Raw genomic sequence first — 42,962 nt, 5'->3', positions numbered from 1 at the left:
CTCGGGTGCTACCCGGGGCGGGGCCCGGAATCCTCGCGGAGCCCCCGCGTCCGAACACGGGCGCGGGACGTCCACGGCCCGCGAGCGCCGGGGCCGACGGGAGCACGGGGCCGACGGCGGCCCACCGGATTCCGGCGGGCCGCCGGGGGAGTGGCCTCGACGATCGCTCCACCGGCCGGGGCACCGCGGCACCCGTACGGCGTGCCGGGCCGCTTTGTACGGGCCCTCAGGGCCAACTCACCGTGGTGGGAGGGGTGCCGTCGTCCTCGACCCGCAGGCGGGCGCCGTCCGCCCCGGCCGACACCTCGACCGTGATCCTGCCGATCCCGGGCCGTCGGTGCGCCGCCGCGAGCGCTCCGCGCAGCGCGGCGAGCAGCCGTCCCGCGGTCTCCTCGTCCACGAGCGCGTCGACCGCACCGGAGAAGTGCACGGACGGGGGGAAGCCGAGCAGGGCCGCGGCGCCGCCGGTTTCGCGCAGCACCCGTCCCCGGAAGGAGGTCGGTGCCTCCGCCGGCGGCTGCTGGAGCGCGAAGATCGTCGTCCGGACCTCCTGGATCGTGGAGTCCAGTTCGTCCACGGCGCGGCCGAGCAGCGCGTTCTCGTCGGAGGAGTCCGCGGTCCGGCGCCGGGTGGACTCCAGCATCATCTCCGTGGCGAAGAGCCGCTGGACGACGAGGTCGTGGAGGTCGCGGGCGATCCGGTCCCGGTCCTCGAAGACCGCGAGCCGCTCCCGGTCGAGCCGTGCGTCCGCGAGGACCAGGGCCAGCGCCGCCTGCGAGGCGAACTGCGAGGCGAGCAGCCGGTCCACCGCCGAGTAGGGCGGACCGCCGCGTCGCCGGGGCAGGGCGAGGGTGCCGATGAGCTTCCCGCCGCTCTGCAGCGGCAGCATCATCGACGGCCCGAAGCGGGACCGGACGTGGGTGGTCATCCGCGGGTCGGTCGCGGAGTCCTCGATGAACACCGGTTCCCCGCCGAGGAGCTGGACCAGGACGGGCGAGCCGGGGGCGATCGTCGTGCCGACCAGGTCCCCCGGGTCGCCCGGGGTCGACGCGGCGACGATCTCCATGCCGCCCTCCTCGGTGGGTTGGAGGACCACCCCGGCCGCGGCCCCGGCGAGGATCCGGGCCCGTTCGGCGACGGTCGTCAGGGCGTTCTCGGTGGTGGCGCCGGTGAGCAGGGCCGTCGTCACGGCGGCGGCGCCCTCGATCCACCGCTCCCGCTGCCGGGCCGTCTCGTACAGGCGGGCGTTGCCGATGGCGATCCCGGCCTGGGAGGCGAGGACCCGCAGCAGGGCCAGGTCCTCCTCGGTGAAGTCGCCCCCGCGCTTCTGCGCGAGGTGGAGGTTGCCGAAGACCTCGGTGTGCACCCGGATCGGCACGTGGAGGGAAGCGTGCGCCCCCGAGGGGGCCCCGAGCGGCCCGGGGGAGTGCGGTGCGTCCGCAGGCCCGCCGGTCCGCGGCGGCTGCCGACCCCGCACCGGGGTGCCGGGCAGCCCGGTGCTCCCGCCCGGGTGGAGGACGATCCGGCCTCGCTCCTCCTCCGTCATGCCGGAGGTGAAGAGGTCCGTGAGGCGGTGGCGCTCGGGGTCGATGACCCCGAGCGCCCCGTGGCGGGCCCCGGTCAGCTCGGTGGCGGAGTCCACGATGTGCTGGAGGGTGCCGCGGAGTTCGAGGTCCGTACCGACGCCGAGGACGGCTTCGAGCAGGAGGGGCAGGCGTGCGGCGCTCCCGTCCGCATCCGCGTCCGCGGCTCCGGCGCCCTCATCCATGATCGTCATGGTCTCATTGTCGTACGAATCATCCGGTTTGGTGCGGTTCAGACCTCGTCGTCGAACGGGTTCCGTTCCGCCAGGGGATTGAGGACCATCGCCTGGACCTTGCCCTCCAGCATCGCGCCGAGGCCCAGCACGGCGCACACGTCGGGACGCTCGGCGATGTGCACCGGCATCCCGGTCGCCTCGCGCAGCATCTGGTCGAGCCCCGGGAGCAGGGCGCTGCCGCCCACCATCATGATTCCGCGGTCCGCGAGGTCGGCCACCAGGTCCGGCGGGCAGTCGCGCAGTACTTTCCCGATGCCGTCGAGGACCGCGGTCAGCGGGGTGTGGATCGCCTCCCGCACCGCGGCGGTGTCGACCGTCACGGAGCGGGCCAGGCCCGTCGCGACGTCCCGACCGTGGATCTCCGTCCATGCCGGCCCGTGTGCCGTCAGGCCGTTCCCGCTCAGGGCGAGTTGCAGCGGACGCACCGACTGGCTCGGCAGCATCAGCTCGTGGTGGTGGCGCAGGTGCTGGATGACGGCGTGGTCGATGGCGTCGCCACCGATCGGCATCCGCTCCGCCGTGACGATGGCGCCGAGCGAGAGCACCGCGACCTGGGTGGTCGCCGCCCCGCACACCATGATCATGGTCGCGGTCGGCTGCTCGACGGGCAACCCGCAGCCCACGGCCGCCGCGATCAGGGTGTCGACCAGTTCGACCCGGCGCGCGCCGAGCCCTACGAGGGTCTCCACGGCGGCCCGCTGGGCCAGTGGGTCGCTGTCGTGCGGGGTGCAGGCGGCGGCCCGGAGCCGGGGCTTGCGGCGCAGCTGCCGGCGCAGCTTCTCGCCGAGGAGGTGGCGGAGCATGCGTTGGGCCATCTCGATGTCGACGACCGTACCGCCCGAGACCGGGCGGACGACCCGGATGTAGTCGGGGGTGCGGCCGGTCATCTTCTCGGCGAGCGCGCCGACGGCGATCAGCGCTCCGGTACGGGTGTTGACGGCGGCGACGCTCGGCTCGTCGACGACGAGTCCGGCGCCCTTGACGAAGACCCGGGTGCGGGCGGCACCCAGGTCGACGGCGACATGGCAACGGCGCAGCTGTTCGAGGCTGACGGTCACGGCGGATCCTCCGGAGTGCGGTGCTGGCACGGGCGAGGCGGGTCGCGATGCGCGGTCCTGTTCGCATCGTCCGGCGGTCCGGGGCGCGGCGCGCGTTGGGATGAGCCGCCCGGGGCTCGGGCGCGGGCGTCGGGCGGGCCGCGGTCCGGCCGTCCGTGGGGCGCGGCGGGGGCGTCAGGCCCCGTCCGTGCCCAGCATCCGCTTCAGCAGGTCCCGCAGCAGGGTCCGCTCGGCCTCGCTCAGCTCGCCGAGCGGCTCGCGTGCGAAGTCCAGCGACTCGCGCAGGCGGCGGGCGGTGTCCCGGCCCTCGTCCGTGGGGACGGCGAGCTTGACCCGCCGGTCGTCGGGGGCGGGGTGGCGCTCGACCAGGCCGCGCGCCTCCAGGCGGTCGACGATCCCGGTGATGTTGGACGGCTCGCACTTCAGCTTCTGGGCGATGTGGCGCATCGGCAGCGGATCGAGCGAGAGCAGCCCGAGGACGCGGGCCTGGGCGCCGGTCAGCGCGTGTTCCGAGGCCGCCTGCTCGTACTCCTCGTAGTAGCGCGCCACGACCGTGCCGATGAGCTCGACGACTTCGAGGGTCAGGGGGTCCGTGCGTGGGGTGGCCATGGGTCACATCCTACTCGGATACTTGACAACATGAAATATCTAGGAGCATGGTTGTTTTAGTAAGTGAACCTTTACTGATCTCAAGCTTTTCGAGCTTTCCTGGAGGCCGTGCTCATGTCCGTTCTTCCCGCTTCCAGCCGTGAGTGGCACCTCGTCGCCCGTCCGCACGGCTGGCCCGTGCCCTCGGACTTCGCCCTGCGCGAGACGCCGGTCGCCGCACCCGCGGAGGGGCGCATCCTCGTGCGCAACCTGCACTTCTCCGTCGACCCGTACATGCGGGGCCGGATGAACGACGTGAAGTCCTACATCCCGCCCTTCAAGCTCGACCACCCCATGGACGGCGGTGCGGTCGGCGAGGTCGTCGCCTCCAACGCCGAGGGGTTCGCCGTCGGCGACCACGTCCTGCACGGCCTCGGGTGGCGCGAGTACGCCGACGTCCCGGCCCAGCACGCCACCAAGGTCGACCCGGAGCTCGCCCCCCTCTCCGCCTACCTCGGGGTGCTCGGCATGACCGGCCTGACGGCCTACGCCGGTCTCTTCGAGACGGCCTCCTTCAAGGAGGGCGACGCCGTGTTCGTCTCCGGCGCCGCCGGTGCCGTCGGCAGCCAGGTCGGTCAGATGGCGAAGCTCAAGGGCGCCTCGCGGGTCATCGGCTCCGCCGGCTCCGACGAGAAGGTCAAGTGGCTCGTCGAGGAGCTCGGCTTCGACGCGGCCTTCAACTACAAGAACGGCCCGGTCAAGGACCAGCTGCGCGAGGCAGCTCCGGACGGCATCGACGTCTACTTCGACAACGTCGGCGGGGACCACCTCGAAGCTGCGATCTCCTCGCTCAACGTGCACGGCCGCGCCACCATCTGCGGCATGATCGCCCAGTACAACGACACCGAGCCGGTGCCCGGCCCGCGCAACATGGCGATGATCATCGGCAAGCGGCTGCGGCTCCAAGGCGTCCTCGTCGGCGACCACTACGGCCTGCAGGACCAGTTCGTCCGGGAGGTCGGCGGCTGGCTCGCCTCGGGCCGGCTGAAGCACCGCGAGACCTTCGTCGAGGGCATCGAGAACGGCGTGGACGCCTTCCTCGGCCTGCTGCGCGGCGACAACACCGGAAAGATGATCGTCTCGGCGACCCGCTAGTCTTCCCTCAGCCGTCGCGATCGTGGGCGCGAGTCGCGGCGAACCGCAGAAGGAAGTACCCAGCATGTCCATCCAGCAGTCCGACGTCCTCTACACCGCCGTGGCCACCGCCGAGAACGGTCGGGACGGACGCGTCGCCACCGACGACGGCCAGCTCGACGTCATGGTGAACCCGCCCAAGGCCATGGGCGGGTCCGGCGCGGGCACCAACCCCGAGCAGCTCTTCGCCGCCGGCTACAGCGCCTGCTTCCAGGGCGCGCTCGGCGTCGTCGCCCGCAACGAGAACGCGGACGTCTCCGGTGCGACGGTCACCGCCGAGGTCGGCATCGGCAAGAACGACGAAGGCTTCGGCATCATCGTCAAGATCTCGGCGACCATCCCCAACGTGGACGCCGAGACCGCCAAGAGCCTGGTCGAGAAGGCCCACCAGGTCTGCCCGTACTCCAAGGCGACCCGCGGCAACATCAAGGTCGAGCTCGCCGTCTGATCCGGACCCGCAGGACCGGACGAGGACCGTGCCCCTTCCCGGGGCACGGTCCTCCTCCGTTTCCGGGACCGTCCCTCCGGGGCCGACGGAGAGGCGGCCGCCGCCGGTGGCGGTCCGGGGCGGAGCCCGAAGGCCGCTCCCCGGACCACCGATAGGGTGACCCCCATGCGTGATCTCGGGGTGGGCCTCGGTTACTTGGTACGGGGGCAGAAGTGGGTGGGCCGCCACGGGCGGTGGTTCGGGTTCGGACTGCTGCCCGGACTCGTGACCCTCGTGCTGTACGCGGGTGCACTCGTCGGCCTCGGTTACGGGGCGGACGACCTGGCCGCCTGGGTGACCCCCTTCGCGGACGACTGGTCCTCGCCCTGGCTCGACGTCTTCCGCGGCACGCTGACGGCCCTGCTCTTCGCCTTCGGGCTCTTCCTCGCCGTCATCACCTTCACCGCCGTGACCCTGCTCGTCGGCCAGCCCTTCTACGATTCGCTCTCCGAACAGGTCGACCGCAGCGAGGGCGGAGAAGTGCCGGAGTCCGGGCTTCCGCTCTGGCGCGAGCTGTGGATCTCGGCCCGCGACAGCCTGCGGATCCTGCTGCGGGTCGCGTTCTACGGCCTGCTGCTCTTCGCCTGCGGCTTCATCCCGGTGGTCGGCCAGACGGTGGTTCCCGCCCTCGGCTTCTGCGTCTCCGGCTTCTTCCTCGCGGAGGAGCTGACGGCCGTCGCGCTCCAGCGCCGCGGCATCGAACTGAAGGAGCGGCTGGGGCTGCTCCGCGGGCGTCGGATGGCCGCCCTCGGCTTCGGCGTTCCACTGACCCTCGCCTTCCTGGTGCCCTTCGTCGCCGTCTTTCTGATGCCGGGCGCCGTCGCCGGTGCCACCCTGATGGCTCGCGACCTGCTGGGAGAGACGGCCGGGGACGACCGGGCCGGAGACGCCGGACGGAACGACCGGGAGGGCGAAGCCCCCGTCCCCTCCGAGGAGGAGCGGACGGGCCACGACCTCCCCCGCTGAAGAAGGGCGCCGGAGGACGACACGACGACGGGCCGGCGGCTCCCCCCGGCAGCCCCGCATTCCTGCGGGGAGCACCCGGGGAGCCACCGGCCCGTCGTGTCCGGTCCGCGGGGCTACGCCCGGCGCACGCGGCGGGCGGCCCGGTTCGGGGTCCCGTTCGGCCACAGCCGGGGGCGCCGCCGCGCCGCGATGTCCTCGATCCAGCCGAACGCGAGGACCGCCAGGGCGATCAGCGGCCAGGCCACGACGAAGCTCCACAGCATGTACGAGGCGTCGAGCGCCGCGTTCCCCCGGTCGCTGTCCAGGAACGGCAGCTTGTACCCCTGGTTCACGATCAGCTCCGCCACGCCGATCAGGAGGTTGTGCCACAGGTAGATCGTGACCGCGCGGTTGTTGGAGAGGGTGACGAGCGGGTCCCACTTCGCCAGTCGGCCCGGCAGTTGCTGCCAGGACGGAGCGTACTGGAGCAGGATCACCACGAAGCCGAACGACCAGGTGGCCTGTGCCAGCGGGATCTCGTTGAGGTCCCAGCCGCCGGTGCCCAGGTGGTTCGAGGCCCACCACAGGCCGAAGGCCATCACCAGGAAGGACCAGGACACCGCGGCGTACCGCGGGATCCGCTTCAACAGGCCGTCGTGGTGCGCGAACCCCAGCATCCAGCAGGAGGCGTAGACCGCGAAGTCGGTGACGCCCTCGCCGGTCTCGCCGGGGATGGTGACCAGACCGGTTCCGATGGCCGCCGTCAGTGCCAGCGGGGCCAGCAGCATCGCCCACGGGACGCGGCGGAAGGCCCACAGCAGCAGGGGCGAGGCCACCACGAACCACAGGTAGGTGCGCAGGTACCAGAGCGGTCCCGCCGCCTGCATCGCCCAGTCGTCGGTGGACGGGTACGGCGGGGCGCCGATCGGCACCAGGTACGTGAACAGCCGGACCAAGCCCCAGGTGCCGCCCTCGTCCGGGTCCTTCAGCGGGTTCCAGCCGTTCATGAAGATCAGCGTCAACGTCACCGCGCTGAACGCCCACAACGGGGGCAGGAGGCGGCGCACCCGACTCATGATCACCTGGCGTGCCGGGCGGTCCAGCGAGCGCGCCATCAACATGCCCGCCAGGGCGAACATCACGCCCATGGAGGGGAAGACGATCGACAGCCAGCCCCAGCCGAAGACGTGGTACGTCACCACGCGGACCAGCGCGATCGAACGCAGCAGGTCCAGATAGCGGTCACGACCCGGCTTCGGGGCGGTCGGGGTGGGCGCGGGTTCGGAAACCGGGCCCGCCCCCTCCGGGAAGTACGCCGGTGCGCCCGCCGTCGTCACCGTCTCCGAGGTCCTCTCGTGCGTCGTCATCCGACGGGCCTCCGCTCGCTCTCCGCGGTGCCCGCGGCCTGCTGTTGCGGCACCGCGCCCGGCGCCGCCTCCACCACTCCGGTGCGCCGCAGCTTCTGCCAACGCAGCCGGCCGCCGGTGAGCGCGGTGATCCAGGACTGGAGCAGCACCACGTACATCAACTGTCGGTAGAGGATCTGTTGGAGGGGCAGCGAGATGAGGTGGGTCATCTTCTCCCGGTCCAACTTGAAGGCGTAGGCGGCGCAGACCGCCTGGACCGCCAGGACCCCCAGCCACGCGGTGACGGTCTTCCCGGTGGGGCCGAAGACGAGGCCGTACAGGAGGAACACGTCGATCAGCGGGGCCAGCAGCGGGGCCACCACCATGAACAGCGAGACCAGCGGCAGGCCCAGGCGGCCGAAGCGGCCCGAGGCGCCCCGGTCGATCACGGCGCGGCGGTGCTTCCAGATCGCCTGCATCGTGCCGTAGGACCAGCGGTAGCGCTGCGACCACAACTGCTGGACGGTCTCCGGCGCCTCGGTCCAGGCGCGGGCGTTCTCCGCGTACACGACCCGCCAGCCGTCGCGGTGCAGTGCCATGGTGATGTCGGTGTCCTCGGCGAGCGTGTCGTCGCTCATGCCGCCGACCCGCTCCAGCGCCGAACGCCGGAAGGCACCGACCGCGCCCGGGATGGTCGGCATGCAGCGCAGCATGTCGTACATCCGGCGATCCAGGTTGAAGCCCATCACGTACTCGATGTGCTGCCAGGCACCGATCATCGAGTCCTTGTTGCCGACCTTGGCGTTGCCGGCGACCGCGCCGACCCGGGGGTCCGCGAAGGGCTGCACCAGCTCGCGTACGGTGGACGGCTCGAAGACCGTGTCGCCGTCCATCATCACGATCAGGTCGTACCGGGCGTTCGCGACGCCCCGGTTGAGCGCGGCCGGCTTGCCCGCGTTCATCTGGCGCACGACGCGCACGTTCGGCAGGTTCATGTCCTCGACGATGCGGGCCGTTCCGTCGTTGGAACCGTCGTCGATGACGATGATCTCGATCGGGTGCTCGCTGTCCATGAGGGAACGCACGGTGTTCTCGATGCACTTGGCCTCGTTGTAGGCCGGCACCAGCACCGACACCGGTTCGGTGACCGGGTTCGGCCCCCACCGGAAGCCCTTGCGGCGGACCCGGTGCGCATGGACCGCGGACAGCAGGAGCATCAGGCCGAAGCGGGTGAAGACCAGCACGCCGATGATGGCCAGCGCGACGACCAGGCCGTCGGTGAGGTCGTCGGAGGCCTGCACCATGAAGACCCAGGCCTTGCCCTTCCACAGCTCCAGGCCGGTGACCGGGGTGTTCGCGCTGGGTGCGTCGAGCGCCTCGGTGAGGGTCTGGAAGCGGTAGCCCTCTTCCTGCATCCGGGGCAGGAACTTGTCCAGCGCGCGCACGGTCTGGCTGCGGTCGCCGCCGGAGTCGTGCATGAGGACGATGGCGCCCTTGCCGTCCTCGGGGGTGGCGTTGCGGATGATCTGGCCGACGCCCGGGCGGCGCCAGTCCTCGCTGTCGGTGTTGTTGACGACGGTGAGGTAGCCGAGGGTGCCGACGTACTCGGTCACCGGCCAGGACGCGTCGTCCATGGCGTCGGCGAAGGAGGAGTACGGCGGTCGGAACAGGGAGGAGCGGATGCCGGCCGAGCCGACGAGCGCCAGCTGGTTCTGGGACAGCTCCCAGTCGATGCGGCGCTTGGACTGGTAGGAGAGGTCCGGGTGGTTGAAGGTGTGCAGACCGACCTCGTGCCCCTCGGCCACCATGCGGCGGACGAGGTCGGGGTGGCGCGACGACATGGTGCCGGTCACGAAGAACACCCCGTGCGCCTTGTGCTTCTTCAGCACGTCGAGCACCTTGGGCGTCCAGGTGGGGTCGGGGCCGTCGTCGAAGGTGAGGACCAGGCTGTGGTCGGGCACGCTCCGGCTGGTCACCTGATCGCCGCGGGTGTCGATGATCGGGCCGCCTTCGAGCACCTCTTCCGGCACGGCGTCGTCCGAGGCCTCGGCGCGGACGCGGTGGTCGGCGAGGATCTCGCTGTGCACGTAGCCGCGGAGCATCAGCATGGTGATCGCGGCGACGAGGAGCAGCGAGGGCAGGACGAAACGAAGGGGCAGCGAGCGGCGGAGGCCGGCCGGGACGCTGCGGGGGGACGGGCGGCGTCTGCGGGTGCGCGAGGAGGTCACAGGACGTTCTCTGAGGAGGGGGCGACGGCATCGGTCCCGGCGGGCGCCGGCTGGCCGAGGGCCATGGAGTCGCCCGCGGCGGGGGACGTGGTCGTTTCGGGGGTGCTGGTGGGAGCGGCGGTCGTCGGCACGGTCGTCGGAGTGCCGGTGGGCGTGCCGCTGGGAGCGGGGGAGGTCGGCGCGGGGGTGGCCGTGTCGGGGGAGCCCGGCTGCGGGCTGGTGGCGGTCGCCTGCGGCGTGGGCGTCCCGGTGCTCGGCGAGGGGGCCGGGCTGCTCGGGGCGCTGGCGCTCGCCGTCGGGCTGGAGGTCCTGGACGGTGCCGAGGTGCTCTTGCCGGCGCCGCCCGTGGTCGGCGACGGGGTGCTGCTCGCCGTGGGGGACGGGTCGGTCGACCCGGTGGGGGACGCGGACGCCTCGCCCTGCCCGGCCGGCACGGCCTCCTGCTGCTCGGGCAGTGGCACCCAGGGGGCGGAGGAGTTGCCCGTCAACAGGGTGGCCACGATGACCACGGCGTAGACCGCGCAGGCGACTCCGAGGAGGGTGCCCAGGCGCCGGAAGCGCCGGCTGCGTCGGCCGGACTCGTCCACGAAGACGGGACCGTTGGGCTCGCGGCGGGGGTCGGGGACGACCTCGGCCGGCTGGAGCGACCAGCTGTCGTCCCCGCCGCCTATCCGTACGGCGTCGAGCTGGACGGTGACCTCGTTCGGGTCGTGCGCCTGGTCGGCCGCGTCGGGGGCCGGGGCGGGGGTCACGGAGAGCGGTCGGGTCCGGTCCGTGTCGGCAGCCGGGCGGAACGCGTCCCGTCGCAGGGTTTCGGGTCCCTGCTTCCGGACGTCCACCCCTTCGGACGGGACGGGCCCGGACGTGCCGCGGGCCCCGGAACCGTCCGTGGCTCCTGGCAGTCGCGCCGTGTCGGTGTCCTGCGGCATTCCGCCTCCGTTCGACGCGATGCCGTGATCCCGGAGATCGGTGTCGCGGGCACCCTTGTGACCGGCATCCTGTTGATCAGGTTGGCCGTGATTGAGCCAGTTCTCCACTGCGGCGCACTTCCCCATGGACAAGTTTCGGGCGCGCGTACGCTCCCGGGTTGACGTACCTGTTCACAGGATCGAACCCGCGTTGGCTCGAACGCCCCCTCTGTCACACTGTGCCCGGGGGCCATGAGGGTAGCGCATGCGTCCGTCGAGAAGATGTTCTCGCAGGCTATGGATTTCCTGTGAAGCTTGAGGTCTGGCTGAAAGTAGCCCAACCGAAAATGGTTACCGATGCGTAGCTCCCAGGGTCATCCATACGGACGGCACATCGGCTTCCAGCCGCCCTCCCGGTTCGACCGGAGGGTTGCCGTCCGCCCCGTGACACGCTCCGGCGGGCGGTCCGGTTCCCTCCGTCGCATGCCCGTACGAGACCCGCGATTACTCTGTCCGCCATGAAACGCGCCGGATGCCTGTTCCTCGCCACCCTGCCCGTCGTCGTGACGGCGGTCGTCTACTTCCTGGGGCCGGTCCATCCGGACGGTCGTGAGCCCCTCGGATCGACGGTGTCCGCGGCGCCGAAGTCGCGCCAGGAGGCGAAGGCGGTGGCCGAGGGGGCGGCGGACGACGCCGCGATCGCCGATGCGCCGCCCGGTCTGGCCGCACCGGCGAAGAAGGAGTTGGCGGGGAAGATCGTGGCGAGCGCCGTGAACTCCACCGTGGACTGGCGCAGTACGTACGGCTCCATCAAGGACATCAGGGACGGACAGGGATATACCGCAGGAATCGTTGGTTTCTGTACGGGTACCCATGACCTGCTCAGCCTCGTCGAGCGCTACACCGAGGGTCACCCCGACAACGGACTGGCCCGCTACCTCCCCGCCCTGCGCGACGTGGACGGCACCGACTCGCACGAGGGTCTGGACCCCGGCTTCACCGCGGCCTGGCAAGCGGAAGCGGAGGTCGAAGCGTTCCGCGAGGCCCAGGAGGAGGAGCGGGACCGGGTCTACTTCAACCCTTCGGTGCGCCTGGCCAAGCTCGACGGCCTCGGCACCCTGGGGCAGTTCATCTACTACGACGCGATGGTCTTCCACGGCCCCGACACCACCGCGAACGGCTTCTACGACCTGAGGGAGCGCGCCCTGGCGGAGGCGGACACCCCGGCAGAGGGCGGAACCGAAGAGCACTACCTCGACGTCTTCCTGGACATGCACCGCAAGGCCATCGAGGCGAAGCGGTTGGACAACGACACCAGCCGGGTCGACAAGGCCCTGCGCAAGTTCCTTGAGGACGGCAACTTCGACCTCGACACCCCACTGCAGTGGCAGATGTACGGACAGGCGTACCGGCTCTAGGTCCAGGAGGCCGGCGCGCCCTTCCGCACCGCGGGCAACCAGAACCGGAACCGGAACCGGAGTCAGAAGCGGAACCGGAAGCGGCCGGTCTGTGCCGACCGGCCCGGTCCGCCCGGTCCCCGGGTCCGCTCAGGCGTCGAGGACCGGGTGCAGCTCCGGCCGGGCGTCCCACCACGCCCGGTAGAAGGCGTTGTTGTCGACGTTCGCCACATAGGCGCGGGCTGCCGCCCGGTACAGCAGTTCGGCGTGCCGGACGGACACCGCCGCCTTGTTCCAGGCGAGCCGGATCCGGCCCGTCACCGGGTCGCCCTCCAGGGGGCGCAGCACCGTGCCCTCCGCCGCCGGGGCCGTCGGCTGGCTGATCGAGATCACCCGGCCGGCCGCGATCAGGTCGTAGTGCATCTTGCGGTCGGCCACCCGGTGCCGCAGCAACGGGGTGAACCCGGCCTTCTCGCAGGCGGCGACCAGGGCTTCGGGGCCGCCGTCGTCGTCCTCCACCAGGGTCATCCAGGACTCGCCGGAGAGCTCGGCGAGTGAGATCCGGTCCTTGCCGGCCAGTGGATGCGCTGCCGAGAGGCGCACGCAGAACGGCTCCTTCGGCACGAGGGTGCGCGCGGAAGTGCCCTGGGGCAGCGGTACTTCGTGGTCGTTGACCTCTCCGAACAGAACGGCGTCGTACCGCCCCACGCCGAGCTGTCGGGTCAGCGTCGTCGCGGAGTGCTCCACGGTGACCGCGATCTCCTGTCCCGCCATCACCTGCTCCAGCTCCCCGAGCAGCCGGTCCACCAGGACCAGCAGGATGCAGCCGAGCCGCAGCGGGGTGTGCGGGGAGACGGCCCGCGCCCCGGCGGCCAACGCGTCCATCTCGCCGAGCACCAGCCGCGCCTTGGAGAGCACGAACTCGCCCAGCGGGGTGGGCTCCACGCCGTGCGGACCGCGCAGGAAGAGCTCCCCGCCGGCGACCTTCTCGATGCGCCGCAACTGCGCCGAGAGCGCGGGCTGCGAGACCCCGAGCCGCCCGGCAGCCCGGCCCAGACTGCCCGCTTCCGCTATCCGGCAGACGGCCTCAAGATGCCTCAACTCCAGCTGCATTTCAGCAGCGTACGCAGCACGGTCCGGCCGCACCATAACCCGCGTCTTATGCCCGGTGAGATGTCCCGAACTGGCCATGTCCACGCCCATACTCGGCGCGACGATCCGTCTCCCCCACCACGATCCATACCCCGATCGGAGCAGACGTTGCACCCCACCAGACTCACGGCGACCGTGGCCGCCCTGGCGCTCTCGGCGAGCCTCGCAACCGCCCTCGCCGGCCCCGCCGCAGCGGCCCCGCAGGCGCAGCCCGCACCGCCCGGCCACGGCAAGTCCCTCGCCCTGGCCGCCGCCGACAAGGCCGCCGCGAGCGGTCTCGACGAACTGCGGCACGGAGCCGACGAAGAGCTCGTCCGGACGTCCGTCACGCCTTGGTCGAACGGCCTCTACTACGCCTCGTACGAGCGCACCTACCGCGGCCTCCCGGTCGTCGGCGGCGACGCGGTCGTCGTCTCCGACAGCTCCGGCAAGGTCCGTGAGGTCACCGGTGCCCCGGCTCCCGCCCTCAAGCTCTCCACCAAGGCGAAGGTGACCGCCGAGAAGGCCCTCGCCACCGCGCGGAAGCAGCTGGCCACGGTCGAGAGCGCCAGCGCCCCGGAGCTGACCGTGCTCCTCAAGGGAAGCAAGGCCGTCCTGACGTGGCACACCCGGGTCATCGGCCGCACCGCCAAGGACGCGCCGAGCGCCCTCGACACCTATGTCGACGCGCGCACCGGGGCGATCGCCCGCGCCACCGACAAGATCCTGCACGCCGAAGGCCGTGGCTACCACAACGGCAACGTCACCATCGACACCGCCGCCACCTCCATGACCGACACCAGCCGCGGCGGCTTCAAGTGCGGCGGGCAGAACGGCAGCGCGTACACCGGCTCCTCCCCGTGGGGCAACGGCGGCGCCAACGACCTGGTGACCGCCTGCGTCGACATCATGTACGCGGCGCAGAAGGAACACTCCATGCTCAAGGAGTGGTTCGGCTACAACGGCCAGAACGGACAGGGCGGCATGGTCCCGGCCCGTGCCGGACTGAGCGAGGTCAACGCGTACTACGACGGTACGAAGACCACGTACGGCCGCAACCAGAACGGCACCAACCAACTCACCGGCATCGACGTCGTGGCCCACGAGTACGGCCACGAGATCTTCGACCGGACGCCGGGCAGCGCGGGCTCGTCCAACGAGAACGGCGGCCTGAACGAGTCGACGGGCGACATCTTCGGCGCGCTCACCGAGCACTACGCCAACAACCCGAACGACACCCCGGACTACACGGTCGGCGAGAAGCTGAACTTCCTCGGTGACAACAAGCCGATCCGGTACATGTACAACCCCTCGCTGCACAACAACGACCCCAACTGCTACACCCAGTTGAACTCGGGGACCGAGGTGCACGCGGCGGCCGGGCCGCAGAACCACTGGTTCTACCTGCTCGCGGAGGGCTCCAACCCGGGCGGCGGCAAGCCCAACAGCCCCATATGCTCCGGCGGTCCCTCCTCCGTGACCGGCATCGGCATCCAGAAGGCCGGCAAGATCTTCATGGGCGCCCTGCTCATGAAGACCTCTTCCTGGAACCACCTCGCGGCCCGCAAGGCGACCCTCTCCAGCGCCAAGAACACCTACGGCAGCGCCGAGTGCAACGCGGTGAAGGCGGCCTGGAACGCGGTCGGCGTGCCGGCCCAGTCCGGCGAGACCGACTGCGGCGGCACCACGACCCCGGACTTCTCGCTCGCCCTGAACCCGTCCTCGGGCTCGGTCCAGCCGGGGGCTTCCGTCACCTCCACGGTGAACACCTCCACCACCGGTGGCAGCGCCCAGACCGTGCAGCTCTCGGCCAGCGGCGCCCCGAGCGGGGTCACCGTCTCCTTCAGCCCCTCCTCGGTCACCTCGGGCGGCTCGTCCACGATGACCGTCCAGGTCGCGGCGGGCACCGCCAACGGCACGTACCCGATCACCGTGACCGGTACGGGCTCCGTCACGCACACCGTGACCTACCAGCTGTCGGTCGGCACCACGACCCCGCCGCCCACCGGCTGTGACGACACCGAGTACACCTACCAGGGCACCCTGGCGTCCGGGCAGGCCGCCGCCCAGCCCGACGGCTCGTACTACTACTCGGCGACCTCCGGCACCCACGTGGGGTGCCTGCGCGGTCCGGCCGGCAGCGACTTCGACCTCTACCTGCAGAAGTGGAACGGGTACGGCTGGTCGGACGTGGCGGTCGGCGGCACGGCGAGCGCCAACGAGGACACCAGCTACTACGGCACCCCCGGCTACTACCGCTACGTGGTCCACGCCTACAGCGGCTCCGGTGCCTACACGCTGGGGCTGAGCGCCCCGTAAGGGGTTGAGCACCCCGTCAGGGGGCGGGGCGCCGTTGCGGACCGGGGGTTCCGCGACGGTCTCCCCGCAGCCGGGTCGCCGTATGTCCCACGGCGACCCGGCTTCCCGCGCGTCAGCGCAGCTCGGCCAGGGCGAAACCCGGGAGCTCCGGCCCGGCGTCCGAGAGCAGCCCGCCGTCCGGGCCCCAGGTCCCGGCCCGCCCGCCGGCGGTCCCGTCCTCGTTGGGCCCCAGGAGGTTCCCGAGCACCACGTACAGCCCGAAGTCCCGGGCCCGCACCGGATACACCTCCTCGAACGAGTCGTTGTCGGCGCCGAGCACCGAACTCGCCAGGTAGGCCGTGCAGCCGTCCGCGGCGGCCCGCTCGGCCAACTCGGGAAACCGGTTGTCATAGCAGGTGGCGGTCGCGAACCGGACCCCGTCGAGGACGAAACGCCCGTCCGTCGAACCCGGCGCGAAGACCTCGGCCTCGATCCCGTACAGGTGCTGCTTGTCGTAGCGGGTGAGGAGCGTGCCCTCCGGGCCGATCACGAGGGTGGTGATCCCGGGCCGCCCTCCGGCCGTCCGCACCGGTCCGTTGACCACGGCCGCCGCACCGACGGCCCGACAGGCCTCCCGCACGGGGTCCAGCCGGGGGTCGTCCTCGGCCAGGAGCAGGTCGGGGGAGTCCCGGATCAGGCTCGGCTCGTACCCGGTGAGGGAGAGCTCCGCGAAGACCACGACCCGGGCACCCGCGTTCCCGGCTTCCCGGACGAGACCGGCGACGGTGCGGGCGTTGGCGTCGACGTCCCCGGCGACCGGGGCGAACTGGGTGGCTGCGACGATCATGAAGATCATCCTCCCGCCCGTCCGCGTAAGGGTCAATGGGGGGCGGGGACCCTGAGCTCTCGGGTGGTTTCGTGCAGCACGGACAAGAACGCGCCCGCCGCGACCGTGGGGGCGGCCGGGGTGGCCGCGCAGACCCGGCGGTACGGCACGTCATCCGGATGGACCGTGATCAGGATCACGTCGGGGCGCACCGAGGCCGCCGCGAGCGCCGGCACCAAGGTGACGCCGAGCCCCGCCGCGACGGCACCGAGCTTGGCGATCCAGTCGTGCGCGCGCAGCCCGGTCCGCGGCGTGAACCCGGCTCCGGCGACCGGCCGGAACAGGGTGTCCTCCAGGCGCTCGGGGCCGACGATCCACTCCTCCCCGGCGAGTTCGGCGAGTCGGACCGCACGCCGCCCCGCGCACCGGTGCCCCCGCTCCAGGGCCACCAACATCGGCTCGTCGAGCAGGTGGTGCAGCACCACCCCCGGCGTCGGGGGTACGTCCCGGGGCGGGCTGACCACCGCGAGGTCCTCCTCCCCGGCGGCCACCAGGCCCAGGTGCTTCGCGGAGGGCCCCTCCACCCGACCGACCCGCACCCCCGGGTGCCGCTCCCGGAAGACGGCCTGGGCGCGCGGCACGAGGGTCGCCGTGGCGCTGGAGAAGCTGCCGAGCCGCAACAGCCCGCCGCCGAGGGAGCGCAGCGCCTCCAGTTCGGCGCGGGCGGTGGCGAGCTGGTCCCGGACGGCCTCCGCATGGGGGACCAGCACCCGTCCCGCCTCGCTCAGGCGCACCCCGCGCGGCAGGCGTTCGAAGAGCTCCGCCCCGACCTCGTCCTCCAGGGACCGGATCTGGCGCGAGACCGCGGACTGGGTGTAGCCGAGGAGCTGCGCGGCGGCGGTGAAGGACCCCGCACGGGCGACGGCGAGGAACGCCTCGTACGGGCCGGGGAGGGTGGGCATGGTCGTCATGCTAGGCGCGGGCCCGCCGCCCGCCGCCCGCCGCCCGCCGGGCCCGGCCGGGCGCCGGGCCCTCCCGTCCGTGTCCCTCGTTCCTCAGGTCCCGTCGGGGCGGTCGTCGCGCAGCAGGCGCAGGAAGTCCCGGAAGGCGCCGGGCATGTCCACCGCCGACGGATCGAGGAGCCACTGGTACTGGAGGCCGTCCATCACGGCCGTCAGCAGCGGGGCCGCGCGTTCCGGGGTGAGGCCGCCCGGCAGGCGCTCGCCGAACTCCAGGCGCAGCACGTCCGCCATGTTCGCCCGCACCTGTGCGTACCGCTCGGTGAAGAACTCCCGTGCCGGGTGGCCCTCCGTGACGCTCTCGCCGAGCAGTGCGGAGAAGGTCTGCACGATCCCGGGTCGCATCGCGTTGTACTCGACGAGGGACTCCAGGAGGTCGAGCCGCCACCCCTCGCGGTCCCGGCCCCCGCTCGTGTCCCAGTGGTCCCGTTCCTCCAGGACCGCGACGAGCAGGGCCTCCTTCGTCGGGAAGTAGTGCAGCAGTCCCTGTTGGGTCAGTCCGACGCGCTCGGCCACGGAGCCGAGGGTGGCGCCCCGGTAGCCCCGCTCGGCCATCACTTCGAGGGCGGCGCGCAGGATGTCCGCGCGTCGCTCTTCGCTCCTGGCCCGCACCATCGCCGTGGTCCCTTCCGCAGGTTCGTCCCGACAGGACCGTACTCCCTCATCCCCTCCTTCGAGTAACAAAAAGATAACGTAACCTACCGATCTACAGGTAGGTGAGGGCACGATGAGCGCATCGGGGTCATTCCAGTACGTCAACGAGGAGGTACGGCCATGGCGGAGAACAGCGCGGAGACCGCGAGGGAAGCGGCCGTCGAGAAGGCGCTCGGCGCGCTCGACCTGGACGCCAAGACCCGATTGCTCGCCGGCCAGGACATGTGGTCCCTGCCCGCCCTGCCGCAGATCGGACTGGAGTCCCTGGTCATGTCCGACGGCCCGGTCGGCGTCCGCGGCGTCCGCTGGACCGCCGACGACCCGTCCGTCGCGCTCCCCTCGCCGACCGCCCTCGCCGCCGCCTGGGACCCCGCGCTGGCCCGTCGGGCCGGCCGGCTGCTCGCCCAGGAGGCCCGGCGCAAGGGTGTCCACGTCCTCCTCGCCCCCACGGTCAACCTGCACCGCAGTCCGCTCGGCGGCCGTCACTTCGAGGCCTACAGCGAGGACCCCCACCTCACCGGCGCGGTGGGCACCGGCTACGTCCGGGGCGTCCAGGACGGCGGCGTCGGCACCACCGTCAAGCACTTCGTCGCCAACGACGCCGAGACCGACCGCTTCACCGTCGACAACAGGGTCGCCCCGCGTCCGCTCCGCGAGCTCTACCTCGCCCCCTTCGAAGCCATCGTCAAGAACGCCCGTCCCTGGGGCATCATGACCGCCTACAACCAGGTCAACGGCGTGACGATGACCGAGCACCACCACCTGGTGAACGAGGTCCTGCGCGGCGAGTGGGGCTTCGACGGCTTCAACGTCTCCGACTGGATGGCGGCCCGCTCCACCACCGCCGACATCGAGGGCGGCCTCGACGTCGCCATGCCCGGACCCCACACCGTCTACGGCGAAGCACTCGCCGCCGCGGTCCGTGCCGGCGAGGTCGCCGAGTCCACCGTCGACACGGCCGTGCGCAACGTCCTGCGGCTCGCCGCCCGCGTCGGCGCCCTCGAAGGCGCCCCGCCGGTCGTCACCGATCCGCCCGCCCCCGTCGACGGTGACGCCCTCGCCCGCGAGATCGCCCGCCGCGGCTTCGTCCTCGTACGGAACGAGGGCGGCGCACTGCCCCTCGCGGCAGGTCGGACCGTGGCCCTCTCCGGCGCCGCCGCCCGCGACGCCCGGGTCCTCGGCGGCGGCTCCGCCCAGGTCTTCCCCGAACACGTCGTCTCCCCGCTCGACGGCCTGGCGGCCGTCCTCCCCGAGGGCGCCCTGAGCTATGCGGTCGGCGCCGACCCCAGTGACGAGCTCGCCCCCGCCGACCGGGGCTTCAGCCTCCGGGCCCGCTGTCGCGACGCCTCCGGAAACGTCATCGGAGAGGGCAGCCTCCCCAACGGCCAGGTCCAGTGGATCGGCGACGACCTGCCCGAGGGCGTCACCCACGACGCCCTCGCCTCCATCGAGGTCATCGGCACCTTCACCCCGCGCGAGTCCGGCGGGCACGCCTTCGGCACCCGGGGCCTGGGAGCCTTCTCCCTCGCCGTCGACGGCGAAACCCTCTTCGAGGGAACACAGGCCATGGGGGCCGAGACCGACCCCTTCGAAGCCTTCTTCGGCTCCCCGGTCGAGCGCGCCACGGTGGAGCTCACCGCGGGGGAGACCGTCGAGGTGTCCCTGCTCCACACCCTGGACAAGGAGTTCGCGGCCCCGCTGCCGGCCGTCATGTTCTCCTTCGTCCACCTCGGTCCCCGCCGTGACCCCGACGAACTGATCGCCGAAGCCGTGGAGGCCGCCCGCACCGCGGACACCGCCGTCGTGGTCGTCGCCACCACCGAGCGCGTCGAGTCCGAGGGCTTCGACCGCAAGGACCTCGCCCTTCCCGGTCGTCAGGACGACCTGGTCCGGGCCGTCGCCGCGGTCAACCCGAACACCGTCGTCGTCGTCAACTCCGGCTCCCCGGTGGAACTGCCCTGGCGCGGGGACGTGGCCGCGATCCTGCTCGGCTGGTTCCCCGGCCAGGAGGGCGGAGCCGCCCTCGCCGACGTCCTCACCGGCGTGGAGGAGCCCGGCGGTCGCCTCCCCACCACCTGGCCCGGAACCCTCGCCGAGGTCCCCGTCACCGAGGTCGCCCCGACCGACGGTGCGCTGCACTACGCCGAGGGCATCGCCATCGGCTACCGCGCCTGGGACAAGGCCGGCGCCGTACCCGCGTACCCCTTCGGGCACGGCCTGGGTTACACCGACTGGTCGTACGACTCCCTGCTTGCGGCCCCCGACGCGGTCACCGTGCGGATCACCAACACCGGCACCCGGGCGGGCCGCGAGACGGTCCAGATCTATCTGGTCCCCGTGGACGACGCGGTGGAGCGCCCGGCCCGCTGGCTCGCCGGCTTCGCAAGCGTCCCGGCCGCTCCCGGCGAGACCGTCGAGACCGAGATCCCGCTGCCCCGCCGCGCCTTCGAGATCTGGGACGGGGAGGAGGGCGACTGGACCTTCGTCGCCGGTTCCTACGAGGTCATCGCGGCCCGCTCCCTCGTCGACGCCCGTCTGACGGCGACCCTCGACGTCTGACCCGGACGTCCTCGCGAACCGGCCCCGGGGCGGAACCTGACGACCGCCCCGGGGCCCTCACTCCTCGGTGATCCGCCGGTACGCCAGCTCGGCGAGGCGTGCCTGCCCGTCCTTGCTCGGATGGAACCAGTCCCAGGGGCTCAACTGGCTGCCGTCGAAGCGGAAGGCGAACACCGCCCCGTCGTCGTACCGGCAGCGCGCGTCCCCGGCGCAGACCTGCGCCAGGGCTTCGTTGTACGCCACCACCCGGTCCCGCACCGCCGCCCGCCGCCGCTCCGCGGCCGGCCCCAGGTCCTCCGCGTCCGCCAGCATCGCACCGCAGATTCCCAGTTTCCACACCTTGAGTCCCATGGGGCTCAGCCGCCCCGTCGACCACAGGTGCTTGAGGTCCGGCACGCTCGCCACGTACACCTGTGCCTTCGGCGCGCCGGCCCACAGCCGTGCGAGCGCCGCCTCGAAGGAGGCGCGGAAGTCCTCGACCGGGGTCATGAGGTCCGGGGTGGCCCGACAGGCGTCGTTCGCCCCCATCATCACGGTCACCAGGGCGGGCTCCTCGGCCGCGGCCCCGGCCATCTGTTCCGGGAGCTCCGCCATCCGTGCCCCCGTCCTGGCCAGGTTCCAGCTGTGGGTGGCCGCCTTCTCCGGGCCGAGCAGCCGCACCGCCAGACTGTTGACGGCGGTGTCCGTCCCGGTGGCCCACGAGGCCTCGGGGCAGTCCGACAGGACCGAGCAGGCGTCGAAGGCGCGGGTCATCGAGTCCCCGACGGCCGCGACGGAGGCGGGGGAGACGTCCCACCGCGAGGTCGGGCTCGGGGGCGAGGCCGGGGCCGGGGGTGGTGTGGATCCGGCGCCGGGAGCCGCCGCCTCCGGGGTTTCGGAGGCGCAACCGGAGAGCGTTCCGCCGCACAGCAGTGCCGCCGTGGCGACGGCGACGGCGGTGCGGAAGCGGTGTCGACCGCGCATCCCCGGCCCCTCCTTCGGCGTCCTGGCGGGTGAAAGCTTCGTGTCCACCCGACCCCGGAGCGACCGTACGTCATCCCGATGACGGTGCGGCACGGTAGCTTTTCCCCGTCGAACCAGAGGCGCCTTCGCCAACCGGTTCCGGTAAATTACATCACGTCACATGCTGTCCCCTTTTTGAGGGTTTGCGATGTTCTGCTCCTGATGCTGTTTACTGAGGCCGCTGGGAAAAGGCGAACCTCGTCCCACACTGGAGGTCCCGGTGACGACACGTGGAGTCCTGTACGTTCACTCCGCACCGCGCGCGCTGTGCCCGCACGTCGAATGGGCGGTCGCGGGTGTCCTCGGTGCGCGGGTCCAGCTCGACTGGATCCGCCAACCCGCGTCCCCCGGCACCTGGAGAGCCGAGCTCTCCTGGAAGGGGCAGACCGGCACCGCCTCCACACTCGCCTCCGCGCTCCGCGGCTGGCAGATGCTCCGCTTCGAGGTCACCGCGGAGCCCTGTCCCACCGCCGAGGGCGAGCGCTACAGCGCCACTCCCGACCTGGGCATCTTCCATGCCGTCACCGGTATGCACGGGGACATCCTGATCCCGGAGGACCGCCTCCGGGCCGCCCTCGCACGCTCGGCACAGGGTGAGACCCAACTGGAGTCGGAGATCGCCAAGCTGCTCGGGAAGCCCTGGGACGACGAACTGGAGCCCTTCAGGTACGCCGGCGAGGGCGCCCCCGTGCGCTGGCTGCACCAGGTCGTCTGACGCTTCCCGGCGAAGCGCGGCGGGTCCCGCACGGGGCGCGCCGGGCGGGAGGGCGATCACGCATGCCGGCGCGATGGCCGCCTTCGGCGCCGCAGCGGTCTTCCCGTGCCCGCCCTCGCGGGCGGCCACGTCGTCTTGAGCCGGCGCGTGGCGGACGGTGCGCCGTTGCCCCCTCCGAGTGCCGAACCCACGGGAAAGGCCCACCCCCGAACCGGGGGTGGGCCTTCGCGATCAGCCGGGCGTCAGACCGTGCGGAACGCCAGGACCACGTTGTGGCCGCCGAAGCCGAAGCTGTTGTTGATCGCGGCGATCGTGCCCTGCGGCAGCTCGCGGGGCGCGTCGCGGACGACGTCGGCCTCGACCTCGGGGTCCAGGTCGTCGACGTTGATCGTCGGCGGGGCCAGACGGTGGTGGAGCGCCAGGACCGTCGCGACGGTCTCGATGCCGCCCGCGCCACCGAGGAGGTGACCGGTCATCGACTTCGTCGCGGAGATCGCGACGTGGTCCAGGTCGTCGCCCAGGACCTTCCGCAGCGCCTTGATCTCGGCGACGTCGCCCTGCGGCGTCGACGTGGCGTGCGCATTGAGGTGGACCACCTCGGACGGCTTGAGGTCCGTGGAGTCCAGCAGGTTCTGCATCGCGGCGGCGATGCCCCGGCCGGTCGGCTCGGGCTGCGCGATGTGGTGGCTGTCGGCCGACAGGCCCTGGCCGAGCACCTCGCAGTAGATGCGGGCGCCACGGGCCTTCGCGTGCTCCTCGGACTCCAGCACCACGACGCCGGCGCCCTCGCCGAGCACGAAGCCGTCGCGCCCGGTGTCGTAGGGACGCGAGGCCTTCGTCGGCTCGTCGTTGTTCTTGGACATCGCCATCATGTTGGCGAAGGCGGCGATGGGCAGCGGGTGGATCGCGGCCTCGGTGCCGCCGGCGACGACCACGTCGGCACGGCCGGTGCGGATCATCTCGACGGCGTAGCCGATCGCCTCGGCCCCCGATGCGCAGGCGGAGACGGGGGTGTGGACGCCCGCCCGGGCGTTCACCTCCAGACCCACGTTCGCGGAGGGGCTGTTGGGCATCAGCATGGGAACGGTGTGCGGGGAGACGCGGCGTACGCCCTTCTCCTTCAGCACGTCGTACTGGTCGAGCAGCGTGGTGACACCGCCGATGCCGGAGGCGATGACGGAGCCGAGCCGCTCGGGCACGAGCTTCTCGTCCTCGCCGGCCGGGCCGGTGTAGCCCGCGTCGGCCCAGGCCTCGCGGGCCGCGATCAGCGCGAACTGCGCCGAACGGTCGAGCCTGCGGGCGAGCGGGCGGGGCAGGAGGTCGCCCGGGTCGACCGCGGCGGTCGCCGCGATCTGGACGGGCAGTTCGGCGAAGCGCTCGCCCTCCAGGGGCTTGACGCCGGAACGTCCCGCGATCAGACCTTCCCAGGTCGATGCGGAATCGCCACCCAGCGGTGTGGTTGCGCCGAGACCGGTGACGACCACGGTGCGATTGGTCGAGCTCACAGGAATTCTTTCTCCACGTGTGTGATGGTCGAAGTGCGGCGCCACCGCCGGGTGGCGTACCGAGTCAGCGAGGACCGAATCAGCCCTGGTGCTTCAGGATGTAGTCGGCAGCGTCGCCCACGGTCTTGAGGTTCTTGACGTCCTCGTCCGGGATCTTGACGTCGAAGCGCTCTTCGGCGGCGACGACGACCTCGACCATGGACAGGGAGTCGACGTCCAGGTCGTCGGTGAAGGACTTGTCCAGCTGGACGTCCTCGACCGGGATGCCGGCGATCTCGTTGACGATCTCGGCGAGGCCCTTGACGATCTCGTCCTGGGTGTGAGCCATAGTGGCGCTCCTTCTTGCGGTTACTTCGGTACGGGGGCTTCCGGGGGATCCGGTGTGCCTAGGGGAGGGTAACGACCGTCGCGGCGTAGACGAGACCCGCCCCGAAGCCGATGACGAGCGCGGTGTCGCCGCTCTTCGCCTTCCCGGTCGCCAAGAGCCGCTCCATGGCGAGCGGGATCGAGGCGGCCGAGGTGTTGCCGGTGGTTTCCACGTCGCGGGCGACCGTGACGTGCTCCGGCAGCTTCAGGGTCTTCACCATCGAGTCGATGATCCGCATGTTCGCCTGGTGCGGGATGAAGACGTCCAGGTCGTCCGCCGTGATGCCGGCGGCGTCCAGCGCCTGCTGGGCGACCTTCGCCATCTCGAAGACGGCCCAGCGGAACACCGCCTGGCCCTCCTGCGTGATGGCCGGGAACTTGAGCTCGCCGTGCTCGTTGACCGGGAGCTGAGAGACGTCGCCGACGCGGAAGTCGTTCCACGGCACGGTCTGCTTGATCGTCTCGGACTTGTCGCCCTCGGAACCCCAGACGGTGGGGCCGATGTGCGGTTCCGCGGAGGGACCGACGACCACGGCGCCGGCGCCGTCGCCGAACAGGAAGGCCGTCGCGCGGTCTTCCAGGTCCGTCAGGTCGCTGAGCCGCTCGACACCGATGACGAGCACGTACTCCGCAGAGCCCTCGACGATCATGCCCTTGGCGAGCGTCAGGCCGTAGCCGAAGCCCGCGCAGCCGGCGGAGATGTCGAACGCGGCCGGCTTCCCGGCGCCGATCTTGTCGGCGATCTCGGTGGCGACGGCAGGGGTCTGCTTGAAGTGCGAGACCGTCGAGACGATCACGGCACCGATCTGCTCGGGGGTGATCCCGGCGTCGGCGATGGCCTTGCCCGACGCCTCCACCGACATGGCGGCGACGGTCTCCTCCGGGGAGGCCCAGTGGCGGGTGGCGATGCCCGAGCGCGAGCGGATCCACTCGTCGGAGGAGTCGATCTTCTCGAGGATCACCTCGTTCGGCACGACCCGGGTGGGGCGGTAGCCGCCGACCCCCAGGATCCGCGCGTACGGGGCGCCCTTGCTGGGCTTGATCTTCGACATGCTTCTCGACACTCCTTCTCAGGCAGCCGCGTGCTCGGCGACGAGCGCACGGGCCGCGTCGAGGTCGTCGGGAGTCTTCAGGGCGACCGTGGCCACACCGGGCAGGGCGCGCTTGGCGAGGCCCGTCAGGGTGCCGCCGGGGCAGACCTCGACGAGCGCGGTCGCGCCGAGCTCCTTGAAGGTCTCCATGCACAGGTCCCAGCGGACCGGGTTGGCGACCTGGCCGACCAGGCGGGCCAGGACCTCGGCGCCGTCGGCGACGACCTGCCCGTCCTTGTTGGAGACGTAGCGGGTGGTCGGGGCGGCCGGGGACAGCTGCTTCGCCGCCTCCTCCAGCTTCGCCACGGCCGGGGCCATGTGGTGCGTGTGGAAGGCGCCGGCGACCTTGAGCGCGACGACCCGACGGACGCCCTCGGGCTTGTCCGCCTCCAGGGCGGCCAGCTGCTCCAGGGTGCCGGCGGCCACGATCTGGCCGGCGCCGTTCACGTTCGCCGGGGTCAGGCCGAGCTTCTCCAGGTGCGGGACGGTCACCTCGGGGTCGCCGCCGAGCAGCGCCGACATGCCCGTCGCGGTGATCGCGGCGGCCTCGGCCATCGCGAGTCCGCGGGTACGGACGAGTCGCAGCGCCGCGGTGTCGTCGAGGACGCCCGCGAATGCGGCGGCGGTGAACTCGCCGACGCTGTGACCGGCGACGACGCCGGGCGCACCGGCGTCGAGCGCGGCGGCGGACAGCAGTCCGGCGGCGACGAGGAGCGGCTGGGCCACGGCGGTGTCACGGATCTCGTCCGCGTCCGCCTTCGTGCCGTAGTGGGCGAGGTCGAGCCCGATCGCGTCGGACCAGGCCGCGATGCGGTCGGCGGCGCCGGGGAGTTCGAGCCAGGGGGTCAGGAAGCCGGGCGTCTGGGCGCCTTGGCCGGGAGCGACGAGTACGAGCACCCTCACACTCTCTCTTGGGGACGGCTTCGAGCGCCCGTGGGGACAAGGACGAAGAACCGTCGGGGGAATTGTTGGTGTTCGACAAAAGTCTAGGACTGGGAATCTCCGTCGGCCAAGCGCCCCAGGATGAGGGCGATCCGCAGAGTGAAGGCGGAGCGCACGTCGGAGGGTGACCAGCCGGTGACGTCGGTCACACGTCGAAGCCGGTAGCGCACGGTGTTCGGGTGGACGAAGAGCATCCTGGCCGCGCCTTCCAGGCTGCTCGCCTGCTCCAGGTAGACACTGAGAGTTTCGAGCAGCGCCGACCCGGCTTCCTCCAGCGGTCTGTAGATCTCCTCCACCAACTGCTCGCGTGCCGAAGGGTCGGATGCGATGGCGCGCTCCGGGAGGAGATCGTCCGCCAGGACCGGGCGGGGCGCGTCCTGCCAGGCCGAGCACGCCTTGAGGCCGGCCGCGGCGGCCTGCGCGGAACGCGTTGCGGCGAGCAGGTCCGGGACGACCGGGCCGGCCACGACCGGCCCCTGCGCGTACGGCCCGATCAGGGCCTTCGCCACGGCGAGGGGGTTGTCGTTGCCGCCCGCGATGACGACGAGCCGGTTGCCGAGGACACCGGTGAGGACCTGCAGCTTGGCGTGCCGGGCGGCGCGGCGGATCGCTTCCACGGTCAACTCGCTGTCCCCGTCGGGAGCCGTGCCGAGGACCACGCACACGTGGTCCGGGGAGTTCCAGCCGAGGGCCGCAGCCCGGGAGACGGCGCCCTCGTCGGCCTCGCCGGAGAGCACCGCGTTCACCACCAGTGACTCCAGGCGCGCGTCCCAGGCGCCCCGGGCCTCGGCGGCCTGCGCGTACACCTGGGCGGTGGCGAACGCGATCTCCCGCGCGTACACGAGGAGCGCCTCGCGCAGCACGGACTCGTCGCCGGGGGCCGCGACCTCCTCGATCGCCGACTCCATGACCTCGATCGTGGTGCGGACCATCTCCACGGTCTGGCGCAAGGTGATCGCGCGGGTCAGTTCGCGGGGAGCGGTGCCGAAGACGTCCGTGGAGATCGCCTGCGGGGTCTCGGGGTGCCGGAACCACTCGGTGAACGCGGCGATGCCGGCCTGCGCGACCAGGCCGATCCACGACCGGTTCTCGGGCGGCATCGCGCGGTACCACGGCAGCGTCTCGTCCATGCGGGCGATGGCGCCGGCGGCGAGCCGTCCGGAGGACTGTTCGAGGCGCTTCAGGGTCGCGGCGTGCGGATGAGCGGCGTTCACGGGTTCAGGCACGGGGACAAGACTGCCTTATCCGGACGCCGGTGTGCGGGGCCGGGGCGGTTTCGTCCCGACGGGGCCGAGGCGGGGGACTACGGTGGCCCCCGTGATCCGCATCCAGCGCGCCGGCGAGCGCTACCCCGGGGGCGACCCGGCGGCCGGGATCGAGACCCGGCACGCCCTGTCCTTCGGCCCGCACTACGACCCCGACAACCTCCGCTTCGGCGCGCTCCTCGCCTGCAACGAGGAGCGGCTCGCGCCCGGGGCCGGCTTCGACGAGCACCCGCACAGCCACACCGAGATCGTGACCTGGGTCGTCGAGGGCGAACTCACCCACCGGGACAGCGCCGGCCACGAGACCGTCGTCCGGCCCGGCGACCTCCAGCGGCTCGGCTCGGCGGGCGGCGTCCGCCACGTGGAGCGCAACGACGCCGACGCGCCGCTCGTCTTCGTCCAGATGTGGCTCGCACCGCTCCGGCCGGGCGGAGAGCCCTCCTACGAGGTGGTGCGGGAGCTCGGGACGACGTACCGCTTGCCCGGGGCGGGCGCGGTCCTGCACGTGCACCGGCCCGGTGCGGGGGAGCGCACCGCGGTTCCGGCAGCCGACTTCGCGTATGTGCACGTGGTGCGGGGGACCGTGCGGCTGGACGGCGAGGAGCTGGGCCCGGGCGACGCGGCCCGCGTCACCGGTGCGGAGGTGCCGGAGCTGCGCGCGACCACCGACGCGGAGGTGCTGGTGTGGGAGATGCGCGCCCCGTGACCAGTGTCCCGCGGACGCCGGGCCGGGAGGCCGCGCCGCGGGGTGTTGCCCCGCCGGGGCGCCGCGGGAGGGCGGCGCCGGGGCGGGCGGGGGCGCGTCAGCGCAGGGCGCTCTTCGCCTTCCAGTCCTCCCAGCCGATGTTCCAGGCCCCGTAGCCGTTCCCCTCCGCCACCTCGCCCTTCGTCTCGCGCCCCTTGATCTCGAAGGGGTCACCCACGTGCACCGCGGCGTAGAAGTCCGCCGCGTCCTCGTTGCTCATGCCGATGCAGCCGGAACTCCGGTTGGCCTTGCCGAAGTACGCGGCGTTCCACGGCGCCGCGTGCGCGTACATCCCGGACCAGGTGAGCCGCATCGAGTAGTCGACCATCTTGTCGTAGGCGTCGCCGAGCCCGACCGTCTCGGAATTCATGTTGATGGTGCCCTCCTTGGCCATCAGTACGGCCGTCCCCCGCCAGGACCGCTTGTCGCCCCCCGGGGTGCCGCCGGAGACCGGGATGGTGCGGACCGCCTTCCCGTCCCGCTCCAGCACCAGCCGGTGCGCGTCGAGGTCGACCTTCACGACCTGCGCCGCGCCGACGGTGAAGCCGGTGCGGTAGTCCCGCACGAACCAGCCGCCGCCCGAGTCGGTGCCGTTGAGGTCCGCTTCGAGGGTGACCTCGGTGCCCGGCTTCCAGTACTCCTTGGGCCGCCAGTCCACCCGGTCCCGCCCCGAGTGGTCCTTGACCCAACCCCAGGAGCCCTCGGTGCCGTTCGAGGTGTGCACCTTCAGCTGCTTCTCGACGTCCGCCTTCCGCGTCACCGGGAGGTCGAAGACGACGGAGAGCGGGTGCCCGATGCCCACGGTGGTGTTCTTGCCGGGGGCCAGGGTCAGCTTGTTGACCTTCTCGGGCGCCGGGGTGGCGAAGGAGGACCGGGCGGTCGACTCCTTGCCGTCGGCGGTGCGGGACGTCGCCTCGACGGTGTAGGTGGTGCCCGGCAGCGCCTTGCGGTCCGACGTCCAGCTCGTCCCGCCCGCACCCGTACGGCCCTTGAGGGTTCCGCCCTCGGCGTCGACGACCCGCACGTCCGTGAGCGTGCCGCCGGAGGCGGTCACGACCACCGGGCTGCCGGCGCTCTTCGCCGCCACCGCCACCTTCGCCGGGGACGCCCCCGCGGCCCCGGGCCGAGACCCTGCCGGGTTCTCCGCCGCCTGCGCCGAGCAGGCGGTGAGGGACACGGCCAGCGCCACGGCCGCGAGGGCGGGACGGGACGCACGCCCCGGCAGGCGCGGGCCCTCGGGCAAGGGCGCCCGGGTCGGGTGCGAGGTGCGTATCGGCAGCACGGAAGGCCTCCGCAGTGGTGAGGAAAGAGGTGGGATGTCCTGGACTGTAGGACGCCGTCGCCCCTCCGCGGGGCGCTGGGAGCCCGTGTGACGAAGGCTGCGGCAGAACCGTCATCGTCCTGTCACAATCACCGCGCGCACCGGTCGAATTCGGCTGTGAGCCTGCTGTGCGCCCCACCACCGAGGGGCGGAACAAGGAGGCTCCCCGTTGTGTCAGCCCTGCTCGTGACGGCCGCACCCACCGACCGCCGTGCCCCCGCGGGACCGGTCAGGCTCGGGCCCGTGACCCCCGAGGCGTACCGTGCGTTCCTCGACTCCCGCTCCGGCGCGGACGGGCCGAGCTTCCTCCAACTTCCCTCCTGGGCACGGGTGAAGGACGGCTGGAGCCACCAACTCATCGGTTGGGGAAGGGAAGGGGCCGATCTGGCGGGCGTCGCACTCGTCCTGCTCCGCCCCTTCCCCGGCACCCGGAAGTACTTCGCCTACCTGCCCGAAGGGCCCGTCGCCGACTGGGCCGACCCCGACCTGGACGGCTGGCTCGCCCCGCTCCTCGGCCACCTGCGCGCCTGCGGCGCCTTCGCGGTCCGCATCGGGCCGGGGCCGGCCCACCGGCGGTGGGCCGCCGCCACGGTGAAGGCCGGCACCGGGCCCGGCAAACGGCTCTCCGACGTCCTGGCCGACGAGGTCGACCCGCTGGGCACCGCCGTCGCCGAACGCCTGCGGGCCCGCGGCTGGCGCCGCTGCGGCGGCGACTCCGAGGACGGCGCCGACGCCCAGCCCCGGCACGTCTTCCAGGTCCCGCTCGCCGGCCGTGACACCGACGACCTGTGGTCCGGCCTCAACCAGGAGTGGCGGCGCAACGTCCGCAAGGCGCGGAAGTCCGGCGTCGAGGTCGTCGTCGGTTCCGCGGCCGACCTTCCGGAGTTCTACCGGCTGCTCCGCATCACCGAGGAACGCGACGGCTTCCGGCTCGGCCGCTCCCTCGCGTACTACGAGCGCCAGTACGCCGTCCTCAACGCCGAACAACCGGGCCGCATGAAGCTCTACCTCGCCCGCCACGAGGGCGAGGTCCTCGCCGCGCACACCATGGTCACCGTGGGGGGCCGGGTCTGGTACCAGACCGGGGCATCCGCCGACCACCGCCGGGAGGTGCGGCCCTCCAACGCCCTCCAGTGGCGCATGCTGCTCGACGCCCACGCCCTCGGCGCCGCCGTCTACGACCTGCGCGGGGTACCCTCCACCCTTGATCCGAACGACCGTGCCCACGGCCTCCTCCGCTGGAAGCTCGGCACCGGCGGCCGGGTCGTCGAAACACTGGGGGAGTGGGAGACACCGATGCACGGCACGACCAACCATGCGCTCTACCGGGCCTTCCACGCCTATCTGGCCCGTCGATGACGGCCACGCTCACCGAACGCCCCCGACCGAAGGCCGCGTCCGTCCTCCGCAGCGGTGCCGTCATGGCCGCCGGGTCGCTCGTCTCGCGCGCCACCGGCTTCCTCCGTGCCTCCGTCGTCGCCGCCGCGCTCGGTGCGGGCCTGGTCGCCGACGGCTACGCGGTCGGCAACTCCGTCCCCACCATCGTCTACATGCTGCTCCTCGGCGGCGCCCTCAACGCGGTCTTCGTCCCCGAACTGGTCAAGGCCGCGAAGGAACACGAGGACGGCGGCGCCGCCTACACCGACCGGCTCCTCACCCTCTGCGCGCTCGCCCTCGCCGCGCTCACGGCCGTCGCGGTGCTGGCGGCCCCGCTCATCGTCGACACGTACACCGACTACGTCGGCGGCCAGCGGGACCTGACCATCGCCTTCGCCCGCACCTGCCTCCCGCAGATCCTCTTCCTCGGCCTCTTCACCCTCCTCGGGCAAGTCCTCAACGCCCGAGGCCGGTTCGGCGCGATGATGTGGGCCCCGGTGCTCAACAACGTGGTCGTCGTCGCCGTCTTCGGCCTGTTCCTGACCGTGGGGGACGGCGGCGAACTCACCCCCGGCGAGACGGCGCTGCTCGGCTGGGGCACCACCGCCGGCATCCTGCTCCAGGCCCTCGCCCTCCTGCCCGCGCTGCGTGCCGCCGGCTTCCGCTGGCGGCCCCGGTTCGACTGGCGCGGCAGCGGCCTCGCCACCCCGCTGCGCTCGGCGGGCTGGCTGGTGCTGCTCGTCCTCACCAACCAGGGCGCGTACTGGGTGACCACCTGGCTCGCCACCTCCGCGGGCACGACGATCAGCGGCGGCGGCATCACCGCCTACAACAACGCCTATCTGCTGTGGACCGTCCCGCACGGCATCATCACGGTCTCCCTCGTCACCGCGCTGCTGCCCCGGATGAGCGCCACCGCCGCAGACGGTGACCTCGCGGGCGTCCGGCGGGACGTCTCCTACGCCCTGCGGACCAGCTCCGCGGCCGTCGTCCCCGCCGCCTGTGCGCTCCTCGCGCTCGCCCTGCCGCTGATGACGCTGGTCTTCCGGCACGGGGCGACCACCGGCGACGACATCCGCGCGATGTCCTGGACCCTGATGGCCTTCGCACCCGGCCTGATCGCCCTCTCCGGTCAGTACGTGTGCACCCGCGCCTTCTACGCCCTGCGCGACACCCGCACCCCCTTCCTCCTCAACCTGGTCATCGCAACCCTGAACGCAGGGCTCTCCCTGGCCGCGTACCACGTCCTCCCGACCCGCTGGGCGGTCACCGGCATGGCAGCGGCCTACTCCCTTGCGCTCTGGGCGGGTTGGGCGGTCACGGCACACGCGCTGCGGCGCCGGCTGCGGGGCGGCCCGGAGACGGCGCCGGGACGGCCACGGGACGGAGCCGGCAGCGCGGCGGGTGCCCTCGGACGGCTCCTGGTCGCGGCGGTGCCGGCGGCCGGCTACGGCCTGTTCGTCGTCGACGCGACGGAGGCGGCGGGCCCGTTCGTCACCGGCTCCGCCGGAGCCCTCACGATCCTCGCGGTCTTCGCCCTGCTCGCCCGCCCCCTGCGCCTCACGGAGGTGGAAACCCTCCTCGCCTCCGCGGCGAGCCGGCTGCGCGTCCCGGTGCGCCGCACCTGACGACGCCTCCGCACCTCCGTCCCGCGGGGTCTCCCCGGGCCGCCCCGCCGCCCAAGGCCCCGATGAGACCGATGACCTCCCCGACCGGGGACGAAAACGACCTTGGGATACTCCACACATGCCCCGCCTGCTCCTCATCGAAGACGACCCCTCCGTCCGCGAAGGCGTCGAACTCGGCCTCCGACGACGCGGCCACGAGGTCCGGACCGCACCCACCGGCGAGGCGGGGCTCGCCGCGCTCGGAGAGTTCCGGCCCGACCTGCTCCTGCTCGACCTCATGCTGCCCGGCATGAACGGCGTCCAGGTCTGCCGGCAGGTCCGGGAGGGCAGCCAGCTGCCGATCATCATGCTGACCGCCCGGGGCGATGACTTCGACGTCGTCGTCGGGTTGGAGGCCGGAGCCGACGACTACATCGTGAAGCCCGCCCGCACCGAGGTCATCGAAGCCCGGATCCGGGCCGTGCTGCGCCGCATCGAGGACCCCGGGACCGGCCGTCCCGCCGTCGAGTTCCACGGGGAGCTCGCGATCGACCGGGTCGGCCTCACCGTGGCGAAGGCCGGCGAGCGCCTCGCCCTCGCGCCGTCCGAGCTGAAGCTGCTGCTCCACCTGACGGCCGCCCCCGAGCAGGTCTTCAGCCGTCAGCAACTCCTCGAACACGTCTGGGAGCACAGCTACCACGGGGACGCCCGACTGGTCGACGCCTGTGTCCGCCGGCTGCGGAACAAGATCGAGGACGTTCCGGGCGACCCCCGCTACATCCAGACGCTGCGGGGCTTCGGCTACCGCTTCGGCCCGCTGTGAAGGCCTGCGTGAGCCCGGAACCGACCACCCGGGCGGAGGCGGAGCCCGGCACGCCACCGGGCCGGGAACGCCTCGCGGCCCCGGACGCCCCGCGGGGCCGTCGCCGGGCCCGCGGCCCCCGGCTGCGCCCCTTCGGCCTGCGGACCCGGCTCGTCCTCGCCTTCCTGCTCGTCGCTGCCGTCGGCTGCGGCACCACCGCCGCGCTGACCTATCGTGCCGCCCGCAACGCGATCCTGGAACAGACCCAGGACACCGCCGTCTCCGCCTTCCGGGGCCAGGTCGACGCGCTCTCCATCGACCTGCCGGTCGTCCCCGACTCCCTCCGGAGCAACCTCCTCGCCATCGCCCGCCAGGGCAAGCCGCGCCCCTGGCGGGTCTACGCGGAGTACGGCTCCGTCCGCATCTCCTCCACCGACCGCCCCACGTCCACCGTCATCACCCCCGAACTGCGCGCCCGCGCGCAGGCGGGTTCGGCCCGTCCGCACGGCAGCTTCCAGCGCGTCGTGAAGGGCGGCACCCCGTACCTGACGATCGCCGTCCCCGCCGTCTTCCGGACGCACGCGACCCGCGGCACGGCCCAACCCACCGGCCTCGTGCTGTACGCCGTGATGGAGCTCGACGAGGAGGAGGCGAACATCGAGGCCATGGTCAGCGCCGCCCGTGACGGAGCCCTCCCGGCCCTGGCCATCGCCCTGATCCCCGCCCTCGTCGCCTCGCGCGGAGTGCTCCGCCCGGTACGGGAACTGCGGCGCGCCGCCCAGAGCATGGGGCGCGGTCAGCTCGACACCCGGATCCATGCGAAGGGCAGCGACGAACTCGCCGATCTGGCACGCACGTTCAACGAGTCCGCCGCCCAGCTGGAACGTTCCGTGGCGGAGCTCCGCAGCGCCGAGGCCCGCGCCCGCCGCTTCGCCTCCGACGTCTCGCACGAACTGCGCACTCCGCTGGCCGGAATGCTCGCGGTCACCGAGCTCCTGGACGAGGACGCCGATGCCCTCGACAGCGACACCGCCCGCGCCGTGCGGCTGATCAGCGCCGAGACCGGCAAACTCGCCGTGCTCGTCGAGGACCTGATGGAGATCTCCCGCTTCGACGCCCGTGCCGCCGAACTCCACCTCGACGAGGTCGACGCCGCCGACTGCGTCCGAAAGACCCTCCAGCACCGGCACTGGACGGACCCGGAGCAGGTCCTCCCGCACCTCACCGAGGGCGTCCGGGCCCGCCTCGACCCGCGTCGTTTCGACGTCGTCGTCGCCAACCTCGTCGGCAACGCCCTCCGACACGGCGCGGCGCCGGTCACGGTCCTGCAGTACGTGGAAGGGAACGAGCTGGTGACGGAGGTCGCCGACCGGGGGCCGGGCATTCCGCCGGACATCCTCCCGCACGTCTTCGACCGCTTCTACAAGGCGGACCTGGCCAGGACCCGTTCGGTGGGCAGCGGCCTCGGCCTCGCGATCACCCTGGAGAACGTACGGCTGCACGGCGGCACCATTCGGGCCGCCAACCAACCGACGGGCGGCGCCGTCTTCACCGTGCGGACGCCACTGTGAGGCGCCGGACGGTCGCGGCCGCCCTGCTCGGTGCGGTGACGCTCGCCGCCTGCGGCATCCAGGAGACCGACGTCGTCGAGGCGGGCGGCGCCGCGACCGTCATCGTCGCCCCGCCGCCCGAGTTCCGGATGGTGCTCTACTTCCTCGGACCGGACGGACGGCCGGTTCCGGTGATCCGCGACCTCCAGCGGCCGTTCCCCGAGGAGACCCTGCCGCCCGGCGTCGTCCGGACGCGACCGGAGCCGGGGGAGACCGGCGTGGGCCCGGCCGAGACCTCCCCGGCCTGGGGAAGCGGCGCGGTCGCCACCGACAAGGTGCTCGCCGTGCTGCTCGCCGGCCCGAGCGAGGCCGATGCCTCGGCGGGCCTGACCACGGGGATCCCGGCGTTCGACGCCCCGCCGCGCGTCGAGGAACTCAAGGGGCAGCCGACCACGGGGGGGCGCCGGGTCGTCCGGCTCCGTTCCCCGTTCCCCGTCCGGGACCTCTCCGAGGCCGCCGTCCAGCAACTGGTCTGCACGGCCGTCTACGCCGAGGACCGGGGCGGCGAGGTCGACGTGATCGTCATGGGGATCGACGGCACGCTCCCGGAGACCGGCTGCGCGGTCTGACCGAATCGGTTCAGCGCGCGCGCAGATCCGCCAGGACCGCGTCCGTGAACGGCGGCCAGGCCTCGATCGCCCAGGGGCCGAAGGGCCGGTCGGTGAGGGCGACGCAGGCGGCGCCCGCGTCCGGATCGATCCACAGGAAGGTGCCGGCCTGCCCGAAGTGGCCGAAGGTCCGCGGCGAGGACGTCGCGCCCGTCCAGTGCGGGGACTTGCCGTCCCGGATCTCGAAGCCGAGCCCCCAGTCGTTCGGCCTCTGGTGCCCGTAGCCCGGCAGGATGCCGGTCAGACCGGGGTGGGTGACGGTCATCGCGTCCAGGACGGTCCGCGCGTCGAGCAGCCGCGGCGCCTGCACCTCGGCGGCGAACCGCACCAGGTCGTCCACGGTCGACACGCCGTCCTTCGCGGGCGAGCCCTCCAGGGTCGTCGAGGACATTCCCAAGGGCTCCAGGACCGCCTGGTGCAGATAGTCGGCGAAGGGGATGTCGGTCGCCTTGGCGACGTGGTCACCGAGCGCTTCGAAGCCGGTGTTCGAGTAGATCCGCCGGGTGCCCGGTGCGGCCGTCACCCGGTTCTCGTCGAAGGCGAGCCCCGAGGTGTGTGCGAGGAGGTGTCGCACGGTCGCCCCCTCGGGGCCGGCCGGCTCGTCGAGGTCGATCGCCCCCTCCTCGTACGCGACGAGGACGGCGTACGCCGCGAGCGGCTTGGTGACCGAGGCGAGCGGGAAGCGCCGCCCGGTGGGGCCGTGGGAGCCGGCCAGGGTGCCGTCCGCGCGGACGACGGCGGCTGCCGCGGTGGGGACGGGCCAGTTCTCGATCGACGCCAGGCTCGGCACGCTGCTCTGCATGCTGCCGAGCCTACTTGCTTCGAGTGCACTCCAAGGTTCTAGCGTGGGGCCCATGAGCGTGATCGCGAGCACGACCACGAGCGCACCGGGCACCAACCGGGCCCCCTACACCATCAGCGAGGTGGCTGCCCTGACCGGCCTCTCGGCGCACACCCTGCGCTGGTACGAGCGGATCGGCCTGATGCCCCACGTCGACCGTTCGCACACGGGGCAGCGCCGGTTCACCGATCGCGACCTGAGCTGGCTCGGCTTCGTCGGCAAGCTCCGGCTGACCGGGATGCCGGTCGCCGACATGGTCAGGTACGCCGAGCTGGTGCGCGAGGGCGACCACACCAGGGACGAACGGCGGGAGCTCCTGGAAGCCACCCGGCGTGACGTCCTCACCCGGATCACCGAGCTCCAGGACACGCTCGCCGTACTCGACATCAAGATCAACCACTACGGGACCGCATGCGGAGGAACCCCTTCATGACCAGCACGACCAGGATCGACACCGTGCGCCTCGGCCAGGACGGCCCCCGGGTCGGCATCCAGGGCTTCGGCGCCATGGGCATCAGCGAGTTCTACGGGGAAACCGACGGGACCGCCGCCCGCGACACCCTCGACGCGGCCCTGGAGGTCGGCGTCACCCTGATCGACACCGCCGACATCTACGGCCACGGCGCCAACGAGGAGTTCCTCGCCCCCTTCCTCGCCGCCCACCGCGACGAGGTCACCCTCGCCACCAAGTTCGGCGTGGAGCGCCGCGTCGACGACCCCGCCCACCGGGGGATACGCAACGACCCCGCGTACATCAAGAAGGCCGCCGAGGACAGCCTGCGCCGCCTCGGCGTCGAGACCATCGACCTCTACTACATGCACCGCCGTGACCCGGAGGTCCCGTTCGCCGAGTCCGTCGGCGCGATGGCCGAACTCGTCCGCGAGGGCAAGGTCCGCCACCTGGGACTGAGCGAGGTCACCGGGCCCGAACTGCGCGAGGCCCACGCCGTGCACCCGATCGCCGCCCTCCAGTCGGAGTGGTCCCTCTTCTCCCGGGACGTGGAGCGCAGCGCCGTCGGCGCCGCCGCCGAGCTCGGCGTGACCTTCGTGCCGTACTCGCCGCTCGGCCGGGGCTTTCTGACCGGCGCCTTCGTGAACGCCACCACGGAGCTGTCGAGCGGGGACTACCGCTTGCACCAGCCCCGCTTCACCGGTGAGAACGCTGAGCGGAACGCCGCCCTCCTTGACCCGGTCCGGAAGATCGCCGCCGCCCACGGAGCGACCCCGGCCCAGATCGCCCTCGCCTGGGTGCAGCAGCGCGCCGCCGTGCACGGCCTGACGGTCGTCCCCATCCCCGGCACCCGCAAGCGCGCCCGCCTGCAGGAGAACGTCGCCGCCACCCGCCTCACCCTCACCGAAGCCGAACTCGCCGCGCTGGAGCCGATCGCCGGACGGGTCTCCGGCGACCGGTACCCCGACATGGGCGCCACATCGGTGGGCCGGGAGCGCTGACCACCCGCTCAACCGAGCCCCAGGGCGAAGACCGCGAAGCCGGCCGCCAGCAGCCCCGCCAGCGCCCGGCGGGCCGGCCCGGTCCCCGTCCAGGGCGACTCGAAGGCGCGCGCGTACCGGCCGATCACGAGGAGGGCGCCGGCGAAGACCGGCAGCCAGGCCAGCCGGGCCAGGATCCAGCCGACCGAGTCCGGCGCGCCCACCAGCCCTGCGACCTCGCCGGCGTACGAGGCGGGCACCGCGGCGGCGAGCATCGCCGTCTGGTGCCAGCACAGCACCGTCATCGCGGACAGGTTGACCACCACGACCGGAGCCCAGAGCACGGGCCGCACCAGCAGCCGGCCCAGGCGCTCCCGGAGCAGGACCGCCGCACCGCTCTGGGCCGCGGCGAGGGCGAGGACGAGCAGCGACGGAGGGTGCGAATTGGTGCGGGCCTCGCCGGGCACGCCGACCATCGACGCCGGGTAGCCGAAGACGAGCAGCAGGGTGGCGAAGAGCGCGGCGCCGCCGACCAGCAGCCCCCACGCATGGCGACGGCCGACCCGGCCCTCGCCCCAGGACGCGCCCAGCTGATAGGCGAAGAGCCAGCCCGGCAGGACGTTCACGAGGCTCAGCCAGCCCGGCGCGGAGTCGGCGTACGGCCCGTACCGGAGGAAGTCCACGACGGCGACCGAACCGAGCAGCGGTGCCGCGGCCCAGCACCCGAGCCGGCGGGCCGCCCGCACGCACAGCGGAGTGAGCGCGGTGGCCACCGCGTACACCCCGACGAACCAGAGCGGCTGGACCACCAGGGTGGACGCCGTCCGCAGCGTGTCCACCGGCGCCCCGAGACCGTGGTGCAGCACGGGCAGCAGCACCGCCCAGACGGCGCAGACCCCGAGCACGGGGCGGCCCAGCCGGGCGAGCCGGCCGCCCAGCCAGGCGCGTGTGGAGCCCGCTCGGCGCCGGTACGACAGGGCCGAGGCGTAGCCACCGACCAGGAAGAAGATCCCCAAGGTCTGGAGGACCCAACTCACCGGGGAGAGGTCGGCGAAGGCGCTCAGCGGACTCGCGTTGTGCAGGGCCCCGTCGGCGGAGAGCGTGAAACCGCCGAGCAGCCAGTGCCCGGTCGGCACCGCCAGGAGCGCCAGGGCCCGGAGCCCGTCGACCGCCCGGTCGCGGTGGGCCGGAGTGGCCGATTCGATCCTCGTGAGGAGCCCGCTCACCGGACGTCCCCCTCGGCGATCCGGGCGAAGGCGCGGAGCGAGGAGGTGCCGGGCGCGAAGTAGCCGCCGTGGCCGCGGGCGTCACCGGCCGGGACCACCCGTGCCCCGAACGCCGGATCGGTGGGGTCGGTGCCGTGCCCGAGCCCCGCGAACTCGACGTTCGGCACCCGGTCGATCCAGTCGGTGGGGGCCTTGGCCGCCCAGACCCGTGCGGAGGTGCCGAGCGCCGCGGCGTTCTCGGCGCGCATCCCGGGCGAGCCGAAGACCACCAGGTCCTTGGCCTTCAGCCGGTGGGCGGCGAGACCGCAGACCACGGAGCCGTAGCTGTGGCAGAAGACGGACGGCTCCGCGGCCCCGACCGCGGCCAGACCGTCCGCGAACCGGGCCAACCGGTCCGCCCCGACCCCGGCGAGCCGGTCGGTGGCCGCGTCCAGGCCGACTCCCACGGGGGTCGTGTACCCCGCCCAGGCGATCACTGCCGTCCGGTCGCCGGTCGCCCGGCGCAGGGCCACCGCCATGTCCGCGAGCGGCTGCACGCGGTTCGCGTCGACGTCGGACCCGGGCACCAGCACGGCCACGTGCTCGGCCCGCGCCAGGTCCCCGTACACCAGGACCACCTGTCCCCGGCCGCGCGGGTCATGGGCGAGGACCCGCGCTCCGCCGAACTCCCCTCGTACTGAGCGGGCATTGGCCTCGTACCGCAGGTCGAGGGGGGCTCCGTCGAGGTTCCCGACGACCGTCGGGTGGGAGGCCGCCAGCTCCCGCCGGCGTACGGGACTCAGCCCGGCGAAGAAGCGCGCGACCCCGGCCGGGTCCATCCGCTCCGGATCCGGCAGTCCCGCGGCCCGCCACGCCTCCGTCCCGACCGGTGCCCCGGTCACGGCCTCCTGACCGGTCCCGGACGCCCAGCCCGCCGTACCTGCGATCACTCCGGCCATCACGGCGGTGGTGATCAGGGTCCTCGACATGCGTCCCATCGGTCCGCCCTCCCTCGTTCTCGTCGTCGGCGAGAGGAAGGTAGGAAGAGGACGGGTGGGGGAGCGTCACACCGGGGGGCCAACTCCCCCCTGATACCGCAGTAGGGGGTGGAGGAGCGGTCAACCCCCTCCGAAGGGTGGGGTTCTCCCCCGGAGCGCCGGTCCGGTCGGTCGACGGGGCACGGCCGGCTCCTGTCGCGGAAGCCCCCGGTCGGGGCCCCGCCGGCGGACGCCTCGCGGGGGGAGACGGCCGCCCGGTGCCTCCCGCCGGGTCAGCGGCTCCCGCCCGGGGTCACCAGGCCCGACTCGTACGCGAAGACCACCGCCTGCGCCCGGTCGCGGAGGCCCAACTTCGCGAGGACCCGCCCGATGTGGGTCTTCACGGTCTGTTCCGCGAGGACCAGGCCCTCCGCGATCTCCTGGTTGGACAGGCCCCGTGCGATCAGTTCGAGGACCTCCGTCTCGCGCGGGGTGAGCCCGTTCAGCCGCAGCGCCGTGGCGTCCCGGCGCGGTGCCGGTCGTGCGGCGGCGAAGTCGGCGATGAGCCGCCGGGTGACGGAGGGGGCGAGCAGCGCCTCGCCCGCGGCCACCACCCGTACCGCCGCGATGAGGTCGGCCGGTGGCGCGTCCTTCAACAGGAAGCCGGAGGCACCCGCGCGCAGCGCCTCGTACACGTAGTCGTCCACGTCGAAGGTGGTCAGCATCAGGACCTTCGGCCGGTGCGCGGTGGCGACCGGGGGGTCCAGGATCTCCCGGGCCGCCGCGAGCCCGTCCAACTCCGGCATCCGTACGTCCATCAGGACCACGTCCGGGCGGACCGACCGTGCGACCTCCACGCCCTGCCGCCCGTCCGCCGCTTCGCCGACCACGTCGACGTCGGGCTGCGCGGCGAGCAGTGCGGCGAAACCGGCCCGCACCATGGCCTGGTCGTCGACGATGATCACGCGAATGGTCACTCGGTGTCCTCCGTGTGCAGGGGAAGCCGGGCCGCGACCCGGAAGCCGCCGTCCGGCAGCGGCCCGGTGTCGAGCGAGCCGCCGGTCAACCGTACGCGTTCCCGCATGCCGACGAGTCCGTGACCGGTGCCGTGGGCACCCCGCTCCACGGCGGAACGCTCCTCCAGGGAAGGGCTGTTGACGACGAGGACCGTCAGCCATCCCCCGTCCGCGCGGATCGACACCCGGGTCGACGCCCCCGGTGCGTGCCGCACCACGTTCGCGAGGGCCTCCTGCACGATCCGGTACGCCGACAGGTCCACCGCCTGTGGGACGTCGCCGAGGTCGGCGGCGAGCCGCAGCTCGGCCGGCACCCCCGCCCGCACGGTCGCCTCGACGAGCTGCTGGACCCGGTCGAGTCCCGGCTGGGGGGCCCGCTCTCCCTCCCCGCCGTCGCTGCGCAGCACGGACAGCAGCCGACGCATCTCGGCCAAGGACTCGCGTGCGCTCGTCGCGATCGACCCGAACTCCTCCCGCGCCGCGTCCGGGAGGTCGGGGATGCGGTACGGAGCCGAGTCCGCCTGCACGGTGATCACCGACATGTGGTGGGCAACGACGTCGTGCAACTCGCGCGCGATCCTGGCCCGTTCCTCCAGGAGCGTGCGGCGGGCCCGCTCCGCCTCACTGATCGTCTCCTGCTCCGCGAGCCGCCGCTGTGCGTCCCCCCGGGCGCGGACCGCCGAAACGAGCAGCAGCAGCACCCCGCTCAGGACCAGCAGCAGGGCGTGGATGCTGGTCTGCCCGGCGGGCCGGAAGACCTCCAGCACGTATCCGGCCGTTCCGGTGGCCAGCCACACGCCGAACAGCGCCCGGCGGGACTCGCGGAGCCCCAGCGCGACCATGAGCGCGCAGTAGCCGACGAGCAGCGGCGGGGGCCAGGGCCAGTACTCCGCACGGGGCCCGTCCGAGCCGAGCAGTACGAGCGCGCCGAGCACATCGGCGGTGAAGACGATCCACCAGGCCTGGAGCGGGCGGGTGACGGCGAGTAGCAGCGGCGCGGTCTGGGCGGTGCCGACGGCTCCGGCGAGGGCGCCGCTGACGCCGTAGTCCTGGACGAGGAGCACGATCGTGGAGGGAAGGAGCGAGGCGGTGAAGGCCAGGGCGACCAGGTACGGCAAGAGCCGTGCCCACCGCTGGGACGCGCCGGCGAGGAGCGGCTCCCCCGGCGCGGTCGGGGTGGTGAGCGCGAGCCCCATGCCCTGGAACAGCGCGCGCACCCGGTCGACCGACCACGGGAAGTCGGATCGCTGGAGGCCGGCCCGGCGGGAGGCGGCCCGGTGGGTGTCGGTCGGGGGAGGGGCGGGCGGCTCGGGCCGCGGTGTGATGGCCATGGTCCGCTCAGGGTAGGCAGCGCCGTCCGGCGCCGGCGTCATACCGGGGACCGGGGTCGGGCCTGCCACCCGGGTATGACGAGGGGCCCTGCCCGGGCGGGGCGGGGGCCCCGGGGTCGGCCGGGGCGAGGGGGCCCGGCCCGTGCCCGTGGCGGAGCACTCCCCGGGGCCGGTCCGGCGCCGACCTCACAGCTCCGCCAGGAGCTCCGCCTTCTTCGCCGAGAACTCCGCATCCGTCACCAGGCCCGCCCGGTGCAGCTCGCTCAGGTGCCGAATCCTTTCAGCCACGGCGCCGGGGTCCCGGTGCGCCGTGGCTCCGGCCGCCGTGGGAGCGGCGGCCGGCACGGGAACCCGGTCCTTGGCCCGGATCGCACCGAGCACCGCCGCCGCGAAGGGCAGCGACTCGTGCACCGGTCCGTAGCGGCCGAAGACGATGGACGCCGGGTCCCGGTCCGGCTGGATCTCCCGGGACCCCCCGCTTCGGGGCACCAGCCGCAGATGGCCGTCGAGGCCGTCCGGCGAGCGCCATTCGACCCCGCAGAGATCCTGGACCGAGAAGACCTGGTCGCCGGCCTTCCACTTCTCCGAGGAAGCCCCCGTCGAGGACCAGCGGAACGCGACCTCCGAAGCCCCGTCGAAACTCGCCTTCCCGTCGTACGCCTTGAAGGACAACGGTCCCGGCGGCGGTTCCACCAGGAAGCGCTCGACGGGCGCGAAGTCCTCGGTGCCGTTCGGCACGAACCCCTCC

At 72.6% G+C, this 42,962-nt stretch carries 38 protein-coding genes; 15 read left to right on the top strand and 23 right to left on the bottom strand.

The features are described 5' to 3' along the window. Positions 1 to 226: 226 nt before the first annotated feature. The 3 genes from ACFW2Y_RS14740 to ACFW2Y_RS14730 form a co-directional block, all read right to left on the bottom strand. Positions 227 to 1,777: a GAF domain-containing protein gene (locus tag ACFW2Y_RS14740; RefSeq protein ID WP_384878016.1), complete on the bottom strand. Its 1,551-nt coding sequence runs from the start codon at positions 1,775 to 1,777 to the stop codon at positions 227 to 229. Positions 1,778 to 1,815: 38 nt separating this feature from the next. Then, a complete protein-coding gene (locus ACFW2Y_RS14735) occupies positions 1,816 to 2,877 on the bottom strand; it encodes a rod shape-determining protein (protein WP_384878013.1) in 1,062 nt (353 codons plus the stop codon). A gap of 174 nt (positions 2,878 to 3,051) precedes the next feature. Further along, the gene (locus tag ACFW2Y_RS14730) at positions 3,052 to 3,486 is read right to left on the bottom strand and encodes a MarR family winged helix-turn-helix transcriptional regulator (RefSeq protein WP_384878010.1); all 435 of its coding nucleotides are present in this window, start codon (positions 3,484 to 3,486) and stop codon (positions 3,052 to 3,054) included. A gap of 114 nt (positions 3,487 to 3,600) precedes the next feature. Here ACFW2Y_RS14730 and ACFW2Y_RS14725 point away from each other — a divergent pair, with 114 nt between their 5' ends. The 3 genes from ACFW2Y_RS14725 (at position 3,601) to ACFW2Y_RS14715 (ending at position 6,112) form a co-directional block, all read left to right on the top strand. Further along, positions 3,601 to 4,620, top strand: a complete 1,020-nt coding sequence (locus ACFW2Y_RS14725; protein ID WP_384878007.1) for an NADP-dependent oxidoreductase — start codon at positions 3,601 to 3,603, stop codon at positions 4,618 to 4,620. Between the two features lie 64 nt (positions 4,621 to 4,684). Then, a complete protein-coding gene (locus ACFW2Y_RS14720; protein WP_384878004.1) occupies positions 4,685 to 5,107 on the top strand; it encodes an organic hydroperoxide resistance protein in 423 nt (140 codons plus the stop codon). 165 nt (positions 5,108 to 5,272) lie between these two features. Then, the gene (locus ACFW2Y_RS14715; RefSeq protein ID WP_384878001.1) at positions 5,273 to 6,112 is read left to right on the top strand and encodes an EI24 domain-containing protein; all 840 of its coding nucleotides are present in this window, start codon (positions 5,273 to 5,275) and stop codon (positions 6,110 to 6,112) included. A gap of 113 nt (positions 6,113 to 6,225) precedes the next feature. Here ACFW2Y_RS14715 and ACFW2Y_RS14710 read toward each other — a convergent pair whose 3' ends face one another. Genes ACFW2Y_RS14710 through ACFW2Y_RS14700 form a run of 3 tightly spaced genes read right to left on the bottom strand, consistent with a single transcriptional unit; the run spans position 6,226 to position 10,594 of the window. Next, a complete protein-coding gene (locus tag ACFW2Y_RS14710) occupies positions 6,226 to 7,458 on the bottom strand; it encodes an acyltransferase (RefSeq protein WP_384877998.1) in 1,233 nt (410 codons plus the stop codon). Further along, a complete protein-coding gene (locus ACFW2Y_RS14705) occupies positions 7,455 to 9,665 on the bottom strand; it encodes a bifunctional polysaccharide deacetylase/glycosyltransferase family 2 protein (RefSeq protein WP_384877995.1) in 2,211 nt (736 codons plus the stop codon). The genes ACFW2Y_RS14710 and ACFW2Y_RS14705 overlap by 4 nt, the downstream gene beginning before the upstream one ends. Beyond that, positions 9,662 to 10,594, bottom strand: a complete 933-nt coding sequence (locus ACFW2Y_RS14700) for a hypothetical protein (protein ID WP_384877992.1) — start codon at positions 10,592 to 10,594, stop codon at positions 9,662 to 9,664. The genes ACFW2Y_RS14705 and ACFW2Y_RS14700 overlap by 4 nt, the downstream gene beginning before the upstream one ends. A 497-nt stretch (positions 10,595 to 11,091) precedes the next feature. Here ACFW2Y_RS14700 and ACFW2Y_RS14695 point away from each other — a divergent pair, with 497 nt between their 5' ends. Then, complete coding sequence (locus tag ACFW2Y_RS14695; protein WP_384877989.1) at positions 11,092 to 11,991, top strand: chitosanase; 900 nt, start codon at positions 11,092 to 11,094, stop codon at positions 11,989 to 11,991. 129 nt (positions 11,992 to 12,120) lie between these two features. On the opposite strand, the gene ACFW2Y_RS14690 is transcribed toward ACFW2Y_RS14695, so the two are convergent. After that, positions 12,121 to 13,083 (bottom strand): LysR family transcriptional regulator, encoded by a 963-nt coding sequence (locus tag ACFW2Y_RS14690; RefSeq protein ID WP_384877986.1) that lies wholly within the window; start codon positions 13,081 to 13,083, stop codon positions 12,121 to 12,123. 147 nt (positions 13,084 to 13,230) lie between these two features. On the opposite strand from ACFW2Y_RS14690, the gene ACFW2Y_RS14685 reads away from it, so the two are divergent. After that, complete coding sequence (locus tag ACFW2Y_RS14685) at positions 13,231 to 15,420, top strand: M4 family metallopeptidase (RefSeq protein WP_384877984.1); 2,190 nt, start codon at positions 13,231 to 13,233, stop codon at positions 15,418 to 15,420. Positions 15,421 to 15,532: 112 nt separating this feature from the next. On the opposite strand, the gene ACFW2Y_RS14680 is transcribed toward ACFW2Y_RS14685, so the two are convergent. From ACFW2Y_RS14680 to ACFW2Y_RS14670, 3 genes are all read right to left on the bottom strand, one after another. Then, positions 15,533 to 16,246, bottom strand: coding sequence for a carbon-nitrogen hydrolase family protein (locus ACFW2Y_RS14680; protein ID WP_384877981.1), 714 nt, complete (start codon positions 16,244 to 16,246; stop codon positions 15,533 to 15,535). A 32-nt stretch (positions 16,247 to 16,278) separates the two neighbouring features. Further along, positions 16,279 to 17,187 carry a LysR family transcriptional regulator gene (locus ACFW2Y_RS14675; protein WP_384877978.1) on the bottom strand — a complete coding sequence of 303 codons (909 nt, stop codon included), beginning with the start codon at positions 17,185 to 17,187 and terminating at the stop codon, positions 16,279 to 16,281. A 93-nt stretch (positions 17,188 to 17,280) separates the two neighbouring features. Then, on the bottom strand, positions 17,281 to 17,859 hold the full coding sequence (locus tag ACFW2Y_RS14670) for a TetR/AcrR family transcriptional regulator (RefSeq protein ID WP_384877976.1): 579 nt from the start codon (positions 17,857 to 17,859) through the stop codon (positions 17,281 to 17,283). A 159-nt stretch (positions 17,860 to 18,018) separates the two neighbouring features. On the opposite strand from ACFW2Y_RS14670, the gene ACFW2Y_RS14665 reads away from it, so the two are divergent. Beyond that, positions 18,019 to 20,457: a glycoside hydrolase family 3 protein gene (locus ACFW2Y_RS14665; RefSeq protein ID WP_384877973.1), complete on the top strand. Its 2,439-nt coding sequence runs from the start codon at positions 18,019 to 18,021 to the stop codon at positions 20,455 to 20,457. A 57-nt stretch (positions 20,458 to 20,514) separates the two neighbouring features. Here ACFW2Y_RS14665 and ACFW2Y_RS14660 read toward each other — a convergent pair whose 3' ends face one another. Then, entirely contained in the window at positions 20,515 to 21,420 is a 906-nt protein-coding gene (locus ACFW2Y_RS14660) for an SGNH/GDSL hydrolase family protein (RefSeq protein ID WP_384877970.1), read from the bottom strand. 259 nt (positions 21,421 to 21,679) lie between these two features. On the opposite strand from ACFW2Y_RS14660, the gene ACFW2Y_RS14655 reads away from it, so the two are divergent. Then, positions 21,680 to 22,174, top strand: coding sequence for a DUF3145 domain-containing protein (locus ACFW2Y_RS14655; protein ID WP_384877967.1), 495 nt, complete (start codon positions 21,680 to 21,682; stop codon positions 22,172 to 22,174). 242 nt (positions 22,175 to 22,416) lie between these two features. On the opposite strand, the gene fabF is transcribed toward ACFW2Y_RS14655, so the two are convergent. The 5 genes from fabF to fasR all read right to left on the bottom strand — a co-directional run bounded on the left by fabF (position 22,417) and on the right by fasR (position 27,304). Then, the gene (fabF, locus tag ACFW2Y_RS14650; protein WP_384877964.1) at positions 22,417 to 23,679 is read right to left on the bottom strand and encodes a beta-ketoacyl-ACP synthase II; all 1,263 of its coding nucleotides are present in this window, start codon (positions 23,677 to 23,679) and stop codon (positions 22,417 to 22,419) included. 79 nt (positions 23,680 to 23,758) lie between these two features. Then, positions 23,759 to 24,007: an acyl carrier protein gene (locus ACFW2Y_RS14645; RefSeq protein WP_384877961.1), complete on the bottom strand. Its 249-nt coding sequence runs from the start codon at positions 24,005 to 24,007 to the stop codon at positions 23,759 to 23,761. A gap of 58 nt (positions 24,008 to 24,065) precedes the next feature. Further along, positions 24,066 to 25,097, bottom strand: a complete 1,032-nt coding sequence (locus ACFW2Y_RS14640; RefSeq protein WP_384877958.1) for a ketoacyl-ACP synthase III — start codon at positions 25,095 to 25,097, stop codon at positions 24,066 to 24,068. Positions 25,098 to 25,115: 18 nt separating this feature from the next. Next, the gene (locus ACFW2Y_RS14635; RefSeq protein ID WP_384877955.1) at positions 25,116 to 26,033 is read right to left on the bottom strand and encodes an ACP S-malonyltransferase; all 918 of its coding nucleotides are present in this window, start codon (positions 26,031 to 26,033) and stop codon (positions 25,116 to 25,118) included. Positions 26,034 to 26,122: 89 nt separating this feature from the next. Beyond that, on the bottom strand, positions 26,123 to 27,304 hold the full coding sequence (gene fasR, locus ACFW2Y_RS14630) for a fatty acid biosynthesis transcriptional regulator FasR (RefSeq protein ID WP_384877952.1): 1,182 nt from the start codon (positions 27,302 to 27,304) through the stop codon (positions 26,123 to 26,125). Positions 27,305 to 27,395: 91 nt separating this feature from the next. Here fasR and ACFW2Y_RS14625 point away from each other — a divergent pair, with 91 nt between their 5' ends. Next, complete coding sequence (locus ACFW2Y_RS14625) at positions 27,396 to 28,049, top strand: pirin family protein (protein WP_384877949.1); 654 nt, start codon at positions 27,396 to 27,398, stop codon at positions 28,047 to 28,049. A 97-nt stretch (positions 28,050 to 28,146) separates the two neighbouring features. Here ACFW2Y_RS14625 and ACFW2Y_RS14620 read toward each other — a convergent pair whose 3' ends face one another. Beyond that, positions 28,147 to 29,361, bottom strand: a complete 1,215-nt coding sequence (locus tag ACFW2Y_RS14620; protein ID WP_384878018.1) for an Ig-like domain-containing protein — start codon at positions 29,359 to 29,361, stop codon at positions 28,147 to 28,149. A 219-nt stretch (positions 29,362 to 29,580) separates the two neighbouring features. Between ACFW2Y_RS14620 and ACFW2Y_RS14615 the strand changes: the two genes are divergently transcribed. The 5 genes from ACFW2Y_RS14615 (at position 29,581) to ACFW2Y_RS14595 (ending at position 35,374) form a co-directional block, all read left to right on the top strand. Continuing rightward, positions 29,581 to 30,768 (top strand): lipid II:glycine glycyltransferase FemX, encoded by a 1,188-nt coding sequence (locus ACFW2Y_RS14615; protein WP_384877946.1) that lies wholly within the window; start codon positions 29,581 to 29,583, stop codon positions 30,766 to 30,768. Beyond that, entirely contained in the window at positions 30,765 to 32,414 is a 1,650-nt protein-coding gene (gene murJ, locus ACFW2Y_RS14610) for a murein biosynthesis integral membrane protein MurJ (RefSeq protein WP_384877943.1), read from the top strand. The genes ACFW2Y_RS14615 and murJ overlap by 4 nt, the downstream gene beginning before the upstream one ends. A gap of 118 nt (positions 32,415 to 32,532) precedes the next feature. Continuing rightward, positions 32,533 to 33,216, top strand: a complete 684-nt coding sequence (locus tag ACFW2Y_RS14605) for a response regulator (RefSeq protein ID WP_384877940.1) — start codon at positions 32,533 to 32,535, stop codon at positions 33,214 to 33,216. Between the two features lie 8 nt (positions 33,217 to 33,224). Then, entirely contained in the window at positions 33,225 to 34,766 is a 1,542-nt protein-coding gene (locus tag ACFW2Y_RS14600; RefSeq protein ID WP_384877937.1) for an ATP-binding protein, read from the top strand. After that, positions 34,763 to 35,374: a hypothetical protein gene (locus tag ACFW2Y_RS14595; RefSeq protein ID WP_384877934.1), complete on the top strand. Its 612-nt coding sequence runs from the start codon at positions 34,763 to 34,765 to the stop codon at positions 35,372 to 35,374. The genes ACFW2Y_RS14600 and ACFW2Y_RS14595 overlap by 4 nt, the downstream gene beginning before the upstream one ends. A gap of 10 nt (positions 35,375 to 35,384) precedes the next feature. Here the strand turns inward: ACFW2Y_RS14595 and ACFW2Y_RS14590 are convergent, their stop codons facing one another. Beyond that, positions 35,385 to 36,215 carry a serine hydrolase domain-containing protein gene (locus tag ACFW2Y_RS14590; RefSeq protein WP_384877931.1) on the bottom strand — a complete coding sequence of 277 codons (831 nt, stop codon included), beginning with the start codon at positions 36,213 to 36,215 and terminating at the stop codon, positions 35,385 to 35,387. Positions 36,216 to 36,267: 52 nt separating this feature from the next. Here ACFW2Y_RS14590 and ACFW2Y_RS14585 point away from each other — a divergent pair, with 52 nt between their 5' ends. Beyond that, entirely contained in the window at positions 36,268 to 36,687 is a 420-nt protein-coding gene (locus ACFW2Y_RS14585) for a MerR family transcriptional regulator (protein ID WP_384877928.1), read from the top strand. Continuing rightward, complete coding sequence (locus ACFW2Y_RS14580; RefSeq protein ID WP_384877925.1) at positions 36,684 to 37,706, top strand: aldo/keto reductase; 1,023 nt, start codon at positions 36,684 to 36,686, stop codon at positions 37,704 to 37,706. Before ACFW2Y_RS14585 ends, ACFW2Y_RS14580 begins: the two co-directional genes overlap by 4 nt. Positions 37,707 to 37,714: 8 nt before the next feature. On the opposite strand, the gene ACFW2Y_RS14575 is transcribed toward ACFW2Y_RS14580, so the two are convergent. The 5 genes from ACFW2Y_RS14575 to ACFW2Y_RS14555 all read right to left on the bottom strand — a co-directional run. Next, a complete protein-coding gene (locus ACFW2Y_RS14575) occupies positions 37,715 to 38,911 on the bottom strand; it encodes an acyltransferase (protein ID WP_384877922.1) in 1,197 nt (398 codons plus the stop codon). Beyond that, positions 38,908 to 39,888 (bottom strand): alpha/beta hydrolase, encoded by a 981-nt coding sequence (locus ACFW2Y_RS14570; RefSeq protein ID WP_384877919.1) that lies wholly within the window; start codon positions 39,886 to 39,888, stop codon positions 38,908 to 38,910. Before ACFW2Y_RS14570 ends, ACFW2Y_RS14575 begins: the two co-directional genes overlap by 4 nt. Before the next feature lie 272 nt (positions 39,889 to 40,160). Continuing rightward, entirely contained in the window at positions 40,161 to 40,844 is a 684-nt protein-coding gene (locus ACFW2Y_RS14565) for a response regulator (protein ID WP_384877916.1), read from the bottom strand. Continuing rightward, on the bottom strand, positions 40,841 to 42,214 hold the full coding sequence (locus tag ACFW2Y_RS14560; protein WP_384877913.1) for a sensor histidine kinase: 1,374 nt from the start codon (positions 42,212 to 42,214) through the stop codon (positions 40,841 to 40,843). Before ACFW2Y_RS14560 ends, ACFW2Y_RS14565 begins: the two co-directional genes overlap by 4 nt. 186 nt (positions 42,215 to 42,400) lie before the next feature. Continuing rightward, a partial coding sequence (locus ACFW2Y_RS14555; RefSeq protein ID WP_384877910.1) for a DUF4429 domain-containing protein occupies positions 42,401 to 42,962 on the bottom strand: 562 nt, incomplete at its 5' end.

This window comes from Streptomyces sp. NPDC058877 (genome assembly GCF_042742855.1).
Taxonomy (GTDB): Bacteria; Actinomycetota; Actinomycetes; order Streptomycetales; family Streptomycetaceae; genus Streptomyces.
The sequence above is the reverse complement of the archived record's forward strand: the minus strand, read 5'-3'. Positions and strand labels throughout refer to the sequence as shown.

Coding starts and splice junctions, on each gene's coding strand:
- ACFW2Y_RS14670 (WP_384877976.1), bottom strand. CDS start 17,859: ATGGTGCGGGCCAGGAGCGAAGAGCGACGCGCGGACATCCTGCGCGCC.
- ACFW2Y_RS14560 (WP_384877913.1), bottom strand. CDS start 42,214: ATGGCCATCACACCGCGGCCCGAGCCGCCCGCCCCTCCCCCGACCGAC.
- ACFW2Y_RS14690 (WP_384877986.1), bottom strand. CDS start 13,083: ATGCAGCTGGAGTTGAGGCATCTTGAGGCCGTCTGCCGGATAGCGGAA.
- ACFW2Y_RS14725 (WP_384878007.1), top strand. CDS start 3,601: ATGTCCGTTCTTCCCGCTTCCAGCCGTGAGTGGCACCTCGTCGCCCGT.
- ACFW2Y_RS14700 (WP_384877992.1), bottom strand. CDS start 10,594: ATGCCGCAGGACACCGACACGGCGCGACTGCCAGGAGCCACGGACGGT.
- ACFW2Y_RS14710 (WP_384877998.1), bottom strand. CDS start 7,458: ATGACGACGCACGAGAGGACCTCGGAGACGGTGACGACGGCGGGCGCA.
- ACFW2Y_RS14665 (WP_384877973.1), top strand. CDS start 18,019: ATGGCGGAGAACAGCGCGGAGACCGCGAGGGAAGCGGCCGTCGAGAAG.
- ACFW2Y_RS14720 (WP_384878004.1), top strand. CDS start 4,685: ATGTCCATCCAGCAGTCCGACGTCCTCTACACCGCCGTGGCCACCGCC.
- ACFW2Y_RS14640 (WP_384877958.1), bottom strand. CDS start 25,097: ATGTCGAAGATCAAGCCCAGCAAGGGCGCCCCGTACGCGCGGATCCTG.
- ACFW2Y_RS14675 (WP_384877978.1), bottom strand. CDS start 17,187: ATGCCCACCCTCCCCGGCCCGTACGAGGCGTTCCTCGCCGTCGCCCGT.
- ACFW2Y_RS14605 (WP_384877940.1), top strand. CDS start 32,533: ATGCCCCGCCTGCTCCTCATCGAAGACGACCCCTCCGTCCGCGAAGGC.
- murJ (WP_384877943.1), top strand. CDS start 30,765: ATGACGGCCACGCTCACCGAACGCCCCCGACCGAAGGCCGCGTCCGTC.
- ACFW2Y_RS14680 (WP_384877981.1), bottom strand. CDS start 16,246: ATGATCGTCGCAGCCACCCAGTTCGCCCCGGTCGCCGGGGACGTCGAC.
- ACFW2Y_RS14645 (WP_384877961.1), bottom strand. CDS start 24,007: ATGGCTCACACCCAGGACGAGATCGTCAAGGGCCTCGCCGAGATCGTC.
- ACFW2Y_RS14715 (WP_384878001.1), top strand. CDS start 5,273: ATGCGTGATCTCGGGGTGGGCCTCGGTTACTTGGTACGGGGGCAGAAG.
- ACFW2Y_RS14580 (WP_384877925.1), top strand. CDS start 36,684: ATGACCAGCACGACCAGGATCGACACCGTGCGCCTCGGCCAGGACGGC.
- ACFW2Y_RS14570 (WP_384877919.1), bottom strand. CDS start 39,888: ATGGGACGCATGTCGAGGACCCTGATCACCACCGCCGTGATGGCCGGA.
- ACFW2Y_RS14695 (WP_384877989.1), top strand. CDS start 11,092: ATGAAACGCGCCGGATGCCTGTTCCTCGCCACCCTGCCCGTCGTCGTG.
- ACFW2Y_RS14660 (WP_384877970.1), bottom strand. CDS start 21,420: ATGCGCGGTCGACACCGCTTCCGCACCGCCGTCGCCGTCGCCACGGCG.
- ACFW2Y_RS14740 (WP_384878016.1), bottom strand. CDS start 1,777: ATGACGATCATGGATGAGGGCGCCGGAGCCGCGGACGCGGATGCGGAC.
- ACFW2Y_RS14730 (WP_384878010.1), bottom strand. CDS start 3,486: ATGGCCACCCCACGCACGGACCCCCTGACCCTCGAAGTCGTCGAGCTC.
- ACFW2Y_RS14585 (WP_384877928.1), top strand. CDS start 36,268: ATGAGCGTGATCGCGAGCACGACCACGAGCGCACCGGGCACCAACCGG.
- ACFW2Y_RS14590 (WP_384877931.1), bottom strand. CDS start 36,215: ATGCAGAGCAGCGTGCCGAGCCTGGCGTCGATCGAGAACTGGCCCGTC.